The sequence below is a fragment of the Acidovorax sp. GW821-FHT10A04 genome, from assembly GCF_059415825.1.
In genome coordinates this window covers 372,265-426,163 of sequence record NZ_JBWKNZ010000003.1, presented here as the reverse complement: position 1 = coordinate 426,163, position 53,899 = coordinate 372,265, and the positions used below count along the sequence as shown (strand labels likewise).

Below are 53,899 nucleotides of genomic sequence, written 5' to 3'. Positions count from 1 at the left end.
GCCCGAGGCATGGAACACCTGCCCGCGCGTCACCCCCAGTTTGACCGGGCGGCCCAGCCGGCGCGCCGCCAGCGCCACCAGCACCGTGTGGCCCTGCAGCGAATTCTTCTGGCCGAAGCCGCCGCCGACCGAGGGCGAGACCACACGCACCTGCTCGGGCGCCACGGCCAACTGCCGCGCCAGGCCGTGGCGCAGCGCACCGCTGTTCTGCGTGGATTCGTAGACCGTGAGCGCATCGCCCTGCCAGTGCGCCACCGTGCCCAGCAGCTCGATGGGGTTGGCATGCTGGGCGGGGCCGCGGTACTGCGCCTCGATGCGCACGGGGGCTGCGGCATAAGCCGCATCCGCGTCGCCGCGCAGCTTGTCGGCAAAGGCCGGCTTGGGCAGCGGCAGGTCGGCCTGTGGGAGGGCTCGGTTGCCGGGTGCGGCGAAATCCACGGTGAACGGCGCTTCGTCGTATGTGGCGCGCACCTGCGCGGCGGCCTCGGTGGCCGCCTCCAGCGTATCGGCCACCACGATGGCGATGGGCTGGCCGCTGTAGGCTATGGCCGTGCCGGCCAGCGGCTGCAGGCTCTGCACGCCATAGCCCCCGCCCAGGATGAAGCCGGCCGAGGCCAGGCCCTGCACGTCCTCGTGCGTGAGGATGAGGCGCACGCCGGGCACGGCCTGGGCCGCGCTGCGGTCGATGGAGCGCACGGTGCCGCGGCCGATGCGCGCCACCGCGAGCATGGCGTAGGCCATGCCGGGCAGGTTCTGGTCCGTGCCGTAGCGCGTGGCGCCGCGCACCTTGTCATAGGCATCCACGCGCGCGGTGTCGGGGAATTCCCTGGGGGTCTGTGTTGTCGTCGTGGTCATGCCGTGCCTGCCCGTTCCCTGGCGATGAAGAGTGCGTCGGCCACCGTCTGGCGGCCGAGCTCGATGCGAAAGCCGCTGTGCTGCCCGGCCCGCGCATCCGCGAAGGCGATGGAGCCGGCGCGCAGCGCGCTCTCGCGCGTGAGCGGCTGGCCGAGCAGCGAATCTTCGGCCTGGCGCGCGCGCCAGGGCCGGGTGGCCACGCCGCCCAGCGCAATGCGTGCGGCGCGCACGACGCCGCCCTCGATCTGCAGCGCCACGGCGGCCGATGCCAGTGCGAAGGCATAGGACTCGCGGTCGCGGACCTTGTGGTACGTGGAGGCGCGACCCAGTGGCGAGGCCGGCACGCGGATGCGCGTGACCAGCTCGTCGGGGGCCAGCGTGGTCTCGATGTGCGGCGTGCTGCCCGGCTCGCGGTGCAGCGCCTCGATGGGAATGCTGCGCATGCCGCGCGGGCTGATGGTGTCCACCACGGCGTCGAAGGCCGTGAGCGCAATCGCCCAGTCGCCGGGGTAGACGGCATTGCAGGCGTCGCTGGCGCCCAGCAGGGCCTGGCCGCGGTCGGCGCCGTCGATGGCGGCGCAGCCGCTGCCGGGCTGGCGCTTGTTGCAGGGGTAGGCCTCGCCGCCGCGAAAGTACGCGCAGCGCGTGCGCTGCAGCAGGTTGCCGCCCACGCTGGCCATGTTGCGCAGCTGCTGCGAGGCGGCCTTCCACAGCGATTCGGCCAGCGCCGGGTAGAGCACCATGACGCGCGGATCGGCGGCCACCCGGGCCATGGGCGCGAGCGCGCCGAAGCGCAGCTCGGCGCCCGTGGTGTGGATGGCCGAGAGCTCGCGCACACCGGTGATGTCGATCACGGCGGGCGGCGCCATCACGTCCAGCTTCATCAGGTCGTACAGCGTGGTGCCGCCGGCCAGGAAGCGCGTGCCCTCGGGGGCTGCGGCCATGGCGCGCACGGCATCGGCCGCCGTGGCGGCGCGGGAGTAGGCGAAGGGGCGCATGCTCAGAACCTCCGCACCAGGGGGGCCGCCTGCTGGATGGCGCCCACGATGCCCACATAGGCGCCGCAGCGGCACAGGTTGCCGCTCATGTACTCGCGGATCTGCTCGGGCGTCTTGGCGTGCCCTTCGCGCACGCAGGCGATGGCCGCCATGATCTGGCCCGGCGTGCAGTAGCCGCACTGCAGCGCATCGTGGTCGATGAAGGCCTGCTGCATGGGGTGCAGTGCGCCGCCGGGGCCCTCGATGCCCTCGATGGTGGTCACCGCGCGCCGGTCGGCCTGCGCCGCCAGGGTGAGGCACGAGGCCACACGCTGGCCATCGAGGTGCACCGTGCAGGCGCCGCACTGGCCGTGGTCGCAGCCCTTCTTGGCGCCCGTGAGGGCCAGGTGCTCGCGCAGCGTGTCGAGCAGCGAGGTGCGCGCATCGACCACCAGGGTGACCGGCTGGCCGTTGACCTGCAGGCGGATAGGCAGCTCGTAGGCCGGGGCCGAGGCGGGCAGGGCCGGCGCGGCGGTGGCATCGGGGGCGATGCCGGCGGCCAGCGCGGCCGCCGCGCTGCCGACCACCATGTCGCGGCGGTTGAGTTCAATGCCGGCCAGGCATGGGGATGGGGTGCCTGCGGCGTCTGGGAAAGGGGGCTTCATCGTCGTCTCCTGCGGTGGAGCGGCCAGCCCAACAGCATGTATGGCCATTGGCTTTTCGCGGTGGGCCGGATCGTATGATCGGCCCGAGCCCATGGGAAGTAGGCACTTGAAAGTGCCTCACTTACCGCGCGGAAACCGCCATGACCCTGCCTGACACCAACTACGCCCACCGCCATCCACTGCACAAGCACCCGCCGGGCCCTACCGACCCGGAGCTCGACCGGCTGGTGCGCGAGATCATCGGCCGCGTGGCCGACAAATGGACCATGCTGGCGCTGGAGGTGCTGGCCGAGCACGGGCGCCTGCGCTTCACCCGCGTGGGCGAACTGGTGGGCGAGATCAGCCAGAAGATGCTGACCAAGACCCTGCGCCAGATGGAGGCCGATGGCCTGGTGGTGCGCACCGTGTTCGCCGTGGTGCCGCCGCGCGTGGAGTACGAACTGACCGAGCGCGGCCAGAGCCTGGGCGCGGCCTTCTGCGGCGTGTGGCTGTGGGCCGAGGAGCACCGCCAGGGCATCCTCGAATCGCGCCAGGCTTTCGAGGACGGCAGCAGCGCTGCAGCGGGTGGGAGCGAGCCTGCTTCCTGACGGCCGGGCTCAGTTCGGCCGTTGGCCCGTGCGGCTGTTGTCGCTGCCGGGCAGCGTGTTCCAGGTGATGGGTTGCCACAGTGCCAGCTGCGCCAGCGCGGGGCTGGTGTTGACCAGGTCGGCGATCGAGTAGCGGTCGAGCTCGCGCAGGAAGACCTCGGTGGCCTGCCGCAGGGCCACCTCCAGGCCGCAGCCGCCGGTCAGCACGCAGTGGTTGTCCTCACCCAGGCACTCGACCAGCGCGAAGTCTGCCTCCAGCCGGCGCACGACCTCGCCGAGCGAGAGCCGGCGCGGGTCGGCCGCCAGGCGCATGCCGCCATTGCGGCCGCGCACCGTGTCCACCCAGCCGGTCTTGCCCAGCGCCTGGGTCACCTTCATCAGGTGGGCCTGCGAGATGCCGAAGGCCTCGGTGATGTCGGCGATGGTCACCAGCGCATCGGTGCGGGAGGCCAGCACCAGCAGCACGCGCAGGGAGTAGTCGGTGAAAACGGTCAGGCGCATGGGACAGGGCGTGGAAGCATTGCGCCCGATTGTCTCAGTTGGCGTGTGGCTGGACTGCCGCGGTGCGGCCCAGCACATCGGCAAAGCCGTGGTTCACGTCGCGGTGGCCGGCTTCGTCGGCGCGCACGGCCAGCACCACGTCGCGCAGGCGGGCATCGGCGGGCAGCTTCCAGTAGGCGATGGCGATGTCGGGGGCGGGCACGTTCTCGACCCGGCCTTCATCGATTTCGGCCAGGTACAGCGTGTAGCTGACCACGGCCTGCTCCTCGAAATAGCCCACCAGGCGGTGCGCCGTGCGCGACGAGACCAGGTACAGCGCGAAGAAGCAGACGAAGAACACGGCCTGCGTGAGCAAAATCACCGCGCGCTCGAACCAGCTGGGCCGGGCGATCTCGATGAAGGTCATGAGGTGCATGCGCTCGTTCTCGGCCTCGTCGAGCAGGGTGCGGATCCAGCCCTCGTCGTCCACCATCCAGCGCAGGCAGCGCAGGTGCACGAGCATGCCGCCCACCATTCCGGGCACGGCGGCCACCGTCTCCAGCACGATGGCGCGGTTGCCATAGCGCTTGGCGAAGAAGGTGTCGGCAAAGAAGCGCAGCGCCAGGGTGATGGCCAGGGCCACGCGGTCGGACAGGCCGTGGGCAGGGTGGTGGGCATCGAGGCTGCGGGCGAAATCGGGGGTATGGGTATCGGTGGTCATGATGGCATTCCAGTGGTGGCGCTGGGATCGAAGGCCAGGTACCTGGATGGCTTGCTGTCTACCGCGCCGCGTAAACATGTATTTAATGTATATCTTTAAGTCAATGCTGTCAATGCAGCGGCGCCGCCCGGCCAGGGCGGCTCCCGCGTCAGCCTTTGGACTGCAGCCGCAGCCGTGCGAGCAGGGGCGCGCCGAACAGGTTCACGAACAGGCCCACCATGAGCAGGGCGCCCCCCGCGAAGTGCACCGGCTGCAAGGTCTCGCCGAAGGCGATCCAGCCCGTGGTCAGCCCCACCAGGGGCACCAGCAGCGTGAACGGCGCAACACGGTTCACGGGGTAGCGCGCGAGCAGGTAGGTCCACACCCCGTAGCCGAACAGCGTGGCGGCCCAGGCCAGGTAGGCCACCGAGGCGAACGAGGCCCAGCTGAAGCCCTGCAGGGCCTCCGATATGGCCTGGGGTCCCTCGATCAGACCCGACAGCGCCAGCAGCGGCAGCGGCGGCACCAGGCTGGCCCAGACCACGAAGGCCAACTGGTTCATCGGCCCGTAGCGGCCCACGGCGCGGCTCACGAGGTTGCCGCAGGCCCACATGGCGGCAGCCGCCACGGTGAGCAGAAAGCCCAGCAGCGGCATGGAGGCGCCATGCGCGCTGCCGATCAGCACCAGCCCGCCGGCGGCCAGCAGCAGCCCCGCGAGCTGGTTGCCCTGCCAGCGCTCGCGCAGCCACAGCACGGTGAGCACCAGCGTGAAGAAGGACTGCGACTGCAGCACCAGCGAAGCCAGGCCCGAAGGCATGCCCACATGGATGGCGCTGAACAGAAAGGCGAACTGCCCCACCGACATGGTCAACCCGAAGACCAGGTACAGCCGCAGCGGCACCTTGGGCGCCTTGAAGAACAGCAGCGCGGGAAAGGCCGCGAGCATGAAACGCAGCGCCCCCAGCAGCAGCGGCGGCACGCCGGCCAGCCCGACCTTGATGACGGCGAAGTTGACGCCCCAGACCAGGATGACGAGCAGCGCCAGCCCCAGGTCGCGCGGGCGCAGGGAAGCAGTTGGGGTCATGGGGCAACCCCTGGGGTTGCGGGAGGGGTGTTGGGGCAGGTCAGGCAGAGCATGCCGGAATCTTAGGCCCCCGGCCGCCAGCCCGCCATGCGCGCGCAAGACGACCGAGGATCAGAATCGGACATTCACTTCGCGTCGATCACGATGGCGCGGAAGTCGTTCACATTGGTCAGCGTGGGTCCGGTCACCACCGCGTCGCCGAGCGCGCCGAAGAAGCCATGGCCATCGTTGCGTGCCAGTGCATCGGCGGGCCGGATGCCCAGGGCCTGCGCGCGCTGCAGCGTGGTGGGGGTGAGCTGCGCGCCAGCGATCTCCTCCTGCCCATCCACGCCATCGGTGTCGCCCGCCAGCGCATGGATGCGCGGGTGGCCCTGCAGCGCCAGCGCCATCGACAGCAGGCATTCCACATTGCGCCCGCCGCGCCCGTCGCCGCGCACCGTGACCGTGGTCTCGCCGCCCGAGAGCAGCACGCAGGGCGTGGCAAAGGGCTGGCCGCGCTGCGCCACCTGCAGCGCAATGCCGGCCAGCACCCGGCCCACGTCGCGCGCTTCGCCCTCCAGCGCATCGCCCAGGATGTACGGGGTGTAGCCCGCCTGGCGGGCCACCTTGGCGGCGGCCTCCAGGGCCATCTGGGGTGTGGCCACCATGCGCACTTCGCTGCGGGCCAGGTGGGGGTGATCGGGCGGGGGGGACTCGCCCTGGCCCGACTCCAGCAGCGCGCGCGCCGCCGGTAGCAGCGGGATGCCATGGCGGCGCACGATGCCGAGCGCGTCGGCGCAGGTCGTGGGATCGCCCACCGTGGGGCCCGAGGCGATGTCCATGGGCGCATCGCCGGGCACGTCCGACAGCAGCAGCGTGAGCACGCGCGCCGGGTGGCAGGCCAGCGCGAGCCGCCCGCCCTTGATGGCCGAGAGGTGGCGCCGCAGGCAGTTCATTTCGGCGATGGTGGCGCCCGATTGCAGCAGCGCGCGGTTCACCTCCTGCTTCATGGCCAGGGTGATGCCGGGCAGCGGCAGGGGCAGCAGCGCCGAGCCGCCGCCCGAGATCAGGCACAGCACCAGGTCGTCCTCGCGCAGCCCGGCCACGCAGCCGAGCATGCGCTGCGCGGCCGCCATGCCGGCGGCATCGGGCACGGGGTGGGCGGCCTCCACGATCTCGATGCGCCGGCAGGGCACGGCGTAGCCATAGCGCGTGACCACCAGGCCCGAGAGCGGTCCGTCCCAGTGGTCTTCCACCGCGCGTGCCATCGCGGCCGAGGCCTTGCCCGCGCCGATCACCACCAGGCGGCCCGTGCCCAGGTCCTGCCAGGACGGCAGCTGCGGTGGCACGCACAGCGCGGGCTGCGCGCTGGCAACGGCTGCGTCGAACATGCGGCGCAGCAACTGCTGCTGGGGCGTGGCCGCCATCAGCGGGCCGGCGCCTGGCCGATCTCGAAATGCGCCAGGGTCTCCAGCGCGCGCACCAGGGCCGAGTGGTCCCAGGCCGCGCCGCCCTGCGCCACGCAGCTGTTGAACAGCTCCTGCGCCGTGGCGGTGTTGGGCAGGGCCACGCCCAAGGCGCGCGCGCTGGCCAGGGCCAGGTTCAGGTCCTTCTGGTGCAGCTCGATGCGAAAGCCCGGATCGAAGGTGCGGCTCAGCATGCGTTCGCCATGCACTTCGAGGATCTTGGACGAGGCGAAGCCGCCCATCAGTGCCTGGCGCACGCGCGCCGGGTCGGCGCCGGCCTTGGCGGCGAACACCAGGGCCTCGGCCACCGCCTCGATGTTCAGCGCCACGATGATCTGGTTGGCCACCTTGGCGGTCTGCCCGTCGCCATTGCCGCCCACCAGGGTGATGTTCTTGCCCATCAGCTCGAACAGGGGCTTGATGCGCGCGAAAGCAGCGTCCGGCCCGCCCACCATGATGGACAGCGTGGCGTTCTTCGCGCCGACCTCGCCGCCCGAAACGGGGGCATCGAGGTAGTCGCAGCCCAGGGCGTTGATGCGCTGTGCGAAGTCCTTGGTGGCGATGGGCGAGATGGAGCTCATGTCCACCACGGTCTTGCCCTTGGTCAGGCCGGCGGCCACGCCGCTCTCGCTGAACAGCACGTCTTCGACATGCGGGGTGTCGGGCACCATGGTGAAAATGATGTCGGCACGCTCGGCCACGCCGCGCGCGGTCACGCACTGGGTGGCCCGGCTTTCGGCGATGGCGGGAGGCACGCGGCCGCGGGTGTGCACGAAGAGCTGGTGGCCGGCCTGGATCAGGTGCTGCGCCATGGGCGCGCCCATGGTGCCCAGGCCGATGAAACCGATCTTGAGGGAGCTGGTGGTCATTGGAAGGTGTCCTTGAAAATCATGCGTGGGTCAGGGCCGTGCGCCAGCCCAGGCCGGCCTCGGTGGTGGTGGCGGGCTTGTACTCGCAGCCGATCCAGCCCGTGTAGCCGATTGCGTCGATGTGCTTGAAGAGCCAGGGGTAGTGGATCTCGCCGGTGCCCGGCTCGTTGCGGCCCGGGTTGTCGGCCAACTGGATGTGGCCTATGCGCGCCAGGTGCTTGCTCAGCGTGGCGGCCAGCTCGCCCTCCATGCGCTGGGCGTGGTAGATGTCGTACTGCACGAAGGCGTTGCCCGCATCCACCTCGTCCAGCAGGCGGAGCGCCTGGGCCGTGGTGTTCACGAAGAAGCCCGGGATGTCGTAGGTGTTGATGGGCTCGACCAGCAGTCGCAGCCCGGCCTGGCGCAGTGCCTGTGCGGCAAAGCGCAGGTTCTCCACCAGCGTGCGGTGCAGCAGCGCCGGGTCCGCACCTTCGGGTGCCTTGCCGGCCAGGCAGTTGAGCTGGTTCACACCCAGGGCCTGGGCATAGGCGATGGCCTGGGCCACGCCGTCGCGGAACTCGGCCTCGCGCCCTGGCAGGCAGGCGATTCCGCGCTCGCCCGCACCCCAGTCGCCTGCGGGCAGGTTGTGCAGCACCAGCTGCAGGCCATGGGCGTCGAGCTGGGCGCGGATTTCCTCGGCCGGCCAGGCGTAGGGGAACAGGAACTCGACGGCGGTGAAGCCGGCGCGTGCGGCGGCGCCAAAGCGGTCGATGAAGGGCAGCTCGGTGAAGAGCATGGTCAGGTTGGCGGCAAAGCGGGGCATGCGGGTGTCTCCTTGAATATTGTTCAGTCGAGCAATCCGGCGAGTTCCAGGCCGGCGCGGCCGCCAGGGTGGCGGCAATCGATGTCCTCGAACTCGTTGACCTTGTCGATCTCGGTGCCCATGGCGATGTTGGTGACCTTCTCCAGGATCACCTCCACCACCACCGGCACCCGGTGCTCACGCGCCAGGGCCAGGGCTTCGGTGAGGGCGCCGGCGATCTTCTCGGGGTCGGTCACGCGCAGCGAGCGGCAGCCCAGGCCCTGCACCACGGCCTGGTGGTCCACGCCGTAGCTGCGCAGGTCGCCTTCGCCCGGCGCCACGTTCTGGTTCTCGAAGGCCAGCTGCACGCAGTAGTCCATGTCGAAGCCGCGCTGCGCCTGGCGGATCAGGCCCAGGTAGCTGTTGTTCACCAGCACCTGCACATAGGGCAGGTTGAACTGCGCGCCCACGGCCAGCTCTTCCATCAGGAACTGGAAGTCGTAGTCCCCCGACAGCCCCACCACCGTGCGCGTGGGGTCGGCCGCCACCACGCCCAGTGCGGCCGGAATGGTCCAGCCCAGCGGGCCGGCCTGGCCGCAGTTGATCCACTGGCGCGGGCCGTAGACGTGCAGGAACTGCGCGCCCGCGATCTGGCTCAGGCCGATGGTGCTCACGTAGATGGTGTCGCGCGGCAGCACGGCATTCATCTCCTCGTACACGCGCATGGGCTTGATGGGGGTTTCGGTGAAGTGCGACTTGCGGTGCATCAGCGCCTTGCGCTCGGCGCAGCGGCCGGCCCAGTCGCTGCGGTCGGGCAGGCCGCGGGCATCCCGGCGCTCTCGCGCCACCTGCACCAGGAGCTGCAGCGCAGCGCGCGCATCGCTGACGATGCCGAAGTCGGGGTTGAACACCCGGCCGATCTGCGTGGGCTCGATGTCGATGTGCACGAACTTGCGCCCCTTGCAGTACACCTCGGGCGAGCCGGTGTGCCGGTTGGCCCAGCGGTTGCCGATGCCCATCACGAAGTCGCTGGCCAGCAAGGTGGCGTTGCCATAGCGGTGGCTGGTCTGCAGGCCGCACATGCCGGCCATCAGTGGGTGGTCGTCGGGCAGGGTGCCCCAGCCCATCAGCGTGGGGATCACGGGCACGCCGGTCAGCTCGGCAAACTCCACCAGCAGGTCCGAGGCATCGGCGTTGATGATGCCGCCACCGGCCACGATCAGCGGGCGCTCGGCAGCTTCCAGCATGTCCAGCGCCTTTTCCACCTGCCGGCGCGTGGCGGCGGGCTTGTAGACCGGCAGCGGTTCGTAGGTGTCGATGTCGAATTCGATCTCGGCCATCTGCACGTCGAAGGGCAGGTCGATCAGCACCGGACCGGGCCGGCCCGAGCGCATCAGGTGGAAGGCTTGCTGGAAGGCGCGCGGCACCAGGGCCGGCTCGCGCACCGTCACGCTCCACTTGGTGACCGGCTTGGAGATGGACTCGATGTCCACCGCCTGGAAGTCTTCCTTGTAGAGGCGGGCGCGTGGCGCCTGGCCGGTGATGCACAGGATGGGAATGCTGTCGGCGATGGCCGAGTACAGGCCGGTGATCATGTCGGTGCCGGCCGGCCCGCTGGTGCCCACGCACACGCCGATGTTGCCGGCTTTGGCGCGGGTGTAGCCCTCGGCCATGTGCGAGGCGGCCTCCACGTGGCGGGCCAGGATGTGGGTCAGCGACTGGCGCTCGCGCAGCGCGGCGTAGAGCGGGTTGATCGCTGCGCCGGGCACGCCGAACAACTGCGTGATGCCCTCCTTTTCCATCACCAGAACGGCGGCCATGGCGGCCTTCATTGTTGCCATTGCGGGGTCTCCTGTCAGGGGTTGAACAACTTGTGGACTGGATGCTCCGCCCAATGGCCACCGCCCGGAACCCGCATCCAGGGCATTAGCGTTATTCCCTTTTGGAATGCAATCGGCCGCCAGGCGCTGCCGATAATCGATTCCATGGATCGCCTTCTCGGAGTCAAACTGTTCGTGCGCGTGGTCGACCTGGGCTCGTTCAGCAAGGCCGCGGTCGAGATGGGCGTGGGCCAGCCCTCGGCCACCAAGCTCGTGGCCCAGCTCGAAAAGCAGCTGGGCTCGCGCCTGCTGCACCGCAGCACGCGCGGCGTGTCGCCCACCGAGATCGGCCGCCTGTACTACGACAAGTGCAAGCTCATCACCCACCATGTCGAAGAGGCCGAGACCGTGGCCGCGCTGCTGCAGTCGCAGGTGCAGGGCGGGCTGCGCATCAGCACCTCGGTGGCCTTCGGGCGGCGCGTGCTGGTGCCGCTGGTGATGCGCTTCATGCGCGAGAACCCGCGCCTGCAGATCGACCTGGTCTTCGAGGACCGCTATGTGAACCTGGTGGAGCAGGGCATCGACGTGGCCATCCGCATGGGGCGCCTGGCCGATTCGACGCTGGGCGCGCGCTACCTGGGGCTCAACCCCTGGGTGCTGGTGGCTTCGCCTGCCTACTTGGCGCAGCGCGGCACGCCGGCCACGCCGGAAGACCTGGCTCGGCACGATGCGCTGATCTATAGCACCGTACAGGGCGATGCGCGCTGGCATTTCAGCAATGGCACGGGCGTGGCGCATGCGGTGCCGGTGGCGGGCCCGCTGCGCTCCAACAACCTCTCGGCCCTGCTGGCGGCCGCGCGTGGCGGCCTGGGCATCGCGGCGCTACCGACCTACGTGGCGCATGGCTCGCTGGCAAGCGTTGCCGTCGTGCCGCTGCTGCCCGGCTGGACCCTGCCGCCGCAGGAGATCCATGCCGTCTACCCCTCGCCGCGCATGGTGCCGGCCAAGGTGGTGAGCTTCATCGAATGGCTGCAACTGCAGATGGGCGAGCGCTGGTGGGAGATACAAAGCGGCGATCAGGCACCTTGAAAAGAAGCTACCCTTGCAGTCCCTTCACCGATTTGCTGCGGGCATACCACCGCCGTTTCCTGACCATGCGTGAGACCATCCAGACCCTCGAACCTTCCATGATCCGCGAGGTCGCCAATGCCGGCCTGGGGCGCGACGATGTACTGGCCTTCTGGTTCGGCGAGAGCGACGAGGTCACGCCCGAGGTGGTGCGCAATGCCGCCATCGCATCCCTGCAGCGCGGCGAGACCTTCTACAGCCACAACCTGGGCCTGCCTGCGCTGCGCGAGGCGGTGGCGCGCTACACCAGCGCCCTGCACCCGGCGGTGGACGCGGGCCGCATCGCGATCACCTCGGGCGGCGTGAGCGCGCTGATGCTGGCCGTGCAGACCCTGGTGGATGCGGGCGACGAGGTGGTGGTGGTCACGCCGGTGTGGCCCAACCTGGTGGCGCAGCCGGTGATCCTGGGCGCGCGCGTGCGCACCCTGCCGCTGACTCCCGCCGACGGGCAGTGGACGCTGGACCTGGATGCCCTGTGCCGGGCCGTGACCGCCCAGACCCGGCTGCTCATCCTCAACGCCCCCAACAACCCCACGGGCTGGACGCTCACGCGCGCGGAGCAGCAGCGCATCCTGGACCACTGCCGCAGCACGGGCACCTGGATCCTGGCCGACGAGGTCTACGAGCGCCTGTACTACGAACCCACCGAGAACCGCTGCGCGCCGAGCTTCCTGGACATTGCCAGCGCCGACGACCGGCTGGTGGTGGCGCACAGTTTTTCCAAGAGCTTCCTCATGACCGGCTGGCGTCTGGGCTGGCTGGTGCTGCCGCCCGCGCTGGTGGACGGCATTGCCAAAGTCATCGAGTTCAACACCTCGTGCGCCAGCGTGTTCACCCAGCGCGCCGGCCTGGCCGCGCTGGAGCACAGTGCAGAGATCACGCCGCGCGTGGTGGCCCACCTGCAGACCTGCCGCGACACCCTGGTGCCGCTGCTGGCCCAGGTGCCGGGCGTGAAGGTGGCGGCGGCGCGCGGCGGCATGTACGCCTTCTTCCAGATCGAGGGGGTCACCGATTCACTCGCATTGGCCAAGCGCCTGGTGACCGAGGCCGGCCTGGGCCTGGCGCCGGGCAATGCCTTCGGCGCCGAGGCGCAGGGCTGGCTGCGCTGGTGCTTTGCCTCCCAGGACCCGGCGCGCCTGGTCGAGGGCGTGCGCCGCCTGCGCACCTGGTTGGAGGCCAACCCGGTGCGCTGATCCCGGCTACTGGGCGTCAGCCTGTTGGGACGGATGCGCCTGCTGGAAGGCCGGCAGCGCCTGGCAGCGCCCGTCGATGGCCACGAGCGTGGGGTAGGGCGACAGGTCCACCTCGAAGCGGCGTGCATTGAAGATCTGCGGCACCAGGCAGCAGTCCGCCAGGGTGGGCGTGTCGCCAAAGCAGAACGGCCCGGCGCCGCTGCCGGGGGTTGTGAGTTCGGTCTCCAGCGCCGCAAAGCCTTCGGCGATCCAGTGCTTGATCCAGTCGTTCTTGGCGGCATCGGCCACGCCCAGGGTACCGCTCAGGTACTTGAGCACGCGCAGGTTGTTGAGCGGGTGGATCTCGCAGGCGACCACCAGCGCAAGCTGGCGCACGCGCGCGCGGTCGGCCGCCGCAGCGGGCAGCAGGGGTGTGCCGGGGTACTGCTCTTCCAGGTATTCGAGGATGGCCAGCGACTGGCTCACGCGCATGCCGTCCTCGCCGAACACCGGAACCAGGCCCTGTGGGTTGATGGCCTTGTACTCGGGCTTCAGGTGCTCGCCCCCGTCGCGCACCAGGTGCACGGGGATCTGGGTGGCCGTGAGGCCCTTGAGGTTGAGCGCGATGCGCACCCGGTAGGCGGCCGAGCTGCGGAAGTAGGTGTAGAGAATGCGGTCCATGGCAGAGATGATAGTGCGCGGCTTTCAGCCCAGGGCCAGGTAAACCCGTCCAGCTTCGATGCGCACGGGGTAGGTGCGCACTGCATCGGTCACGGGCTGGCAGGTGGGCGCGCCGCTGCGCACGTCGAACTTGCCCTGGTGCAGCGGGCACTCGATCTCGTGGCCGTCCAGGAAGCCATCGCACAAGCGCGCATGGCCGTGGGTGCACAGGTTGTCGGTGGCGTAGACCGTGCCCTCCACGCCGTAGAGCGCGATGTCGCGCCCGTCGACGGCCAGGGCTATCACGTCGTCCTGCGGCACATCGTCGAACGCGGCCGCATCGGTCCATTGCAGGGTGGTGGTGTCGGTCATGCTGGAACTCTCTAGATGGGGTAGATGATCGAGTTGGGGATCATTTCGCTGTCGTAGACAACGAGCTTCTTCGCAAACTTCAGGCCTTCGGGCGTGCGCACCACCTCGTCGATGTAGCGCCCGGTGTTGAACACCGTGGACACCTGCGAGAGCTTGGTGCGCAGCACGGCGTAGTTGGCCTCGCAGTGGATGCGCTCGCCGTCGAGAGTCCGCACCACCGGCGCGCCGATGATGTGGCGCTGGTAGTAGGGGTCGTGGAACAGGGTTTCCTTGATGCCGTAGACCCGGTCCCGCAGCATGCCCTTGCTCTCGAAAGACAGCGTGGCCAGCGGAAAGCCACGCTCATGGTTCTCGCGCGGCTGCAGGCGGTAGCTGCAGTCGTCGGTGAAGAAGCCGGGCCACAGGTCCCAGTCGCCCGAGTCGACGGCGCTCGCGTAGTCGGCATAGAGCTGGGTCAGGGCGTAGTAGGTGGTGAAGTCCATCTCAGTCCTCCATCACTTCACGCCAATACTGGTACATGCCGCGGATCAGCGTCTCGGTCACCATGTGGTCGGTGTCGCCCACCTCGCGCCCGCCCAGTTCGGCCAGCGCACGGTGAAAAGGCTTTTGCTCGAAGCCCTGCTGCGAGAACTCGATCACCTCGCCATCGTCGGCCGAGACGAAACCCGCCGGGCCGAACAGGTTGGCCTGGCGCAGCCGGCGCTGGGTCATCTCCTCGGTGTCGTCCGCGAAGCCGAAGTGCGTCCAGACGAAGTCGAAGGCCCCATGGCCTGCGGGCTGGATGTGGCGCGTGGAGACGCTGTTGACCTGCTGCTGCAGGATCACGCTCGGGAACAAGGTCATCATCACCGCCGTGGGCCCGCCCCACCAGGGCTCGGGCACGATGTCGAGGAAGCGCGGGTCTTCGAGTTGCATGCTTTCCTTGAAGCTCGACACCTGCGTGACCTGGCCGGCCTTGCCGGCCTGGCCGCGCGTCGAGACCATGGCCGCGTGGCGGTGGCGCGCGTCCATCCTGAGCTCGCTCTTGTTGTCCGCGCGCCAGAGCCCGAAGGTCACGAACCAGGTGTGCAGCAGCCCGGGGTGGTAAGGGTCCTTGATGTTCTCCTGCATCAGCTTCCAGTTGCCGGGGATGCGCTGGCGGCTGTAGCCCAGCAGGGTGAGCTGGCGGCCGTTGAACAGGCGGTCGAAGTAGGCCAGGATCTCGGGGCCGAGGAAATCCTCGAACGGTTCCACGGAGTGGTCGAACGATGCGAACACCACACCGCCGCGCGTGGCCACCTTGAGCCGGTTGAGCCCGTGGTCGGCGGGGTTGAAGTCGGCCGGCATGCCGCCGTGGACCTTGCCGTCCTGCTTCACACCGCGGCGGAACGGTACGCCCTGCAGCTCGCCCTTCAAGGAGTAGTTCCACTGGTGGTAGGGGCAGACCAGCTCCTTGCGGTTGCCCGAGCGCTCGCGGCAGAACTGCATGCCGCGGTGGGCGCAGACGTTCTCGATCACGTTGATGCCGCCCTCGGCATCGCGCACCATGACGACAGAGCGTTCGCCGATCGCCGTGCGCTTGAAGTCGCCCGCGTTGGGGATCTCGGCCTCGAGGCCCACGTAGCACCAGTGCTTCTGGTAGAAGAAGCGTTCGAGCTCCTTGCGGTGCAGCTCCTCGTCGGTATAGACCTTGAAGGGCACGCGGCTGGTGCCCGGGCCCTCCCACCGTGCCTGCGCCGGGAAGATGGTGGCGGGTTCGTGGTTCATGCCTGTCTCCTTGCTTGTTTGTTTCTTATGGGGGTCGCGGGGCAGTGTCAGAGCCGCTCTTCGCGCCACAGGCCCAGGGCCTTCTGCACGGGGCGGTCCGAGTACGAGAAGAGCACGGTGTCGGCCCGCGCGCGCAGCGCCAGCGTGTGCCAGGATGGCACCACGAACACATCACGCTCCTCGAAGGGGTGGACCTGGCCCTCGATCTCGGCCTCGCCCCCGCCCTCCAGGCACACATACACCGTGCCATCGGTGCAGCGGCAGGGCCGGGTGACAAAGCCGGCCGGCAGCCTCTGGGCGAAGGTGCCCAGGGTGGGCATGGGCGATGCGCCCGTGGCCGGGTTCACGAAGCGCTGCTTGAAGCCCCGATGCGCATCGGGCGTGCCATGGGACAGGGCGAGCAGCGCCGCCCGCGTCTGCGCGTAGGGGTAGATGAACAGGCGGGTCGGATCGCCGGGCTGTGGCGCTGCCTCGTCCACGGGCAGCATGTTGGCGCCGTAGCGCGCCAGGGCGTCGCCCTCGGGCCGCTCCACGCCCTGCGACCGCGCAAGGGACTTTTCGGCAAAGCCCGCATCCAGGAAGCGCACCAGCGGAATATCGAGACCATCGAGCCAGACCACGGGCTCGCTGCCCAGGTTGCCATGGTCATGCCAGGTCCAGGCCGGGGTGATGATGAAGTCGCCGCGGTGCATGGTCACGCGCTCGCCGTTCACTGCCGTGTAGGCGCCTTCACCGTCGAGCACCAGGCGCAGGGCAGACTGGGTGTGGCGGTGCGCGGGCGCCACCTCGCCCGGCAGGATGAGCTGCAGCCCCGCATACAGCGACTGCGTGATGCACGACTGCCCGCGCAGGCCCGGGTTCTCCAGGATCAGCACGCGGCGCTCGGCCTCTTCGGCGCTGATCAGCCGGCCCGCCTCCATCACCTGGTCGCGCACCGCTGCGTAGGACCAGCGGTGCGGTACGGCGGGCGAGCGCGGCCGGGGCGGCACCAGCGCGCCCAGCACCTCCCACAGCGGGGTCATGCTGTCGCCACCGATGCGCTCGTAGTAGGCCTTGCGGGCGGCCAGGGTCTCTGCGGAATGGGTGCGGGGCGGTTCCATGGGGCTTCCTTGTGCGTTCAGGTGCCACTGGCGTAGAAGGCGTCGGCATACACGTGCTCGGGCAGCACGCCCAGGCGGCGCACCAGCAGCGCGGTGGCCTCCACCATCGGTGGTGCGCCGCACAGGTAGGCGCGAAAGCCGGCCAGTCTCGGCCAGTCCTTGGCGATGGCCTCGGTGACCAGGCCCGTGCGGCAACCCGGCACGCGTCCCGAGGCCAGCACGGTGTGCACCGTGAGGGCAGGGTGCTCGCGCTGCAGCGCGGCCAGCCAGTCCATGCCGTAGACATCGCGCTCCGAGCGCACGCCGAAGTACAGGTGCACCGGGTTGCGCATGCCGGCCGCGAGCGCACCGCGCACGATGGACAAAATGGGCGCCAGGCCCGTGCCGCCCGCCACGCAGAGCATGGGCCCGTCGTGCCGGCGCCGCAGGTAGGCGGAGCCCAGTGGGCCGCTCACGCGCACCGCGTCACCCACCTTCAGCTCCCGGGCGATGTAGCCCGTCACGCGCCCCTCGGGCACCAGCCGCACGTGGAACTCCAGCCCGCCATCACCGGCCAGGCCCGCCATCGAGTAGGGGCGCACATGCGCGGGCGTGAACTGCAGCTGCGCGTACTGGCCCGGCGAGAAATCGAGCGGCTTGGCTGGCAGCAGCCGCAGGCGCTTGATGTCGTGGGTGGCATCCTCGATGGCGAGCACGGTGGCCTTGAGCGTGCGCGCGGTGTGCACCACCACCTCGTCGGGCTCGGCGATCTCTACCGTGCAGGGCTCGGTCACGAAGGTCTGACAGGCCAGCACATAGCCGGCATCGCCATCGGTGGCAGCGCCCAGGGGGCGCTGGGCCTCGCGGCCCGATTCAAGCACCTCGCCTTGCACCACCTTGCAGCGGCAGGTGCCGCAGCGCCCTGCCATGCAGCTGTACGACACGGGCACGTCGTTCGCGCGCAGGGCCTCCAGCAGATTCACGCCGGCCGTGGCGTGCAGGGTGCGCCCCAGCGGGCGGACGTGGATTTCCATCGTGCGTTGTCTCTTCTTCGTTCTGGATCGCGGTGCTCCCTGCGGGAGTCATGGCCGCGATGATCCGGGCCCCTTGAAAATCAGTCAACGCAATGGGGTGAATGTTGAATATCATTGAAATCAATATTCATCGGGGCAGGCCATGGAGCTCAAGGACATCGATCTCAATTTGCTGGTGGTCTTCAACCAGCTGCTGGCCGAGCGCAAGGTCTCCAAGGTGGCCGAGAACCTGGGCCTGGGCCAGCCGGCGGTGAGCAATGCCCTGGCGCGCCTGCGCCGGCTGTTCGATGACGAGCTGTTCCTGCGCACCGCCAACGGCATGCAGCCCACGCCGCTCGCCGAGCAGCTGGCCGAGTCGGTGGGCTATGCGCTGGGCATGATCCATGGCGCGGTGAATGCGCGCAACGCCTTCGATCCCGCCAGCAGCCAGCGCAGCTTCACGGTGGGCATGACCGACATCGGGGAGATCTATTTCCTGCCGCAGCTCATGCAGCGCATCGGCGAGCTGGCGCCGAGCGTGGCCATCAGCACCGTGCGCAACACCGCGGTCAACCTCAAGGACGCGATGGAGGCCGGCCAGGTGGACCTGGCCATCGGCCTCCTGCCGCAGCTCAAGGCCGGCTTCTTCCAGCGCCGGCTGTTCGAGCAGGACTACGTGGTGCTGCTGCGCCAGGGCCACCGGCTCGCGCAGCGCCGGCAGTTGCGTGCGGTGGACTTCTTTGCGGCCGAGCATGTGGCCGTCGTCTCGGCCGGCACCGGCCACGGCCAGGTCGACGAGATCCTGGACAAGCATTCCCCCGAGCGGCGCGTGAAGCTCAAGGTGCCGCACTTCGTGGCCATCGGCCACATCCTGCAGTCCACCGACCTCATCGCCACCGTGCCCGAGCGCCTGGCCGGGCGCATGGTGGAGCCCTTCGGCCTGGTGGCGCGCCCGCACCCGGTCAAGCTGCCGCGCATCGCCATCAACCTGTTCTGGCACGCCAAGTACCACAAGGACCCTGCGAACCAGTGGCTGCGCACCCTGGTCTTCGACCTGCACTCGGACTATGCGGGCCGAGCGCAGGGGGCGGCGCTTCAGTAGCGGTCGTCCTCGTCGCTGCCATTGCCCCAGGTGCCGACATTGGCCGACTTGAGCAGCGGCGAGGCCTGGCCCGCCATGGCCAGCTCGTCCGCCGCGGCCATGAGCTCGGGGCCGAAGCGGGCCATGCTCTTGGCCGTGAGCCGAGCCGAGGGGCCGGCGATGACCAGCACGCCCGTGGTGGGCTCGCCCTTGCGGCGCACGGGGGCTGCCATGGAACTCATGCCGGGCGCATAACCATCCTGGATCAGGCTGTAGCCGCGTTTGGCATGCGCGCGCAAGGCCGTCTGCAGCGCCTTGAGCGTGGTGGGCGCGTTGGGCCCGAACTGGCGCGGGCTGCCCAGGCCCTGTTTGGACACGCGTGCGGCGGCCTCGTCTTCGGGCAGGGTCATGAGCCAGGCATGGCCTGCGGCGCTGCACGACAGGCGCAGGTCGATGCCCATGTCCGGGTCGTACAGCAGGCCCGACTTGGCGCCCTGGGCCTTGGCCACCAGGGTCAGCCGCTCGCCGTCGACGATGGCCAGGCGCACGAGTTCCTCGGTGGTGCGCGCGAGCCGGTCGATCACGGGCTGGGCGATGTCCACCACGCCCGAGCGGCTCAAAAAGCTCAGCCCCATCGAGGCCATCTTGGTGGTGAGCGCGTAGTCGCCCTTGTGCGGCATCTGGCGCACGTAGCCATAGCCGATGAGCTCGTGCAGCGTGCGGTGGCAACCGCTGCGCAGCATGTTGAGCTCGGTGGAGATGCGCGCCAGCGCCACGCCATCGGGGTGCGCGACCAGGTATTCCAGGATGGCCAGGGATTTTTCGAGCGCTCCGCTCATGGGGTCTCCTTCGGGTGGATGGCCACGATCATACGCAGTCTTTCAGAATTTGAATGAGTTGTAAATGTTGAATGACGTTCAGAAAATGCGAATACCATGCGCCGTCGCACCGCGAAGAACGCCCCGTTGAAGGCGCGCCGCAGCGATCACCTCCCAAGACAGAAAGGAAGAGACAAGCATGACCACATCGAACCTGCGCCGTGCGGCGCTGGCCGCCATCGGCGCCCTGGCCCTTGCCTGCACCGCACCCTCGGCGCTGGCCCAGGACATCAAGGAGCGCAACCTCAAGTTCGCCTTCAGCCTGGCCAAGGACCATCCGCTCGGGCAGGGCGCGCAGAAGTTCGCCGACCTGGTTGCGCAAAAGAGTGGCGGCAAGATCAAGGTCACGCTGTTCGCCAACGCCGTGCTCGGCAGCGACACACAGAACCTGTCGGCCGTGCGCGGCGGCACGCTGGACTTCGCCTCCATGGCCACGGGCCTGCTCGCGGGCATCGACAAGCAGTTCATGGTGTTCGACTTCCCCTTCCTGTTCGACAGCCCGCAGGAGGCCTATGGCCTGGCCGATGGCCCGGTGGGCACCCGGCTGCAGGCGGGCCTGGCGGCGCACGGCATCGTCGGCATGGGCATCTGGGACCTGGGCTTTCGCAACATGACCAACAGCAAGCGCCCCATCGCACGGCACGAAGACCTGCAGGGCCTCAAGCTGCGCGTGATCGCCTCGCCGATCTACCTGGACATGTTCAACACCCTGGGCGCCAACCCCGTGCCCATGACCTTCGGCGAGGTCTACGGCGCGCTGGAGTCCAAGGCCATCGACGGCCAGGACAACCCGGTGGGCGTGATCGAGTCGGCCAAGTTCGCCGAGGTGCAAAAGTACCTCTCGCTCACGCGCCACGTCTATACCGGCATGCCCGTGCTCATGAGCAAGAAGACCTGGGACGGCATGTCCGAGGCCGAGCGCAAGCTCATCACCGACGCCGCCAACGAGGCGAAACAGGAGGAGCGGCGCATCGCCCAGGCCAAGGAGACCGAATCCATCGCCAACCTGCGCAAGACCATGCAGGTCAACGACGTGGCGCCGGCCGAGCTGGCGCGCCTGCGCCAGAAGGTGCAGCCCGTGGTCGACAAGTTCGCCAAGGAAGTTGGCGAGCCGCTGATGACCCAGGTCAACGCCGAGCTCGCGCGCATGCGCGGCGCCGGCAACAAGTGAGGGCCGGCCATGGCACTGTTGGGGCAGGCCGCCCTGGCCATGTGGTGGGACATCGCGCCTGCCCACCGCGCCGAGTTCGAGGACTGGCACACGCATGAACACTTCCCTGAGCGCATGGGCATCCCTGGCTTCCACCGGGGCTCGCGCTGGTCCGCGGTGGATGGCGGCGAGGGTTTTTTTGTGCTGTACGAGCTGGCGGCGTACGAGACCTTGTTCTGTGATGCCTACCTGGAGCGCCTGAACGCGCCCTCGCCCTGGTCCACGCAGATGATGCCGCACCACCGCCACATGGTGCGCAGCCAGTGCCGCGTGCTGGAAAGCCGCGGCGGCGCGCTGTCACGGCATGCGTTCACGCTGCGGCTGTCGCCGGCCGAAGGTGCTGCGGATCGCCTGCGCGGCCATCTGGGTGGGCTCGCGGGGTTGCTGGTGTCGCGCCCCGGCACCACTGCGGGCCACCTGCTGCGGAACCAGACCCCGCAGATCGCTGCCACCACCGAGCAGCAGATCCGCGGCGGCCCCGATCCGGCAGCCGACTGGGTCTTCATCGCCTGCGGGTATGACCGGGCGGCGCTGCAAGCGCTGGCAGGCACTGAACTGTCGGAGGCTGCGCTGGCGGCTGCCGGCGCGCAGGCCGGCGCGCTGCGCGGCCTCTACGCGCTGTCGCACTCCAACACGGCGCAGGACCTCGGTTAGCGGCCCTGCAGCGCGCGGCGGTCAAACGATGCGCAGCTTCAAGTTGGGAAAGCGGTCGATGTGGATCTCGATCTCGTCGCCCTTGACCACCGGGCCCACGTTCTCGGGCGTGCCCGAGTAGATGATGTCGCCGGGCTTGAGCTCGAAGGCGCGTGACAGGCGGCTGATCTGCTCGGCCACCGACCAGATCATGTGCTGCAGCGTGGCGCTTTGCTTGGTGGTGCCGTTGACCTTGAGCCAGATGTCGCCATCCTTGATGTGGCCGACCTGGCTCACCGGGTAGAGCGGGCCCACAGGTGCGGACTGGTCGAAGGCCTTGCCGATTTCCCAAGGCTTCTTCTGGTCACCCATCTCGCGCTGCAGGTCGCGGCGTGTCATGTCCAGGCCCAGCGAATAGCCGAACACGTGGTCCAGTGCCTTCTCGACCGGGATGTCGCGCCCGCCTTTCGAGAGGGCCACGACCAGCTCCACCTCGTAGTGGTAGTTCTTGGTCAGCGTGGGGTAGGCATGGTCGGCCACCACGCCGGGCTGCACGAACTGGATCGCGTCGGCCGGCTTCTGGAAGAAGAAGGGTGGTTCGCGTGTCGGGTCCGAGCCCATCTCGCGCGCATGGGCCGCGTAGTTGCGGCCGATGCAGTACACGCGGCGCACGGGGAACACCTGGTCGCTGCCCACGATGGGAATGGTGGTCTGCGGCAGGTCGAAGGGGGTGGCGGCCGCTTTGCTGGCGCCTGCGGGCAGGGCGCAGCCGGCGACCGCGCCGGTGGCGAGGAGGGCGGAGTGGGTCAAGATGTTGCGTCGGGGTTGGTCCATGGGCTTTGTCTCCTGGTGGCTGTTGTCGTGTGCACAGCGATTGTTGGTGCCTGCGACCGCCGCAACTTGCACGCAGCTACGCCGAAACTGGACACAGCCACACACCACTGTGAGGCAGCTACCATTGGCGCATGCCCGCGCCGCCCCGACCGAACGCCCATGCCCGCCTGTACGGCATGCAGGAGCGCGCCGAGCACCTGGACTTCGACATCCGCTTCCAGGGCGCGCGCGACGTGCTCAGCCGCCCTCACCGGCACGAGTATTTCCAGATCCAGGTGAGCCTGGAAGGCGGCGACCGGCAGGTGGTGGGCACGGCCACACGGCCCTTCGGCGCGGGCACGCTGAGCTTCGTGCTGCCCTACCGCATGCACGTGGTGCCGCACCCCGTGGGCGCGCGCTACGCCATCATCAATTTCGACCAGCGCTTTCTCTGGCCCGAGCTCGACGTACCCGCGCTGGACCTGGAGGACGTGGGTATGGCCCAGCACCCGGAGCTCGCGCCCTTCCTGTTCCAGGAGCAGCTGGATTTCGTGTTCGGCCCCGAGGACTTCGCGCAGATCCGCCAATGGCTTGATGCCCTGGTGGCGCACAACCAGCCGCGCACCTTGGGCTCGGCGGCCAGCATCCGCGGCACCCTGCTGCAGCTGCTGGGCCTGGCCTGCACGCGCTTTGCCGCCGACCTGCACGCCCAGGCCGCGCGCCACCACCGGCAGGGTGGCGTGCACCACGATGCGCTGCAGCGCGCGCTGCGCCACCTGCGCGAGCATTCGCACGAGGACCTTTCGCTCACCGACACGGCCACGGCCGTGGCGCTGTCGCCCAATTACCTCGCGCACCTGCTCAAGAAGCAGACCGGGCGCACCTTCACCGAGCTGCTCACCGAGCGGCGCCTGGAGCATGCGCGCGAGCTGCTGGCCGGCTCCGACACGCTGATCCGCGAGATCGCGCACCAGAGCGGATTCCATGACGAGGCCTATTTCAGCCGCCGCTTCCGGCAGGACGTGGGCTTGACCCCGCGCCAGTTCCGTCAGCAGGCCCGCAGCCGGGGGTGAGCCTCAGGCGGGCAGGGTGTGGCCCGTGCGTTCGCCCAGGGTCTGCAGCTCGGCGCGCAAACCCGCAGGCAGTGGAATGCCATCACGGCTGCGCTGCTGCTCACACATGGCCTGGCGCTGGCCCGGGTAGCGCGCGCCCGGGCCGCCGGCCGACAGGTAGGTCTGCAGCCAGGCGGACACGCTGGCATCGAAGGTCTCGCGCCCGGTGGTCAGCGCCGGGTTGACCACCAGGGCGAAGGCGCTGGCATTCGCCGCGGACCCTGCCGTGCCGGTGGCCGCATCCGGCGCCGACGCGATACCGCCCATGCTCGCTGCCAGGCACTCCACCAGCATGGCCAGGCCCAGGCCCTTGTGGCCGGCAATCGGCTGCATGGCGCCTTGCAGCGCCCGCACCGGGTCGCCGGTGGGCTGGCCGTCGGGCCCCAGGGCCCATTCGCAAGGGATGGCCGCCTGGCCCTCGCGCACGGCCTGGGCCACATGGCCGCGCGCCACCACGCTGTTGGCCATGTCGAACACCAGGGGCGCACGGCCAGAAACCGGAAGGGCAAACGCCAGGGGGTTGTTGCCGATCACCGGGCCGCTGGCGCCTGGCAGGGCCATCACCGGTGGCGTGCGCTGGCACAGGAAGGCGAAGAAGCCTTGCTCTGCCGCAGCCGCCACATACACGGCCAGGGCCCCCAGGTGCCCCGTGGCGCGCACATGGCAGGCCACCAGCGGCTGCTGGCGCGCCCGCGCCATGGCTTGCTCGAAGGCATGCCAGGCCACCACCTGGCCCAGGCCGCCCTGGCCATCGCAGCGCAGCCAGCCGGTGCCCGCCTCTTCGGTGCGGGGGCTGGCGTGTGCGTTCACCTCGCCGCTGGCCAGTCGGTCCACATAGCCGGGCAGGCGCGCGATGCCATGGGTGTCGATGCCGCGCAGGCTGGTGCGCACCAGCAGCCGCGCGGTGAGTGCCGCGTCGGCGCTGCCCACGCCCTGGGTGGCCAGCACTGCGCTGGCCCAGTCCTGCAAGGCAGTTGCATCCGCCGCACTCATTCCACGGTCACACCGGCTTTCTTCACCAGCCGCGCATAGCGCTCCTGCTCGGTCTTGAAGAACTGCAGCGAGGCTTCGGGCGACATGGGGTTGATGATGTTCTCCTGCTTGGCCATGGCATCCCGGGTCTCGGGCATGGCGAAAGCGGCCACCACGGCGGCATGCAGGCGCTTGACCTCGGCGGGCGGCAGCTTGGCCGGGCCGACCACGGCGAACCAGCCGGCCACGTCCACGTCCGGGAAACCCTGCTCGGCAATGGTCGGCAGGTCGGGCAGCGAGGCCACGCGCTGCTTGCCCATGATGCCGATGGCGCGCAGCGCGCCGCTCTTGAGCTGGCCCTGCACGGCGGGCAGCGCCACCGCGCCGATCTCGACCTGGCCGCTCATCAAATCCGTGACCATGGGGCCCACACCCTTGTAGGGGATGTGGCGCACATCCACGCCCGCGGCCTCCATGAACATGGCGCCCGCCAGGTGGATGATGGTGCCGTTGCCCGAAGAGGCGTAGTTGTAGCCATCGGGCTTGGCCTTGAGCAGGGCCTGCAGCTCCTTGGCGTTCTTCGCCGGGATTTTGGGGTTGACCACCAGCACGAAGGGCGTGGCACCGACCACCGAGATCGGCGTGATGTCGCCCACGGCATCGAACGGCATCTTCTTGAACACGCTGGGGTTGACCACGTGGTTGTTGGACACCACGCCCAGCGTCAGCCCGTCGGCTGGCGCGCGCACGATCACCGAGGCGCCGGTGATGCCGCCGGCGCCGGGCAGGTTCTCGATGGCCACAGGCTGGCCGTTCAGCGCCTTGATCAGCTGCGGCGCGGCCGCGCGCATGATGGTGTCCACCCCCGAGCCGGCGCCCACGGGCAGCACCATGCGGATGGGCTTGTCATTGGCGCGCACCGATACGGCAGCGCCGCACAGGGCCAGGCCGGCCAGCCAGAGGGCGGCGCGGCGGTGCGGTTGGAAGGACGGGGTAGAGGTCGTGGCTTTCATGGTGCTTGTCTCCTGTGGTTCTTGTCGATTGCGAAGGGGTCAGGCCGGAACCCGGCTGGGCAGGCCGGCGAGGATTTCCTCGGTGTGCTCGCCCACCCGCGGCAGCGGGCGGCGAACGCCGGGGCGGCGCCCGTCCATGCGCAGGGGCAGCAGCACCACGTCGGTGGTGCCGCCGTCCTCGGTCTGCATGGGTACCAGGCCGCCGCTGGCCTTGAGGTGCGGGTCGTCCATCAGCTGGTCCGGGCGCACGATGGGCGCGTAGGGAATGCCGGCGGCTTCCAGCCGGGGGGCCAGGTCCTGCACGCGGTGGTGCTGCAGGATGGCGCCGAGCTTTTGCAGCAGGGCCGGGCGCACGCCCACGCGCAGGGTGTTGGTGGCCAGGGCCGGGTCGGCTGCGAGCTCGGGCGCCTCGATCACGCGGCACAGCGTGAGGAACTGCTTGTCGCTGACCGCGCCGATGAACAGTTGCTCGCCGTCGGCCAGCGTGAACACGTCGTACACGCTCCAGGCCGACACGCGCGAGGGCATGGGCGGTGGCGCCTCGCCCGTCATGGCGAACTGCTGCATGTGCTGGGACGACAGGAACACGCAGTTCTCGAACAGCGCGCTCTGGATCTCCTGGCCGCGGCCGGTGAACTCGCGCTCGCGCAGCGCGGCCAGCACGCCGATGGCGCCGAACATGCCGCCCATGATGTCGTTGACCGAGGTGCCCGCGCGCAGCGGCCGGCCCACGGGCCCCGTCATGTACGACAAGCCGCCCATCATCTGCACCACCTCGTCCAGCGCCAGCCGGTTCTCGTAGGGGCCGGGCATGAAGCCCTTGTGCGTCACGTAGATCAGGCGCGGAAAGCGCTGCGACAGCGTCTCGTAGTCGAGCCCGAAGCCGGCCATCAGCCCGGGGCGGAAGTTCTCCAGCACCACGTCGCACTCTCCGGCCAGTTCGGCCGCGGTGGCGCGGCCGTCCTCGGTGGCGATGTCGATCACCACGCTCTTCTTGTTGCGGTTGAAGGAGCGGAAGAATCCGATCCCCAGGCCCGGCAGCTCGCGCGTCTTGTCGCCGCCGGGCGGCTCGACCTTGATGACCTCGGCCCCCAGGTCGGCCAGCACCATGCCGCAGGTGGGGCCCATGACCATGTGGGTGAATTCGAGGACGCGGACGCCCGTGAGGGGCAGGCGGGGTTCGGGGGTGGGGCTCATGGCAGGTTCCTTGGGCTGTGCAATTCAGGCAGCAATCGCTGCCTGGGGAAAGGTCTTGGGCAGGCCCGCGCGCCACAGGGTGCCGTGCAGCGTCTCGCCGGCCAGCCACCCGGCCACCTGGCTGCGCAGGTCCAGCAACCGGGCGATGTCGATGCCGGTGGCAACGCCCATGCTGCCGAGCAGGTAGGCCAGGTCCTCGGTCGCCACATTGCCGCTGGCGCCGGGCGCATGCGGGCAGCCGCCGATGCCGGCCAGGCAGGCATCGAAGCGGGCCACGCCCACGTCCAGCGCCGCGGCCACATTGGCCAGGCCGAGGCCGCGCGTGTCGTGGAAGTGCCCGCACCAGAAGCGCTCGCCCGCGATGCGCACGGCGTCCTCGAACAGGTCGCGCACCATGGCCGGGTCGGCGTAGCCCACGGTGTCGGCCAGGCTCACACGGTCGGCACCGGCGTCGAGCAGGGCCTGCATCAGGCGCAGCACCTCGGCCTTGTCCACCGTGCCCTGCAGCGTGCAGCCAAAGGCCGTGCCCACGCCGCCTTCGATCAGCGTGCGCGAGCCCGCGGCATCGCGCGCGGCGCGGATGCGCGCCACCTCGGCCACCACCTCGTCGGGCGTCTTGTGCAGGTTGGCCAGGCTGTGCGCGTGGCTGGCCGACAGGGGCACGATCATCAGGTCGGCACCGCCTGCAATCGCACCCTCGGCGCCGCGCAGGTTGGGCACCAGCACCGAGGCGAACAGCCCCGGCAAGGTCTTGGCGTAAGCCAGCAGCTCGGCCGTGTCGGCCAGCTGCGGCAGCAGGCGCGCGGGCACGAAGGACCCCACCTCGATCTCGCGCTGGCCGGCTGCGTGGGCAGCGCGTATCCATGCGCGCTTGTGCTCGGTGGGCAGGATGGTGGCAATGCTCTGCAGGCCGTCGCGCAGGCCGACTTCGCGGATGACGGCAGTGCGCGGCAGGCGCTCGCTCGTGGGGGGCATGGGGTGTCTCCAGGTCGGGCGCACTGCAATGTGGGCCCTCGGATGGGACTGTAGGCATTCCCGATCCATCGATAAAGCGGTATTCTGGAAGCAATAGCGTTCCCGTTGGGAACGGCAGGAGCACCCCTCCCCATGCGCGACCTGGACCTGACCACCCTGCGGCTGTTCGTCGCCGTCTGCGAGGCGCGCAACATCGCCCGCGCCGCGCAGCAGCACCACATCGTGCCCTCGGCCATCAGCAAGCGCCTGGCGTTGCTGGAGCAGACCGTGGGCAACACCCTGATCGAGCGGCGCCGACGCGGCGTGGTGCCCACGGGGGCCGGCGAGATCCTGCTGGAGCATGCCCGGGCCATGCTGGCAGCGGCCGACCGCGTGGGGCGCGACATGGCGGCCTATGGCAATGGCATCACGGGCCAGGTGCGCATACTGGCCTCGGTGTCGTCGATCGCGGAGTTCCTGCCCGACGACATCGCCGCCTTCCTGCAGGTGCCCGCGCACCGCGACATCCGCATCGACATCGAGGAGGCGGTCAGTAGCGAGCTGGTGCGCAGCCTGCGCGAGGGCGTGGTGCCCGTGGGGGTGTGCTGGGATGCGGCCGACCTGGCCGGGCTGCAGACGCGCAGCTACCGGCGCGACCACCTGGCCATCGTCACCCCGCTGTCGCACCCGCTGGCCCGGCGCCGGCGCTGCGCGTTCGAGGACACGCTGGGCTTCGACCAGGTGGGCCTGCCGGCATCGACGGCCGTGCACACCATGCTGGCGCGGGCCGCGGCCATCATCGGGCGGCCCATCAACTACCGGGCGGTGGTCAGCACCTTCGATGCCTCGATGCGCTGCGTGCGCGCCGGCCTGGGCATCGCCGTGGTGCCGCGCGAGGTGGCCGAACCGGTGGCCGCCAGCCTGGGCATCCGCGTGCTGCCGCTCACGGACGACTGGGCCCAGCGGCGCTTCGCCATCTGCTTCAACGATGAAAAGCGGCTCTCACCGGCCGCGCGCATGCTGGTGGAGCACCTGCACCAGGTGGCCCTGGACGAGGCTCAGGCCGCGGGATAAATGCTGCGCACCCGGCCGAAGAGGCGCACCAGGCCCAGCAGGGCATCGATGTTCGGCGAAGGCTCGCCCACGCGGCGGCCGATCTCCTGCACCGCCGCCACGATGGCGTCGATCTCCAGCGCGCGGCCGGCCTCCGCGTCCTGCAGCATCGAGGTCTTGAACGCGCCGAGCTTGCGCGTCACGGCGTGGCGCTCCTCGGGGCTCTGTGCGATCGGGCAGCCGATGTGTGCGCCGATGCGCCCGGCCTCCTGCATGGCGGCGGTGCAGAAGCCGCGCACCAGCTCGTCGTCGAGCAGGCGGTCCACGGTGGCCCCGGTGATGGCCGAGACCGGGTTCATGGTCATGTTGCCCCACAGCTTGTACCAGATGTCGTAGCGCACATCGGCCGAGTGCGTGGCCTCGAAGCCGGCGTGGTTCAGCAGGTCCGCCAGGCGCTGCACGCGCTCCCTGCGGCCGCCACCGGGCTCGCCGATGACCAGGCCCCGGCCCATGCGGTGCTGCACCAGCCCGGGCTCGGGCGTGGAGGTGGCGGCATGCACGACGCAGCCCACCACGTGGTGCAGAGGGATGGCGCTGGCGATGCGCCCGCCCGGGTCCACGCTGGCCAGCGGCTCGCCGCCCCAGCCCGGCAGGCCCTGGCAGAACCACCAGGGAACGCCGTTCATGGCGGGCAGCACCAGCGTCTCGGGCCCCAGCAGCGGGGCGATGCCCTGCGCCACGCCCGCCAGTGCCGGGCCCTTGACGGCGATGACCACCAGGTCCTGCACGCCCAGGTCCGCCGGCCGGTCCGTGGCGTGCGCTGGCGCCTGCACCAGCCCGTCCGCGGTCTGCAGGCGCCAGCCGTGGTGGTTGAGCGCGGCCAGCGTGGCGCCGCGCGCCACGGCACTCACCTGGGCACCGCCGGCCGCCGCCAGCCTGGTGCCGATGAATCCGCCGATGGCGCCCGCGCCGATGATGCAGACCTTCATGGATGTTGCCTCTGTAGTGGATGAGGCGCGCGAGTCTGCCCGGCTTTGTGGCGCCACACAATCAATCCTTTCTGATCGATTGATTAGCGCAGCTCAACAGTGGCCTACCCCTTGGCCATCTGCGCCAGCATCAGGTCCAGGTTCTGCACGGCCGCACCCGAGGCGCCCTTGCCCAGGTTGTCGAACACCGCGGCCAGCAGCATCTGGCCGTGCTGCTGGTTGGCGAACACGGACAGGCGCAGCTGGTTGCTGCCGTTCAGCGCCTCCGGGTCCAGGTGCTCGGTGGACTCGGCCTCGGCCAGCCCCGTCACCTCCACATGGCGCTGGCCTGCATAGTGCTGCGCCAGGGCCTGGTGGATCTTCTCGGCGCTGGTGCCTGCGGGCAGGCTGCGCAGTTGCAGGGGAATGGTCAGCACGATGCCCTGGCGGAAGGCGCCATAGGCCGGCAGGAAGAAGGGGCGCGCCGACAGGCCGGCGTAGCGCTCGATCTCGGGCGTGTGCTTGTGCGCCAGGCGCAGGCCATAGACCTGGAAGGCGGGCGCCTTTGCTCCTGGGGCCTCGTGCTCCTGCACGCGGGCCCGCCCGCCGCCGGAATAGCCCGACACGGCATGGATCGCCAGGGGGTGGTCCGCGGGCACCAGGCCGGCCTGCACCAGCGGGCGCAGCAGCGCGATGGCGCCCGTGGGGTAACAGCCGGGGTTGGTCACGCGCTTTGCACTGGCGATGCGCTCGGCCTGGCCGGCGTCCATCTCGGGAAAGCCGTAGACCCAGCCGGCATCGGTGCGGTGTGCCGAACTCGCGTCGATCACGCGCACGGCTGGGTTGGTAACCGAGGCGGCAGCCTCGCGCGCCGGGCCGTCGGGCAGGCACAGCACGGCGATGTCGCTGGCGTTGATGGCCTCGGCGCGGCGCGCGGGGTCCTTGCGGTCCTGCTCGGGCAGGGTCAACAGGCGCAGGTCGGTGCGGCCGTGCAGGCGTTCGTGGATCTGCAGGCCGGTGGTGCCCTGGTCGCCATCGATGAAGACGAGGGGTGCGTTGCTGTTCATGCGGGATGCTCCTGGTGCGTGCCAAATGGGGGATGCGCAATCTTCAGGCGCTGCATAGAATTTGAAAAGTTGAATTTCACAAACATATGGATCAGGATTTCTGAACGACATGCGTGAACTGAACCTGGACCGATTGCGCACCCTGGTCACCATCGCCGACCTCGGATCGTTTGCCGAGGCCGCGCGCGTGCTGCACCTGGCGGCCCCCACAGTGAGCCTGCACATGGCCGACCTGGAGGCGCAGGTGGGCGCGCCGCTGCTGCTGCGCAAGCGCGGCGAGGTGCGCGCCACCGGCGTGGGCGAGGCCCTGGTCGAGCGCGCCCGGCGCCTGCTGGCCGATGCCGATGAAACCCTGGCCCTGGTGCAGCGCCAGGTGCAGGGCCTGGCGGGCCGGGTGCGGCTCGGGGCCTCTACCGGCGCCATCGCCCACCTGCTGCCGCAGGCGCTGGAGGTGCTGGGCCGGGAGCACCCGGACATCGACGTGCAGGTGGCGGTGCTGACCTCGCAGGACACCATGGTCCGCCTGGCCGGTGGCACGCTCGATGTGGGCCTGGTGGCGCTGCCCCAGCCCACCGTGCAGGGGGTGCAGGTGGAGCCCTGGCGGCGCGACCCGGTCATGGCCTTCGTGCCCGCCAAGTGGCAGGCGCCGACGCGCGCCACGCCGCACTGGCTGGCGGGCCAGCCGCTGATCCTCAACGACGAAGGCACCAGCCTCTCGCGGCTCACCAGCGAGTGGTTCGCGCTGGCCGGTGAGCAGCCCAGGGCGCGCATCCAGCTCAACTACAACGACGCGATCAAGAGCCTGGTGGCCGCAGGCTATGGCGCCACGCTGCTGCCGCACGAAGCAGCGGGCAGCACGCCGCCCGACCCGCGCATCACCATGCTGGCACTGCGCCCCGCGCTGTGGCGCCCCCTGGGGCTGGCCCACCGTGCCGGCATGTTGGAGAAGGCCACGCAGCATGTGCTGGACGTGCTGAGGCAGCAGCGCCAGGTGTGATCGCCAGGGATGGAGACAGGCAAGAAAAAAGCCCGGGCAATGCACCTGCATCGCCTGGGCTTTTGATCAGAAACCTGGAACAACTGCTCCGGGAACACCCGTTGCAGGCCTCTTCTTTTTTCTCTGCGCCCCATGCGGCCGGGGGCTGCACGAGCGCAGGGATGGGGCCGATCAGGCCGTTGCGTCCTTGAGCTTCTTGAGCGCGCGGGTCTTGATCTTCACGCTGGCGGGCTTGGCGGGGAACCAGCGCTCGGCACCGGTGAACGGGTCCTTGCCGAAGCGCTTCTTCTTGGCCGCCACTTGCTGCAGGCCGATCTTCAGCACGCCAGGCAGCGTGAATTCGCCGGAGCCCTTCTTGTGCACGGAGCCCAGGATGGCGGCTTCGAGCGCTGCCAGCACGGCCTTGGCGGCCTTGGGGTCCACGCCCGACTGCTCGGCCAGGTGGGCCACCAGGGTCGTCTTGTTGAAGGCGGCCTTGATGGGCTTGAGCGCTGCAGGCGTCGCCGCTGCGGCGGGTGCAGCCTTTTTCGCTGCAGGTGCTGCGGCCTTCTTGGCAGCAGGCGCTGCCTTCTTGGCGACAGGTGCCGCGGCCTTCTTGGCCACGGGTGCTGCAGCCTTCTTCGCTGCGGGTGCTGCCTTGGGTGCAGCGGTGGTTTTCTTTGCAGTTGCCATGATGTTGATTCTTTGTTTTCGAGAGTTGCAATGGGCCCCCTCGCATATGCAAGGAGGTGCGCGATTTTAGAAGCACTGCGCGCACGAATGCTATAGGACAAGACCGCAGAACCTCAGCGGCCTTTGCGCAGCGTGATTTTTACAACGCTTGCGCGGCCGCTTTTGCGCCATCACGCCACCAGAAACTCCGAGGGTGGGCGCCCCAGCCGTCTGCGGAACATGGTGGAAAAGGCCCCCGGGCTCTCGTAGCCCAGGTCCAGTGCCACCGTGGTCACGGCGTCGCCGCGCGACAGGCGCGACAGCGCGGCGAGCAGGCAGGCCTGCTGGCGCCACGCGCCGAACGACATGCCGGTCTGCAGGCGAAAGAAGCGGGTGAAGTTGCGCTCGCTCTTGTGCAGCTGCCGCGCCCAGTGGGCAGGCGAGGCATGCACATCGGGCTGGTGCAGGAAGCCCGCGCACAGCGCTGCCAGCGCCGGGTCCTGCGGCATGGGCGCAAACAAGGGCAGGACCGGCGCGCGCTCCAGTTCGTGCAGGACCAGTTGCACCAGGGCGCCGTCGCGCCCGCGCTGCTCGTACTCGGCCGGCAGATCGGCCGAGTCCAGCAGCAACTGGCGCAGCAGTGGCGAGACCTGCAGCACCTCGCACTGGCGGGCCTGCCGTGGCACGGCGCGCGGCTCGATGTACAGGCTGCGCGTGCTCACCCCCACCATGCGCACGCGGTGCGGCTTGCCCGCTGGTATCCACACGCCGCTGCTGGGCGGCACGACCCAGGCGCCATCTCCGGTGCCGACTTCCATGGTGCCCGTGGCGCCGTAGAGAAAATGCGCGCGCCGGTGGCTGTGCGTGTCGAGCAGGGTGCCGGCGGGGTAGTCGGTGGCAATGGCCAGCACTGGCCGGTCCACCGCGTCGACGGTGTGCAGGGGGATGTTGCGCATGGGCCTGGGTGGATGGCTGAAACGCAAACATTATTGACCTGGCGGCGAAAGCCGGCCAAGCCATTCCTGCCTAAGCTGGCACCGTGTTCGCAGCAATGGGAGGATGTGCGCATGGAGTTCTACCTGGTCCTGGCCGTGTTCGGTACCCTGGCCGGTGTCACCACCGTGCTCTTCGGCTTCGGTGGCGGCTTTGTCGTCGTGCCCGTGCTCTACCGCACGCTGGTGCACCTGCACGGGGCGGACAGCGCGGTCGGCCAGTCGGCCATGCAGGTCGCGGTGGCCACCTCCACCTGCGTGATGATCGTTGGTGCAGGGCTGGCCACGCGGCGCCACCACCGCGCCGGCAATGTGGACTGGGCGCAGGTGCGGCCGTTGCTGGTCTTCATCGCCGTGGGCGCGGTGGCGGGGGCGGCTGCCGCCAGCGTGCTGCGCAGCGACTGGGTGCGCTGGGCCTTCGTCGTCTACCTGGCGCTCACCATCCTCGACGGGCTGCTGCGCCCGGGTTTCATCCGGCCGCGCGTGGCCCAGGCCCAGCAGGCGGCCAGGCCGCGGCCCTCGGGTCCGCTCACGGCCTTGCTCGGGCTGGTCATTGGGGCGGTTGCCGCTTTCCTGGGCGTGGGCGGCAGCGTGATGACCGTGCCGCTCATGCGCCGGCGCTGTGCGCCCATGGTGCAGGCCACGGCCGCGGCCAACCCGCTGTCGCTGCCGGTGGCGCTGGCCGGCACCGCCACCTACGTGCTGCTGGCCTGGGACCAGCCCGTGCCGCTGGGCGCCTGGCATGCCGGCTTCGTTGACCTCAGGGCCTTTGCCGTGCTGGTCGTGGGCTCCTGGCTCGGCATCCGCCTGGGTGGGCGCTTCGTAGGTCGCCTGCCCGACGGGCTGCACGCCAAGGTCTACCTGGCGCTGCTCGCGGTGGTGCTGCTGGCCATGCTCATGCGCTGACGACCACGTCCGCGCGCGGCGGTGTCGCGTGCAGGGCGTGCACGTCGTCCTCACGCTGGGCCAGCACCGCGCCCTGGTTGATGTAGCCCTTGTCGGTGATCTCGCCGGCATCCGCGTCGGGCGGCTTGCGCAGCACCAGCGCCCGCGTGGGGCACTGCGAGGAGCCCGCGCCCGCATCGCGCCGGGCCTGCATCACGGCGCGCAGGGCCTGTTCCAGCCGTTCGCTCTCGCCCGCGCCGGCGGCCGATGGGAAGACCAGCATGCCCACCTCATCGCGGTCGTGCCCGGTGAGCACGATGTCCTGCACCAGCGGCGCCAGCTGCGAGACCAGCTCCACGCGCAGCGTGCCCACCGAGACCCAGCTGCCCGTGGACAGCTTGAAGTCCTCGGCCACGCGGCCGTTGAAGACCACCCCGCGCTCGGGCCGCTCTGCATCGGCCAGATAGCCTGCGTCGCCGATGCGGTAGAAGCCGTCTTCGTCGAACGCTGCCGCCGTCTCGCGCGGTGCATGGCGGTAGCCCGGGAACACCGACACGCCCTTGACACGCATCTCCAGCTTGCCGCCATTGGGCACCAGCTTGAGCGTGAGCCCGGGCAGCGGCGCGCCGATGCAGCCCGCGCCCTGCATGCGCCAATGGGCCGTGGTGATGGCGGGGGCGGTCTCGGTCGCGCCCCAGGAGGTGGTGAGCCACAGCGGCTGCGTGGGCCGGGCGCGCGCGGCCACGGCTTCGAGCCTCTGCCAGGTGGAGGGCGCGAGCGCCGCCGCCGCATAGAAGGCCAGGCGCAGGCGCGAGAACACCTCGGCGGCCAGGACCGGGTCGGCCTCCAGCGCGGGCAGCAGCATGTCGAAGCCGCGTGGCACGTTGAACAGCAGGGTGGGCCGCACCTCGCGCAGGTTGCGCACGGTCTTCTCGATCAGGCCGGGTGCGGGCCGGCCCTCGTCGATGTAGAGCGCGCCGCCATGGCACAGCACCATGTTCAGGTTGTGGTTGCCGCCGAAGGTGTGGCTCCAGGGCAGCCAGTCCACCAGCACCGGCTTCTCGTGGTCGAGAAAGCGCCAGGTCTGCGCAATCATCTGCTGGTTGGCGCAGAGCATGCGGTGGGTGTTGATCACCACCTTGGGCCGGCCGGTGGAGCCCGAGGTCAGCAGGTACTTGGCATGGTCGTCGGGCGTGATCGCCTCGAAGGACTGCATCACCGCCGGCGTTTCCCGGCCCGCGAGCAGTTGCGCAAAGCCGAGTGCGCCCGGGACCTCCTGCGCATTGCGGCTGAACACCTGCACCGCGCTGCCGCCGTAACCCGCGAGGGCCGGCGCATAGGCGCGGGCGTCCGACGCATAGACCAGGCAGGGGTCCAGCGCTGCCAGCATGCTGTGCAGGCGTCCGGGGTCGCGCGAGCGCGCATAGGCGCTCGACAGCGAGCACGGCGTGCGGCCGATGTGCATGGCGGCCAGCATCAGCACGGCATGGTCCACCGCGTTGTCCGACAGGATGGCGATGGGCCGGCCCGCGGGCAGGTCCATGTCGAGCAGCGACTGGGCCACCGCCCCCACGGCCTGGCGCAGTTGCGCGTAGCTCAGGTGGCGCCAGTCTGCGCCGCTGTCGTCGCGCTCGGCCAGCGCCAGGGCGTCGGGCGTCTGGCGCGCCCAGCGCTCCAGCCACTCACCCACGCAGCGCGCGTAGGGGCCCAGCGGCTCGGGCGAGTGCAGGGTGAAGGCGCCATCGGCCAAAGGGGTGAGCACCGTGCGGGAGGGTGCCAGTTCGGCGGGGTCGTCGACGAAGTCGGGGTGCATCGTGTGGTCTCTTGTCGTTGTGGGGCTGGACTCAATCCAGGTGTGCCGACGACTGCTTGGCGCGGATCAGGTCCAGCAGCAGGGCATCGCGCGTGCGCGCCAGGTCCTCGGTGCTGCGCTCGCCCAGTTCCTCGGCCACACCTTGCACCACCTGCTGCTTCAAGGCCTCGGTCATCGCGGGCGTGCCCAGGTCCTGCCACCAGCTCTCGATGGGGCCGCCCAGGTGGGCCAGCACGTGGGCCACGCCGCCCGCGCCGCCCGAGAGGTGCAGGTTCATGAACGGGCCCATCAGCGCCCAGCGCAGGCCGGGGCCCTGGGCAATGGCGGTGTCGATGTCGGTCACCGTGGCCACGCCCTCGTTCACCAGGTGAAAGGCCTCGCGCCACAGCGCGGCCTGCAGCCGGTTGGCGATGTGGCCCTTGATCTCGCGGCGCACGTGGATGGGGCGCTTGCCGATGGCGGTGTAGAAGGCCATGGCGCGCGCGATGGCCTCGGGCATGGTCTTTTCCCCGCCGCCCACCTCCACCAGCGGAATCATGTGCGGTGGGTTGAATGGGTGGCCCAGCACCACGCGCCCGGGCCGTGCGCACAGCGCCTGCATGGCTGTGACCGACAGGCCCGAGGAGCTCGACGCCAGGATGGCATGCGCCGGCGCAGAGGCATCGATCTGGTGAAACAGGTCGGCCTTGAAGTCGGCGCGTTCCGGTCCGCTCTCCTGCACGAAGTCGGCCGTGGCCACCGCATCCTCCAGCCGGGCGTGGAAGGCCAGGCGTGACAGGCTGGCGCCCGGCGCCAGCCCCTGGCGTTCCAGCGTGGGCCAGTGCGCGGCCACGGCCTCGTGCAGCCGCGCCTCGGCGCCGGGCGAGGGGTCGGTCGCGTCCACGTCCAGCCCGCGCGCCAGGAAATAGGCGGCCCAGCTGGCGCCGATGACGCCGGTGGCCACCACGGCGACGCGCTCCACGGTCGAATCCATGCGGGGGGCTCCTTTCAGGACTCGGCCGTGAAGCCGATTTTCTTGACCAGAGGGCCCCAGCGGTCGAACTCGGCATGCTGCGAGGCCGCCATTTCCGCCGCTGTGGAGCCTTGGGCGATCAGGCCCACCACGGCCAGGCTGTCGATGACGGCCTTTTCCTTGATCGCTGCGTTGATCGCGGCATTGGCCGCGGCCACCACGGCGGCCGGCGTCTTGGCCGGCGCGTAGAAGCCGAACCATTCCTCGGTGGTCAGCTCGGGAAAGCCCTGTTCGGCAAAGGTCGCGACCTCGGGCGAGAACGGCGATCGCGCTTTGCCCGAGGTGGCCAGCAGCCGCAGCTTGCCGGCCTTGTGGTTGGGGATGAAGTCGCCGCTCGGCGTCACCATCGCCGCGATCTGGCCGCCCACCACGTCGGTCACTCCAGGCACCGAGCCGCGGTAGGGCACGTGCTTGAGGTCCACTCCGTTGTTGATGCCCAGCAGTGCGCCGATGAAGTGCGGCGTGGAGCCCGCCGCGGGCGAGCCGTAGTTGGCCTGGCCCGGGTTGGCCTTGGCCCAGGCCAGGAAGTCCTTCACCGTCTTCACCGAGGCCGGCACCAGCGGTCCCACGGCCAGGCCATGGTGCATGATGGCCGCGATGGACACGGGCACAAAGTCCTTGACCGGGTCGTAGCTGAGCTTGCTGTAGATGTGCGGATAGATCGAGGTGCACGAGAACGGCGAGAGCGTGAGCACGCTGCCGTCGGTCGCCGCGCCCCGCAGCGATTCGAGCGCGATGCGCCCGCCCGCGCCGGGCTTGTTCTCCACCACGCCGGCATTGCGCGTGTAGGCCGAGCCCGCGAGCTTCTCGCCCACGCGGCGGGCCACGCTGTCGCCCGAGCTGCCGGCCGGAAAGCCGTAGAGGATCTTCACCTGCTCGATGCCCTGGGCGAAGGCCGTCAGGGGCGAGAGAGAGCCCAGCGCAGCAGCAGCGCCCAGGTGGCCCAGGAAGTGGCGGCGGGTGGTGTGTGTCGTCATCGTCATGTCTCCTCGTTGTGGTCTTGGGATGGTCGGTTCAATGCCCCGGGTCGGTCAACCCAGGGCAAACTCGGGGCGCGGGCCGTCCACGCGCGGCAGGCCCATCAGCGCGCGGGCTTCGGCCGGCGTGGCGGGTTCCATGTCCAGCTCGCGGATGATGCGCACGATGCGCTCGGTGAGCTGCACGTTGGTGGCCAGCTCGCCCTGGCGAAAGTACAGGTTGTCCTCCAGCCCCACGCGCGCATGGCCGCCCAGCAGCAGGGCGGCGACGTTGGCTTCGAGCTGCGAGGGGCCGATGCCACTCACGCAGAACAAACTGTTCCTGGGCAGCGTGTCCACCATCATCTGCAGAAAGCGCGGCGAGTAGGGCATGGCGTTCTGGAAGGCGCGGTGCACGTTCATCACCAGGTTGATGAAGTGCGGGCCGTCGCCGTCGTGGCCCTCCTCGATCAGCGTTGTGGTGTCCTGCAGGATGTGGGTGGGGCTGAACACCTCCCACTCGGGCTTGATGCCGCGCGCCTTCATGCCGGCGGCCAGTTCGCGCCCGCGGCTGAGCGGCGTGTCCATCAGGATCTCGCGGCCGTCGAAGGAGAGGTTCAGCGTGGTCGCGTCCAGCGTGCACATCTCGGCCCCCGCGTCCATGCCCTTGATGCGTTCTTCCCAGGCGATCTCCCAGCGGCCGCCGGGCAGGGGCTTGACCATGTCGCCGTGCACGCCGCCGCCGGTGGAGTTGTTGAGCACGATGTCGCAGCCCTTGGCGCGGATGCGGCTGTTGATGTCGCGGTACACGTTGGCGTCGCAGGTGGCGCCGTCGTCGGGCCGGCGGGCATGGATCGCCACCACGCTGGCGCCGGCATTCCAGCAGCGCTCCACGTCGTCGGCGATCTCGGCCGGCTGGGTGGGCAGGTGGAGGTTCTGCGACTTGTGGGCCATGCCCCCCGTGGGGGCGATGGTGACTATGACTTTGCGCTTGCTCATCGGGGTCCTGGTGGAGAATTGCGGGGTGCTCCGCATTGTTTTTCTGGGCACCTTTCCACTCAGTCATCGCGATGACATTTGAGGGCAGGGTATACGCGGGGCCAGTGCTTTTTCCGGGAGAAACCCACTTTGTCACCCCCTGCGACACGGCCTTCCACCACCAGCCTGCTGGCTTCGTCGGCCTGGTTCCCGCTGCTCGATGCACCCGCGCAGCAGCGCGTGCTCGACGATGTGCGCGAGGTGGAGGTGACCGCAGGCGGTGCGCTGTGCCGCCGCGGCGACGTGCCCCTGCACTGGTACGGCGCCATCGAGGGGCTGCTCAAGTGGTCCGTCACCTCGTCCGATGGCCGCGCCGTGACCCTGGGCGGCCTGTCGGCCGGCAGCTGGTTCGGCGAGGGCACGCTGCTGCGCGCCCTGCCGCGCACGGCCGACATCATCGCCCTGCGGCCCAGCCGCGTGGCGGTGCTACCGGTGGAGACTTTCTCGTGGCTGCATGCCACGCAGCGCAGTTTCGACCACTTCCTGCTGCGCCAGATCAACGAGCGCATGCACTGGTTCCTGGGCACCTTCACGGCCCACCACCTGCTCGACACCGACAGCCAGGTGGCGCGCGCGCTGGCTGGGCTGTTCCACCCGTTTCTCTACCCTGGCATGGACCGGCACCTGCAGATCTCGCAGGAGGAGATCGCCAACCTCACGGGCGTCTCGCGCCAGCGCTGCAATGCGGCGTTGAAGCGGCTGCAGGAGTCGGGCATTTTGCAGATCGAGTACGGCGGCATCACCGTGCTCGACCTGCCGGGGCTCAGGCGCTACGTGGAGTGAGCAGAAAGTCCGTGGCCGCCGCGATCACCGCGTCGGGCCGGTCGCGGTGCGGCGAATGGCCGCAGGTGGGCAGCTCCAGCAGCGTTGTGCCAGGCACCCGGCGCGCGATCCCGCGGATCTGCTCCAGCGTGCCGTACTCGTCGTCCACGCCCTGGATGGCGAGCACCGGCGCGCGGATGGCGGCGATCTCGGCCTCGATGTTCCATTGCCGAAAGGGCGGGTGCAGCCAGATGCGGTTCCAGCCCCAGAAGGCCGAGTCGGCGTCATCGTGGTAGCGGCCGAGCCTGGTGGGCAGGTCGGTGCGCTGGTAGGCATCGCGTGCGATCTCGATGTTGGCGATGGTCACGTCTTCCACAAAGATGTGCGGCGCCATCAGCACCAGGCCGCGCACTGCATCGGGGAAGCGCGCCGCGTACAGCAGCGCGATGGAGCCGCCGTCGCTGTGGCCCAGCAGCCAGGGGGGATCGGTGATGCCCAGCGCCTCGAAGAAAGCGGGCAGCACCTCGTGCGCCTGGCGGTGCATGAAGTCCACGTCCCAGGTTTCGTCAGGTTCGCGCGGGGTCGAGCGGCCATAGGCCGGGCGCGAGAACACCAGGCCGCGCACACCGGCGGCGGCGCACAGGCGCTCGGGGAAATCCTTCCACATCGCCACCGAGCCCAGGCCCTCGTGCAGGAACACGAGCAGCGGGGCAGCGCTGCGCTCGGGCTCGATCCACTGGTGCTCGATGTGCACCGTGCGGCCGCGCCAGGCGATGCTGGCGAACCCCGTTGCGGGAGAAGACGCCTGCGCCTTCACGCGCGGGCCTCCTTCTCGCGCAGGCGAAAGCGCTGGATCTTGCCGGTGGCGGTCTTGGGCAGCTCCTCGATGAACTCGATGAAGCGCGGGTACTTGTAGGCCGCCAGGCGCTCCTTCACGAAAGCCTGCAGCGCCTGCGCGTCCACCTGGTGGCCCGGCTTGAGCACCACGTAGGCCTTGGTCTTGGTCAGGCCCTCGCCGTCCTGCACGCCGATCACGGCCGACTCGAGCACGGCGGGGTGCTGCATCAGCGTGGCCTCCACCTCGAAGGGCGAGACGTAGATGCCGCTGACCTTGAGCATGTCGTCGCTGCGGCCGGCGTAGGTGTAGTAGCCCTCGGCGTCGCGCGTGTACTTGTCGCCGCTCTTGGTCCAGCCGCCCTGGAAGGTCTCGCGCGACTTCTCACGGTTGGCCCAGTACATCAGCGCCGCGCTCGGTCCGCGGATGTACAGGTCGCCCACCTCGCCATCGGGCACGGGGCGGCCGTCCTCGCCGCGCAGCTCCACCTCGTAGCCCTCCACCGGCTTGCCGGTGGTGCCGTAGCGCACGTCGCCCGGGCGGTTGGAGATGAAGATGTGCAGCATCTCGGTGGAGCCGATGCCGTCGATGATCTCGCAGCCGAAATGCGCCTTGAAGCGCTGGGCGATCTCGCCCGGCAGCGCCTCGCCGGCCGACGAGCACATGCGCAGCGCCACGGCCTCGCGTGCCGGCAGCGCGGGCGAGGCCAGCATGCCGGCAAAGCCCGTGGGCGCGCCGAAGAACACCGTGGGGCGGTGCTGCGTCCAGCGGCGGAAGGTGGCGTCGGGCGTGGGCCGCTCGGCCATCAGCACCACGGTGGCGCCCACCGAGAGCGGGAAGGTCAGCGCATTGCCCAGGCCGTAGGCGAAGTACATCTTGGCGGCCGAGAAGCAGACGTCGTCCTCGGTCAGGCCGAGCACGGGCTTGCCGTAGAGCTCGGCCGTCCACCACAGGTTGGCATGGGTGTGCACCGTGCCCTTGGGCTTGCCGGTGGAGCCCGAGGAATAGAGCCAGAAGCCGGGGTCGTCTGCCGCGGTGCTGACCGGCGCGGCGAGCGGCGTGGCCTGCGCCAGCGCGGCATCGAAGTCCTGCGCGCCTTCGGGCAGCGGCCCGGTGGGCTGCGAGACGAGCAGGGTGCGCACCTCGTGCGGCGCGCGGCCCATGGCGTCCTGCAGCACCGCCAGCAGCGCGCCCGAGACGATGGCCGCCTGGGCGCGGCTGTGGTCGAGCATGTAGGCGTAGTCATCGGCCGTGAGCAGGGTGTTCACCGCCACCGGCACCACGCCCGCGTACAGGCAGCCCAGGAAGGCCACGGGCCAGTCGCTGCTGTCGTGCATGAGCAGCAGCACGCGCTCTTCACGGCGCACGCCGGCGCTGGCGAGGGCCGATGCCAGGCGACGCGCGCGGTCTTCGAGCGCGCCGTAAGCCAGGCTGCCGCGGTCGTCGATGTAGGCCGTGCGCTGCGCGCGGTCCCGGTTCAGGTCGAACAGGTGCTGGGCGAAATTGAATCGTGGGGGCAGGCTCATGGTGTTGTCTCCTTGGGGCCTCTCGGGTCGATGCGCGTTGTGTGTCGCGTCTTGTGGGGATGTCAGAGTCCCAGTGCCGCCAGCACGCCAGGGCTGGCCTGCACGGCCGTGCGCTGGTGGTAGAAATCGAGCGCGCGCAGGCCGCCCAGCTCCGCGCCGCCGCCCGCGCGGCCCGGGCCGCCGTGCTGCGACATGGGCATCACGTTGCCGTGGCCGCTGTGCGCCTGTGCCACGTCGGGCGTGACCACGTGCACGCGGCCATGGCTGGCGGCCACGGCCAGCGCAGTCTGCGCCAGGGCGGTCTCGTCACTGCCATAGAGCGAGGTGACCAGCGAACCCTGGCCCCGGTGCGCCAGCGCGATGGCATGCGCGCTGTCGCGGTAGGGCAGCAGGGTGGCCACAGGGCCGAAGACCTCCACGTCGTGCACCGCCTGCGCCGCGTCGGCATCGCGCGCGCCCAGCAGCACCGGGCCGATGCAGGCGGCCACGGCCGGGTCGGCATCCACCAGCGGCCGGTCGCGCCCATCGTGCAGCACGGCTGTCTGCGCCTGCAGCGCAGCCAGGCCTTCGCGCACGGCAGTCAGCTGGGCCCTGCTGACCAGCGAGCCCATGCGCACGCTGTCGTTGCGCGGGTTGCCCACGCTGATGCCGGCCAGCTTGGCACCAATGGCCTCGGCCGCGGCGTCGTACACCTCGGCCGGCACCAGGATGCGGCGGATCGCCGTGCACTTCTGGCCCGACTTCACCGTCATCTCGCGCACCACCTCGCGCACCAGCAGGTGGAAGGCCTCGCTGCCCGGGACCTCGCCCGGCAGCAGCACGGCGCTGTTGAGGCTGTCGGCCTCGATGTTGGCACGCACCGAGCGCTGGGCCACCGCAGGGTGCGAGCGGATCACGCCGGCCGTCTCGGCCGAGCCCGTGAACGACACCACGTCGAAGGGCTGCAGCTGGTCCATGAGCCCGGCCGAACTGCCGGCGATGACCGACAGCGCGCCCGCAGGCAGCACGCCCGCGTCCACCACGTCCTTGACCATGCGCTGGGTGAGCCAGGCCGTGGCCGTGGCCGGCTTGACGATGACCGGCACGCCCGAGAGCAGGGCCGGTGCAGCCTTTTCCCACAGCCCCCAGGACGGGAAGTTGAAGGCATTGATGAACAGCGCCACACCCTGCGTGGGTACCGAGAGGTGCTGCGACTGGAAGGCCGGGTCCTTGCCCAGTCGGGCCGCATCGCCGTCGCGCAGCGCGCGGGCATCGCCCAGGGCGTCGCCCCATTTGGCGTACTGGCCCAGGGTGAAGATGGCGCCGTCGATGTCCACGCCCGAGTCGTTCTTCACCGTGCCGGCATTGGCCGTGGCGATCTCGTAATAGGCATCGCGGTGGGCCAGCAGCACCTTGACGATGGCGGCCAGCAGCGCCGCGCGCTCGCGGTAGGTCAGCGCGCGCAGCGCCGCACCCCCTTGCTGGCGCGCAAAGCTGAATGCCTCGGCCAGGTCGAGCCCGGTGGCGTCCACGCGCACCAGTTCGTTGCCCAGCACGGGGTCGAACAGCGGCGTGCCGTTGCCAGTGCCTGCCTGCCAGCGGCCGGCAGCGTAGTTGGAGAGAAGTTCGGTCATGGATATATACGGAAGAAGATGGGCGAACGGATTTCAGGTGCGCGTGAACTGGATCTGGCCTTCGGGCAAGAGATAGAGCACCAGCGCGCGGCCCTGGGCTACGGTGGGGCGGTGGGCCGTGCCCGGGCCGTAGACGCACCAGCCCGCAGGCCGGCCATCGAAGGTGGCGGCACTGTCGGCCATGGGCATGATCAGGTCGATCTCGCCGTTCGGGTGTGTGTGGTGCGGGCCGGCCAGGTCCTGCATGTCGACCACGTCCACCGAAAAGCGGTGCAGCGCATCCTCTGCCTTGAACACCCGGCCGTACCGGATGCCGCCGCCCTCGCGCTCGCACAGCCAGCCTTCGGCCACGCCGGTGAGGCAGGCGTCGCGCAGCTGCGCATAGGTGGGGCTGCCGGCACCGTGGGCTGCGTTGAGCCACTGGTCCAGCGCTGCATCGAGCGGCCTGCCTTCGAGCTGCGCGGTGAGGTCGGCCAACAGGGCGTGGAAGGCATCCTTGCTGGAGGGGGCGGTGGCGGGCGTCATCATGGGGCGGGCTTTCAGGGGAAAGGCGGGCTGGGCAGGGCGTCTGTGCGCCGTTTGCAACGGAAAATGATTGCCTTGCATGATCCTGCGACGTGCAGTATCTTGCGTGCAATGGGACGATAAACCTGTGAATGATCTTCGTCAAGCACTATAGTGCATATTTATTGGGGCTGCCGACCGCAGACAATCGGGTGGTGTGAACAAGGACGCGCATGAATGAGCAAGACGACGCAGTGCTGGCCACTGCGCCCATCGACGGCAACGGCGCTGCGGCGCCTGGCGGCGAGGCCCGCAACCCGCTGCTGACGGCGCTGGGCGAGCGCGTGCGCAACCTGCGCGCGCAGCGCGGGCTCACGCGCAAGGCCGTGGCGATTGCGGCCGATGTGTCCGAGCGCCATCTGGCCAACCTGGAGTACGGCACGGGCAATGCCTCCATCCTGGTGCTGCAGCAGGTGGCGGGTGCACTGCACTGCTCGCTGGCCGAGCTGGTGGGCGATGTCACGACCAGCTCGCCCGAGTGGCTGCTGATCCGCGAGCTGCTCGAAAACCGCAGCGAGGCCGACCTGCGCCGCGTGCGCCTGGCGCTGGGCGAACTGCTGGGTACGGCCTCGGTCGACCCGGCCCGGCACAGCCGCATTGCCCTGGTGGGGCTGCGCGGCGCGGGCAAGTCCACGCTGGGCCAAATGCTGGCGGACGACCTGGAGCTGCCCTTCGTGGAGCTGAGCCGCGAGATCGAGAAACTGGCAGGCTGCAGCGTGCGTGAGATCCACGATCTCTACGGCACCAACGCCTACCGCCGCTACGAGCGCCGTGCGCTCGAGGAAACCATCCAGATCTACAGCGAGGTGGTCATCGCCACCCCGGGCGGCATCGTCTCCGACCCGGCCACCTTCAACGAGCTGCTGGCGCACTGCACCACAGTGTGGTTGCAGGCCGCGCCCGAAGAGCACATGGGCCGCGTTGCCGCACAGGGCGACACCCGCCCCATGGCCGCCAGCAAGGAGGCCATGGACGACCTGCGCCGCATCCTGAGCGGGCGCGCGGCCTTCTATTCCAAGGCCGACCTCTCGGTGGATACCAGCGGCAAGAGCCTGGCCCAGGCGTTCCAAGGACTGCGCTCGGTGGCCAGACAGTCCATGAGCGCCTCCTGAGCGGCGCTCCCTCCACCGGCGGGCCGTAGCGCCACACCTTTCGCAACGAAAAAGAGTACTCCAGGCATTGACGCGTCCGTAAACATGCAGCATGATGCATGTCATTGAAATCAAAAGCTGCATTATTTTTCTTGTTCCGAGGTTTGCAGCTGCTACCGGCCCCACAGGAGACATGCCATGACCGCCACCACCACCAGCGCCCCGGCGCGCGTCGACTACCGCACCGAACCCGGCCAGTACCGCCACTGGTCGCTCAGCGTCGAGGGCGCCGTTGCGCGTCTGTCGCTCAACATCGCCGAGGACGGTGGCATCCGCCCCGGCTACAAGCTCAAGCTCAACAGCTACGACCTGGGCGTGGACATCGAGCTCAACGACGCGCTCAACCGCGTGCGCTTCGAGCACCCCGGGGTGCGCAGCGTGGTCGTCACCAGCGGCAAGGACCGCATCTTCTGCTCGGGTGCCAACATCTTCATGCTGGGTGTCTCCAGCCACGCCTGGAAGGTGAACTTCTGCAAGTTCACCAACGAGACGCGCAACGGCATCGAGGATTCGTCGAAGCACTCGGGCCTCAAGTTCCTGGCCGCCGTCAACGGCGCCTGCGCTGGCGGCGGCTACGAGCTGGCCCTGGCCTGCGACGAGATCCTGCTGGTGGACGACCGCTCGTCCGCCGTCTCGCTGCCCGAGGTGCCGCTGCTGGGCGTGCTGCCCGGCACCGGCGGCCTGACCCGCGTGACCGACAAGCGCCACGTGCGCCACGACCTGGCCGACATCTTCTGCACCAGCGTCGAAGGCGTGCGCGGCCAGCGCGCGGTGGAATGGCGCCTGGTGGATGCGGTGGCCAAGCCCGCCCAGTTCGCTGCCGCCGTGCAGGACCGCGCCGTGCAGCTCGCCGCGGGCAGCGACCGCCCGGCCGGTGCCACGGGCGTGTCCCTGACCCGCCTGGAGCGCGAGGACGGCGCCGACAGCCTGGGCTACTCGCATGTGCAGGTGCAGATCGACCGCGCCAAGCGCACGGCCACCCTCACCGTGAAAGCCCCCACCGGTGCGCAGCCTGCCGACATCGCCGCCATCGAGGCGGCAGGCACGGCCTGGTGGCCGTTGGCCCTGGCGCGCGAACTGGATGACGCCATCCTCAACCTGCGCACCAACGAACTCGACATCGGCACCTGGCTGCTCAAGACCGAAGGCGATGCCAAGGCCGTGCTCGCCTCCGACGCGGTGATGCTGGCGCACAAGGACCATTGGCTGGTGCGCGAGACCATTGGCGCGCTGCGCCGCGCGTTGGCGCGCCTGGACGTGTCCTCGCGCACCTTGTTCGCCGTGGTGCAGGAGGGCTCGTGCTTCGCCGGCACCCTGGCCGAGCTGGCATTCGCCGCCGACCGCACCTACATGCTGGCCCTGCCCGACGATGCAGAGCGTGCACCCAAGCTCACGCTCAACGAATTCAACTTCGGCTTCTTCCCCATGGTCAACGACCAGAGCCGCCTGCAGCGCCGTTTCTATGAAGAGGCCGCACCGCTGGACGCCGCGCGCGCCGCGGCCGGCAAGCCGCTCGACGCCGACGAGGCCCTGGCCCTGGGCCTGGTGACCGCCGCGCCCGACGACATCGACTGGGACGACGAGTTGCGCATGGCCATCGAGGAACGCGCCGCCATGTCGCCCGACGCCCTGACCGGCCTGGAAGCCAACCTGCGCTTTGCCAGCAAGGAGAACATGGCCACGCGCATCTTCGGCCGGCTCACCGCCTGGCAGAACTGGATCTTCAACCGACCCAACGCCGTGGGCGACAAGGGCGCGCTCAAGGTCTACGGCACCGGCGAGAAGGCCGGCTTCGACTTGAACCGCGTCTGACCCCGCCGCCCCAACCATCCAAGGAGCAACGATGAGCACGATCAACTACAGCGAGAAGATCCCTAACAACGTCAACCTCGGCGAAGACCGCACCCTGCAGCGCGCGCTCGAAGGCTGGCAGCCCAACTTCATCAACTGGTGGGACGACGTGGGCCCCGAGGGATCGACCAACCACGAGGTCTACCTGCGCACCGCCGTGAGCGTGGACCCGCAGGGCTGGGCCCAGTTCGGCCACGTGAAGATGCGCGACTACCGCTGGGGCATCTTCCTGAACCCGGGCGATGCCAACCGCGAGATCCACTTCGGCGACCACAAGGGCGAGAAGGCCTGGCAGGACGTGCCCGGCGAGCACCGCGCCAACCTGCGCCGCATCATCGTGACCCAGGGCGACACCGAGCCCGCCTCGGTCGAGCAGCAGCGCCACCTGGGCCTCACGGCGCCCAGCATGTACGACCTGCGCAACCTGTTCCAGATCAACGTGGAAGAGGGCCGCCACCTCTGGGCCATGGTCTACCTGCTGCACAAGCACTTCGGCCGCGACGGCCGCGAAGAGGCCGAGGCCCTGCTGCAGCGCACCTCGGGCGACGAGAACAACCCGCGCATCCTGGGGGCCTTCAACGAGGCCACGCCCGACTGGCTGGCGTTCTTCATGTTCACCTACTTCACGGACCGCGATGGCAAGTTCCAGCTCTCGGCCCTGGCCGAAAGCGCCTTCGACCCGCTGGCGCGCACCACCAAGTTCATGCTGACCGAAGAGGCGCACCACATGTTCGTGGGCGAGAGCGGCGTCTCGCGCGTGCTGGCCCGCACCGCCCAGGTGATGAACGAGCTCAAGACCGACGATCCGCAGAAGGTGCGCGCCGCCGGCGCCATCGACCTGGGCACGGTGCAGCGCTACCTGAACTTCCACTACAGCGTCACCATCGACCTGTTCGGTGCCGACCAGTCCAGCAACGCCGCCATCTTCTACAGCTCGGGCCTCAAGGGCCGCTACGAGGAAGGCAAGCGCACCGACGACCACGTGCTCAAGGGCCAGACCTACAAGGTGCTGGAGGTGCGTGACGGCCAGCTCCTCGAGAAGGAAGTGCCCATGCTCAACGCCCTGAACGAGGTGCTGCGCGACGACTTCATCAAGGACTCGGTGGCCGGCGTGGGCCGCTGGAACAAGGTGCTGGAAAAGGCCGGCATCCCCACCCGCCTGGTGGTGCCGCACAAGGCCTTCAACCGCCAGATCGGCGCGCTCGCGGGCATCAAGATGTCGCCCGAAGGTCGCGTGGTCAACGAGATGGAATGGGCCGCCAAGAAGGACGAATGGCTGCCCAGCCCCGAGGACTTCGCCTTCGTCGCATCGCTCATGGGCCGTGTGGTCGAGCCTGGCCAGTTCGCCGGCTGGATCGCGCCGCCGGTGATGGGCATCAACCGCCAGCCGGTCGATTTCGAGTACGTGCGTTTCGGCTGATGGACAAAGAAACGCCCTCGGGGTATGAACGAGGGCAGGGATGAGGGCAGGCCCCACGAAGACCAGACGCCCCATCCCAACCCCCTGGTGGGGGGTGACACAGGAGAACCATATGGACATGGCCGTTGAAGCCGGGGTCATCAAGCAGCATTTGATCGACCCGGAAATCTGCATCCGCTGCAACACCTGCGAGGCGACCTGCCCGGTCAACGCGATCACGCACGATGACAACAACTACGTCGTGCGCGCCGACATCTGCAATGGCTGCATGGCCTGCATCTCGCCGTGCCCCACGGGCTCCATCGACAACTGGCGCACCATGCCGCTGGTGCGCGCCTATTCCATCGAGGAGCAGCTGACCTGGGAGTCGCTGCCCGCCGAACTCTCGCCCGAGGAACTGACGGCCGCCGGCGTCGATGCCGACACGGCAGAGGCCCCTGCCGCTGCACCCGCCGCCGTGGCCACGGCCGAGCCCGGCGTGCAGCCCCAGCCGCCCATGCACCGTGGCGCCACCGTGCCGCCCTGGTCGGCCGCGCACGCCTACACCAACCTCTATCCGCCCAAAGCACCGACCACGGCCACCGTGGTCGGCAACTTCAACTGCACCGAGGCCGGCTTCGAGAGCGAGACCCACCACGTGGTGCTCGACTTCGGCAGCCTGCCGTTTCCGGTGCTGGAAGGGCAGTCCATCGGCATCATTCCCCCGGGCACCGATGCCCTGGGCAAGCGCCACCATGCGCGCCAGTATTCGATCGCCAGCGCGCGCAACGGTGAGCGGCCGGGCTACAACAACTTGGCGCTCACCGTCAAGCGCGTCACCTCCGACCATGACGGCACTCCCGTGCGCGGCGTGGCCTCCAACTACGTCTGCGACCTCCAGGTGGGCGACAAGGTGGAGGTGGTGGGGCCGTTCGGCCACTCCTTCCTGATGCCCAACCACCCCAAGTCGCATGTGGTGATGATCTGCACCGGCACGGGCAGCGCGCCCATGCGCGCCATGACCGAGTGGCGCCGGCGCCTGCGCAAGAGCGGCAAGTTCGAGGGCGGCAAGCTGATGCTGTTCTTCGGCGCGCGCACGCAGCAGGAGCTGCCCTACTTCGGCCCGCTGCAAAGCCTGCCCAAGGACTTCATCGACATCAACCTGGCGTTCTCGCGCACCCCGGGCCAGCCCCGGCGCTATGTGCAGGACCTGATGCGCGAGCGCGCACCCGACCTGGCCGGGCTGCTGCGCGACGGCAACAGCCACTTCTATGTCTGCGGCCTGAAGAGCATGGAAGAGGGCGTGGTGCTCGCCCTGCGCGACGTGGCGGCCGATGCGGGCCTGGATTGGGAGGCCCTGGCGGCCACCCTGGCGCGCGAAGGGCGCCTGCATCTGGAGACGTACTAGCCACCCGTCAAGCTGGCCAGGCCTTCCTGCTTGACCAGCTCCTCGTACCACTGCTGGTAGCCTGCGCTGCTCGGGTGCAGGCCGTCGGCCGCATGCAGCTCGTCGGCACGTTGCACGAACGGGTCCTGTGCGCGCGGCTTGAGCAGGCGCACATAGCGCACGCCGCTGTCGAGGGCCACGGTCTGCGCGGTGGCATGCAGCCGCTTGGAGCGGCTTTCCATGAACCATGACACTGGCGGCACGAACAGGGGCGCATGGCCGACGTTGCCGCAGGGCATTAGCACCACCTGCCTGCCGCGCGCCTTGGCCGTGCGGATGGCCTGCTCCATGTGGCCGTGCAGCTGCTGTTCCGACGTCAACCGGATCACGTCATTGCCACCGGCGAGCACCAGCACCAGGTCATAGCCCGTGCCGGCACGCTCGAGCTGGCCCTGCACGTCCTCGAACTTGGCGCCATTGGAGGCCAGGTTGTCGATCTGCCAGCGCGGGTGGGCCATGCCGATGCGCCCGGCCAGGCTGTCCTCGGGGCGGGCTGCGCCGGTGCCCACGGCCGTGCTGTCGCCGACCACGAGGATGCGCCGCTCGGGCTGGGCCGGTTGGGCGGTGTAGGGGCGCGAGGCCTTGGCCAGGTCCGAGGCCGTCATCAGGCGCCAGGGCGCGCAGCCCGTGAGCAGCAGGGCGCCTGCCGCGATGGCGGCCAAGGTCCACCAGCGGGGCCGCAGGGCGTGAAGGGGGGGCTGGTGGGCAGGGGTGGGCATGGGGCGATGGTGCAGGGCGACACAGGTCGATACTGCAGAGTACGCGCCGAAACCGGCGCTGGATGTCGGCTGCCTCAACGCCTGCGCGTAGGACGCGGGGCCACGCCGGTCCGCTCCTGCGCGCGGGGCCTATTTCTTGAACACCACGGCCTCCAGCCCCATGCGCTGGATGGCCTGCGCGGCCGTGTCGGCCTCGGCCTTGGAGTCGAAGGGGCCCACGCGCACGCGGATGCGGGTGCCCTTGGCGCTTTCCAGCGGCTGGCGGAAGGCCGGCAGGCCTTCGTTGAGCAGGCGCGACTGCGTCTTGCGCGCATTGGCCTCTTCGGCGAACAGGCCGACGTTGATGTAGAAGCCCGGTGCGCTGCCCACCATGGCGAGTTCGGGGTCGCTGGCCGCCGATGCGGGCGGCCGCGCCGGTGCAGGGGTGGATGCCTTGCTGGCGGCCTTGCCCGCGGCAACAGGCGCCGCGGGTTTGGACGCCGGGGTGGCCGGGCTGCCGGCCTTGGCCTTGGTGCCCGCAGCCGATGTGGCAGCTGCGGGCGCTGAAGCGGCCGACGGTGCCGGCTTGCTGGTGGGGGCGGCCGGTGCCGTCGCCTTGGGGGCTGGGGCGGAAGCTGTAGCCGTGGCCGGTGGCACGGGCGGCGCAGCGGCGGCGGGGCTGCTGGCCGGCTGGCGGCGTGATGCCGCGGCGGGCGCGGTCACGGGGGCGGGTGCGGACGCCACGGCGGTGCTGCCCGCGGGCGCGGAGGAGGCGGCCTGCGCGCTGGCGGGGGCCGCGGCGCTGGGCGGTGCCACTGCTTCCGATGGGGCGGGCGGCGCAGAGGCAGCGCTGCGCAGCACCGACACGGCGGCCAGCCCGGAGGTGGGGTTGGATGCCGGGGCGGCAGGGGCAGAAGAGGCCAAGGTGGCCGGGGCGGCAGCCCTGGCAGGCTCCGCCGCGCCACCCGGCGGGAACAGCATGTAGGCCAGCAGGGCCGTGGCCACCACGACCACATGCCCGATGACCACGCTGCTCAGCCGCTGGCGTGAACTGGCCTGGCGCTCCAGCAGCGCTGCAGCCTCGGGCACGGTGCGCGAGGCCGACAGGGCGCGCGCAATGCGCTTGCGGATCTCGGTGTGCAGCACGGCGTTGGCGAACAGCCCGGGCAGCGCGCAACTGAACAACGCGATGGCCGCCAGGATGCCCCACTCCACCGGTTGGGGCCAGTTCAGGAACTGCCGGCCCAGGCCGAACACCAGCAGCGCCAGGCCCTCGGCCGCGGCCACGTAGACCAGGGCCGCACCCCAGAGCTGGCGAAACACCAGCCAGCTCAGCGTGAACAGCGCCGCCGGCCAGTTCCAGGTGGTGGTGGTGCGCCCCGCATCGTCGAAGCGCGCAAAGATGGGAAGGTAGTGCTCGGTATTCACCGGGCCCAGGGCCACGCGGTACAGCGCCGTCATGGCGTTGTCCGACGGAGAGTCCAGCGACATGGGTGCGATGGCGTTGGCAGGGTCCAGTGTCAAGGGCATGCCCGATTCTGGCATGGGCCATGGCCCCTGTAAAAGAGGGAAGTGGCCGCCAGATTGGCGGTTCAAAGGTCGATCAGGCGCCACCCCTGACCATGGACATGACCTTGGCTGCATCCAGGGTCGCCGCCTTTTCGCGGATCTGCGGCAGGTACTGGGCCTGCAGGTCCTTGGCCGGGCCGAGCATGCTCTGGAAGCTCTCGCGCAGCACGGCCGTGCTCATCACCCGGCCGCCTGCGTAGTAGCGCCTGGCTACCTGGCCCAGGGCGTAGGTGGTGGCGAACGAAAAGGCCATGCCCGTGGCTGCCTGGCCGATGCCGCCGATGGTGCGGCCCGCCACCTTGCCCAGCAGGCCGCCGAGCAGCTTGCGACCGAACTGCTCGATGTACTGCGAGGCCATGCCCACGCCGGCCGCCGCGATGAAATCCTTGATGTGGCCCTGGTCCAGCTCCACGCCATGGGCCTTGCCGACGGCGTAGACCATCTTGACCTGCATGGGGATGATGGCCATCGACGCCCAGGACTGTGGCAGCAGCTCCAGCGCGCCGCACAGCAGCGCGTAGTTCAGGATGCTCTTGTCCAGTTCGGCGTCGGGGACCTGCGCTGCAGCGCCGCGCACGGGCAGGGCCGCCGCGGCCGCCGTGCCCACGCCCACGGGCGCCAGGCCGCGCGCGATGGGGGCAGCACGCTCGGCCACTTCCACGAGGGCATCGGCCTGCTGCTCGAAGGCCGCGGTGTCGCCGTCACCGAGCTGCAGCCAGCCCTTGAGCTGCGCCAGGAAGGCGCGCTCGGCCTCTGTCTGGCGCCCGTCCACGTCGCAGACGCAGACCGCCATTTCGTAGGCCAGCTGGCGCAGGCCCGGCTCGGTCAGCGCCGCCGTGGCGGACTGGGCGCTGGTGCGCTGCAGCAGCACGTCCTGGACCAGGCGCGGCAGGTCGATGGCCGGCGCGTCCTGCGCCAGCGACTGGGCGATGCGCCGGATCTCCTCGCGCTCGCTGTCGCCCTTGTGGCCATCGGCGAAGGCGGCGAACAGGGCGATGGTGAGGATGGATTGCTGCTGGTCGATTTGCATGGTGGCGTGGCTCCTGAGGAAGCCATGGGTGGCAGGACAGGGGTGCAGTGTGGCAAACCCGGGCTTTTCCATCACTGCGGTGGGGGCTTGCAGGGGCTCCAATGGCCGTACCGCTGCAAGGACGCGCCAATCGTCCTAGGATATTGGCCAACCTATCTGACCTTCTGGTGACCGCATGACCACAGCCCTCAAGATCGATTTCGTCTCCGACGTCTCCTGCCCCTGGTGCATCATCGGCCTCAAGTCGCTGGAGCAGGCGGCCGAGCGCCTCAAGGGCGACGTTGCGCTCGACCTGCACTTCCAGCCTTTCGAGCTCAACCCCCAGATGGCCCCCGAAGGCCAGGACATCGCCGAGCACCTGCACGAGAAGTACGGCGCCACGCCCGAGCAGAGCCAGAAGAACCGCGACGCCATCGCCGCGCGCGGTGCGGCCCTGGGTTTCACCTTCAACATGGCGCAGCGCAGCCGCATCTACAACACTTTCGACGCCCACCGCCTGCTGCACTGGGCCGAGGAAGAGGGGGACAAGCAGCCTGCCCTGAAGCACGCGCTGTTCAAGGCCTACTTCACCGACGGCCAGAGCCCCGGTGACCACGAGGTGCTGGCCCGCGTGGCCGCCGGGGTGGGGCTCGACGAGGCCGAGGCCCGCGCCGTCCTGGCATCGGACCAGTACGCGGAGGAGGTGCGCGAGCGCGAGCAGTTCTACCTGCAGCAGGGCATCCACTC

Annotated in this window: 53 protein-coding genes (2 of these 53 running past the window's edge); 16 read left to right on the top strand and 37 right to left on the bottom strand. The window is 69.6% G+C overall.

Annotated elements, in window-relative coordinates:
* The 3 genes in view from AC07PF_RS09620 to AC07PF_RS09610 are tightly spaced (at most 2 nt apart) and all read right to left on the bottom strand, a layout consistent with a single transcriptional unit that may run on beyond the window.
* On the bottom strand, window positions 1-855 hold the 5' portion of the coding sequence (locus AC07PF_RS09620) for a xanthine dehydrogenase family protein molybdopterin-binding subunit (RefSeq protein WP_494611685.1). Its footprint begins 1,362 nt before the window's first position; only the first 855 of its 2,217 coding nucleotides appear in the window; it begins with the start codon at window positions 853-855; its stop codon lies off the left edge, out of view.
* Window positions 852-1,853 (bottom strand): FAD binding domain-containing protein, encoded by a 1,002-nt coding sequence (locus AC07PF_RS09615; protein ID WP_494611684.1) that lies wholly within the window; start codon window positions 1,851-1,853, stop codon window positions 852-854. Before AC07PF_RS09615 ends, AC07PF_RS09620 begins: the two co-directional genes overlap by 4 nt.
* 2 nt (window positions 1,854-1,855) lie before the next feature.
* Window positions 1,856-2,497, bottom strand: a complete 642-nt coding sequence (locus tag AC07PF_RS09610) for a (2Fe-2S)-binding protein (RefSeq protein ID WP_007855050.1) — start codon at window positions 2,495-2,497, stop codon at window positions 1,856-1,858.
* 140 nt (window positions 2,498-2,637) lie between these two features.
* On the opposite strand from AC07PF_RS09610, the gene AC07PF_RS09605 reads away from it, so the two are divergent.
* Entirely contained in the window at window positions 2,638-3,084 is a 447-nt protein-coding gene (locus AC07PF_RS09605) for a winged helix-turn-helix transcriptional regulator (RefSeq protein WP_007855052.1), read from the top strand.
* 9 nt (window positions 3,085-3,093) lie between these two features.
* On the opposite strand, the gene AC07PF_RS09600 is transcribed toward AC07PF_RS09605, so the two are convergent.
* The 7 genes from AC07PF_RS09600 to gcl form a co-directional block, all read right to left on the bottom strand.
* Window positions 3,094-3,585, bottom strand: a complete 492-nt coding sequence (locus tag AC07PF_RS09600) for an RrF2 family transcriptional regulator (protein ID WP_007855054.1) — start codon at window positions 3,583-3,585, stop codon at window positions 3,094-3,096.
* Between the two features lie 34 nt (window positions 3,586-3,619).
* The gene (locus tag AC07PF_RS09595; protein ID WP_007855056.1) at window positions 3,620-4,285 is read right to left on the bottom strand and encodes an alternative oxidase; all 666 of its coding nucleotides are present in this window, start codon (window positions 4,283-4,285) and stop codon (window positions 3,620-3,622) included.
* Window positions 4,286-4,433: 148 nt separating this feature from the next.
* Complete coding sequence (locus AC07PF_RS09590; protein ID WP_007855057.1) at window positions 4,434-5,348, bottom strand: O-acetylserine/cysteine exporter; 915 nt, start codon at window positions 5,346-5,348, stop codon at window positions 4,434-4,436.
* A 125-nt stretch (window positions 5,349-5,473) separates the two neighbouring features.
* Window positions 5,474-6,754: a glycerate kinase type-2 family protein gene (locus tag AC07PF_RS09585; protein ID WP_494611683.1), complete on the bottom strand. Its 1,281-nt coding sequence runs from the start codon at window positions 6,752-6,754 to the stop codon at window positions 5,474-5,476.
* Window positions 6,754-7,662, bottom strand: coding sequence for a 2-hydroxy-3-oxopropionate reductase (glxR, locus tag AC07PF_RS09580; RefSeq protein WP_494611682.1), 909 nt, complete (start codon window positions 7,660-7,662; stop codon window positions 6,754-6,756). Before glxR ends, AC07PF_RS09585 begins: the two co-directional genes overlap by 1 nt.
* A gap of 19 nt (window positions 7,663-7,681) precedes the next feature.
* On the bottom strand, window positions 7,682-8,464 hold the full coding sequence (gene hyi, locus AC07PF_RS09575; RefSeq protein ID WP_494611681.1) for a hydroxypyruvate isomerase: 783 nt from the start codon (window positions 8,462-8,464) through the stop codon (window positions 7,682-7,684).
* A 23-nt stretch (window positions 8,465-8,487) separates the two neighbouring features.
* Window positions 8,488-10,284: a glyoxylate carboligase gene (gcl, locus tag AC07PF_RS09570; protein WP_494611680.1), complete on the bottom strand. Its 1,797-nt coding sequence runs from the start codon at window positions 10,282-10,284 to the stop codon at window positions 8,488-8,490.
* A 144-nt stretch (window positions 10,285-10,428) separates the two neighbouring features.
* Here gcl and AC07PF_RS09565 point away from each other — a divergent pair, with 144 nt between their 5' ends.
* Both AC07PF_RS09565 and AC07PF_RS09560 read left to right on the top strand, forming a co-directional pair.
* Window positions 10,429-11,352, top strand: a complete 924-nt coding sequence (locus AC07PF_RS09565) for a LysR family transcriptional regulator (protein WP_494611679.1) — start codon at window positions 10,429-10,431, stop codon at window positions 11,350-11,352.
* A 65-nt stretch (window positions 11,353-11,417) separates the two neighbouring features.
* A complete protein-coding gene (locus AC07PF_RS09560; protein WP_494611678.1) occupies window positions 11,418-12,584 on the top strand; it encodes a pyridoxal phosphate-dependent aminotransferase in 1,167 nt (388 codons plus the stop codon).
* Window positions 12,585-12,590: 6 nt separating this feature from the next.
* On the opposite strand, the gene maiA is transcribed toward AC07PF_RS09560, so the two are convergent.
* The 6 genes from maiA to AC07PF_RS09530 are packed head-to-tail and all read right to left on the bottom strand — an operon-like array spanning window position 12,591 to window position 17,454.
* Window positions 12,591-13,244, bottom strand: coding sequence for a maleylacetoacetate isomerase (gene maiA / locus AC07PF_RS09555; RefSeq protein WP_494611677.1), 654 nt, complete (start codon window positions 13,242-13,244; stop codon window positions 12,591-12,593).
* Window positions 13,245-13,268: 24 nt separating this feature from the next.
* On the bottom strand, window positions 13,269-13,595 hold the full coding sequence (locus tag AC07PF_RS09550; protein WP_494611676.1) for a non-heme iron oxygenase ferredoxin subunit: 327 nt from the start codon (window positions 13,593-13,595) through the stop codon (window positions 13,269-13,271).
* A gap of 11 nt (window positions 13,596-13,606) precedes the next feature.
* Window positions 13,607-14,077 carry an aromatic-ring-hydroxylating dioxygenase subunit beta gene (locus AC07PF_RS09545; protein ID WP_007855066.1) on the bottom strand — a complete coding sequence of 157 codons (471 nt, stop codon included), beginning with the start codon at window positions 14,075-14,077 and terminating at the stop codon, window positions 13,607-13,609.
* Window position 14,078: 1 nt separating this feature from the next.
* On the bottom strand, window positions 14,079-15,341 hold the full coding sequence (locus tag AC07PF_RS09540) for an aromatic ring-hydroxylating dioxygenase subunit alpha (RefSeq protein ID WP_145695852.1): 1,263 nt from the start codon (window positions 15,339-15,341) through the stop codon (window positions 14,079-14,081).
* A 47-nt stretch (window positions 15,342-15,388) separates the two neighbouring features.
* A complete protein-coding gene (gene gtdA, locus AC07PF_RS09535) occupies window positions 15,389-16,441 on the bottom strand; it encodes a gentisate 1,2-dioxygenase (protein WP_494611674.1) in 1,053 nt (350 codons plus the stop codon).
* Window positions 16,442-16,458: 17 nt separating this feature from the next.
* Window positions 16,459-17,454: a 2Fe-2S iron-sulfur cluster-binding protein gene (locus AC07PF_RS09530; RefSeq protein ID WP_494611673.1), complete on the bottom strand. Its 996-nt coding sequence runs from the start codon at window positions 17,452-17,454 to the stop codon at window positions 16,459-16,461.
* Window positions 17,455-17,596: 142 nt separating this feature from the next.
* Here AC07PF_RS09530 and AC07PF_RS09525 point away from each other — a divergent pair, with 142 nt between their 5' ends.
* Complete coding sequence (locus AC07PF_RS09525) at window positions 17,597-18,535, top strand: LysR family transcriptional regulator (RefSeq protein ID WP_494611672.1); 939 nt, start codon at window positions 17,597-17,599, stop codon at window positions 18,533-18,535.
* On the opposite strand, the gene AC07PF_RS09520 is transcribed toward AC07PF_RS09525, so the two are convergent.
* Complete coding sequence (locus AC07PF_RS09520) at window positions 18,529-19,353, bottom strand: IclR family transcriptional regulator (RefSeq protein ID WP_007855079.1); 825 nt, start codon at window positions 19,351-19,353, stop codon at window positions 18,529-18,531. The genes AC07PF_RS09525 and AC07PF_RS09520 overlap by 7 nt on opposite strands.
* 178 nt (window positions 19,354-19,531) lie before the next feature.
* Between AC07PF_RS09520 and AC07PF_RS09515 the strand changes: the two genes are divergently transcribed.
* Window positions 19,532-20,563: a TRAP transporter substrate-binding protein gene (locus tag AC07PF_RS09515; protein ID WP_494611671.1), complete on the top strand. Its 1,032-nt coding sequence runs from the start codon at window positions 19,532-19,534 to the stop codon at window positions 20,561-20,563.
* A gap of 9 nt (window positions 20,564-20,572) precedes the next feature.
* Window positions 20,573-21,256: a hypothetical protein gene (locus tag AC07PF_RS09510; protein ID WP_494611670.1), complete on the top strand. Its 684-nt coding sequence runs from the start codon at window positions 20,573-20,575 to the stop codon at window positions 21,254-21,256.
* 21 nt (window positions 21,257-21,277) lie between these two features.
* Here the strand turns inward: AC07PF_RS09510 and AC07PF_RS09505 are convergent, their stop codons facing one another.
* Window positions 21,278-22,069: a fumarylacetoacetate hydrolase family protein gene (locus tag AC07PF_RS09505; protein WP_007855085.1), complete on the bottom strand. Its 792-nt coding sequence runs from the start codon at window positions 22,067-22,069 to the stop codon at window positions 21,278-21,280.
* Window positions 22,070-22,200: 131 nt separating this feature from the next.
* On the opposite strand from AC07PF_RS09505, the gene AC07PF_RS09500 reads away from it, so the two are divergent.
* Window positions 22,201-23,121, top strand: a complete 921-nt coding sequence (locus AC07PF_RS09500) for a helix-turn-helix transcriptional regulator (RefSeq protein WP_494611669.1) — start codon at window positions 22,201-22,203, stop codon at window positions 23,119-23,121.
* Window positions 23,122-23,124: 3 nt separating this feature from the next.
* Here the strand turns inward: AC07PF_RS09500 and AC07PF_RS09495 are convergent, their stop codons facing one another.
* From AC07PF_RS09495 to AC07PF_RS09480, 4 genes are read right to left on the bottom strand one after another with little or no spacing between them, the layout of a single operon-like run.
* Window positions 23,125-24,129 carry an Ldh family oxidoreductase gene (locus AC07PF_RS09495; RefSeq protein ID WP_494611668.1) on the bottom strand — a complete coding sequence of 335 codons (1,005 nt, stop codon included), beginning with the start codon at window positions 24,127-24,129 and terminating at the stop codon, window positions 23,125-23,127.
* A 20-nt stretch (window positions 24,130-24,149) separates the two neighbouring features.
* Window positions 24,150-25,145 carry a tripartite tricarboxylate transporter substrate binding protein gene (locus AC07PF_RS09490; protein ID WP_494611667.1) on the bottom strand — a complete coding sequence of 332 codons (996 nt, stop codon included), beginning with the start codon at window positions 25,143-25,145 and terminating at the stop codon, window positions 24,150-24,152.
* A 39-nt stretch (window positions 25,146-25,184) separates the two neighbouring features.
* On the bottom strand, window positions 25,185-26,342 hold the full coding sequence (locus AC07PF_RS09485; RefSeq protein ID WP_007855092.1) for a CaiB/BaiF CoA transferase family protein: 1,158 nt from the start codon (window positions 26,340-26,342) through the stop codon (window positions 25,185-25,187).
* A gap of 24 nt (window positions 26,343-26,366) precedes the next feature.
* Entirely contained in the window at window positions 26,367-27,317 is a 951-nt protein-coding gene (locus AC07PF_RS09480) for a hydroxymethylglutaryl-CoA lyase (RefSeq protein WP_007855094.1), read from the bottom strand.
* Between the two features lie 132 nt (window positions 27,318-27,449).
* Here AC07PF_RS09480 and AC07PF_RS09475 point away from each other — a divergent pair, with 132 nt between their 5' ends.
* Window positions 27,450-28,370, top strand: a complete 921-nt coding sequence (locus tag AC07PF_RS09475) for a LysR family transcriptional regulator (RefSeq protein WP_007855096.1) — start codon at window positions 27,450-27,452, stop codon at window positions 28,368-28,370.
* Here AC07PF_RS09475 and AC07PF_RS09470 read toward each other — a convergent pair.
* Both AC07PF_RS09470 and argC read right to left on the bottom strand, forming a co-directional pair.
* Window positions 28,355-29,338 carry a 2-dehydropantoate 2-reductase gene (locus AC07PF_RS09470; protein WP_007855098.1) on the bottom strand — a complete coding sequence of 328 codons (984 nt, stop codon included), beginning with the start codon at window positions 29,336-29,338 and terminating at the stop codon, window positions 28,355-28,357. The genes AC07PF_RS09475 and AC07PF_RS09470 overlap by 16 nt on opposite strands.
* A gap of 104 nt (window positions 29,339-29,442) precedes the next feature.
* On the bottom strand, window positions 29,443-30,384 hold the full coding sequence (gene argC, locus AC07PF_RS09465) for an N-acetyl-gamma-glutamyl-phosphate reductase (protein WP_007855103.1): 942 nt from the start codon (window positions 30,382-30,384) through the stop codon (window positions 29,443-29,445).
* Between the two features lie 109 nt (window positions 30,385-30,493).
* On the opposite strand from argC, the gene AC07PF_RS09460 reads away from it, so the two are divergent.
* Window positions 30,494-31,381, top strand: coding sequence for a LysR family transcriptional regulator (locus tag AC07PF_RS09460; RefSeq protein WP_108016298.1), 888 nt, complete (start codon window positions 30,494-30,496; stop codon window positions 31,379-31,381).
* 171 nt (window positions 31,382-31,552) lie between these two features.
* On the opposite strand, the gene AC07PF_RS09455 is transcribed toward AC07PF_RS09460, so the two are convergent.
* A complete protein-coding gene (locus AC07PF_RS09455; protein WP_035206192.1) occupies window positions 31,553-32,053 on the bottom strand; it encodes an HU family DNA-binding protein in 501 nt (166 codons plus the stop codon).
* Window positions 32,054-32,223: 170 nt separating this feature from the next.
* On the bottom strand, window positions 32,224-32,988 hold the full coding sequence (locus AC07PF_RS09450) for an AraC family transcriptional regulator (protein ID WP_494611666.1): 765 nt from the start codon (window positions 32,986-32,988) through the stop codon (window positions 32,224-32,226).
* 111 nt (window positions 32,989-33,099) lie between these two features.
* Between AC07PF_RS09450 and AC07PF_RS09445 the strand changes: the two genes are divergently transcribed.
* Window positions 33,100-33,930 carry a sulfite exporter TauE/SafE family protein gene (locus tag AC07PF_RS09445; RefSeq protein WP_494611665.1) on the top strand — a complete coding sequence of 277 codons (831 nt, stop codon included), beginning with the start codon at window positions 33,100-33,102 and terminating at the stop codon, window positions 33,928-33,930.
* Here the strand turns inward: AC07PF_RS09445 and AC07PF_RS09440 are convergent.
* The 4 genes from AC07PF_RS09440 to AC07PF_RS09425 are packed head-to-tail and all read right to left on the bottom strand — an operon-like array spanning window position 33,920 to window position 38,689.
* A complete protein-coding gene (locus tag AC07PF_RS09440) occupies window positions 33,920-35,722 on the bottom strand; it encodes a feruloyl-CoA synthase (protein WP_494611664.1) in 1,803 nt (600 codons plus the stop codon). The two genes, AC07PF_RS09445 and AC07PF_RS09440, sit on opposite strands and share 11 nt — an antisense overlap.
* 31 nt (window positions 35,723-35,753) lie before the next feature.
* Window positions 35,754-36,695, bottom strand: coding sequence for a 3-hydroxyacyl-CoA dehydrogenase NAD-binding domain-containing protein (locus tag AC07PF_RS09435; protein ID WP_494611663.1), 942 nt, complete (start codon window positions 36,693-36,695; stop codon window positions 35,754-35,756).
* A 14-nt stretch (window positions 36,696-36,709) separates the two neighbouring features.
* Window positions 36,710-37,711, bottom strand: coding sequence for a Bug family tripartite tricarboxylate transporter substrate binding protein (locus tag AC07PF_RS09430; protein ID WP_494611662.1), 1,002 nt, complete (start codon window positions 37,709-37,711; stop codon window positions 36,710-36,712).
* A 54-nt stretch (window positions 37,712-37,765) separates the two neighbouring features.
* The gene (locus tag AC07PF_RS09425) at window positions 37,766-38,689 is read right to left on the bottom strand and encodes a beta-keto acid cleavage family enzyme (protein ID WP_145695833.1); all 924 of its coding nucleotides are present in this window, start codon (window positions 38,687-38,689) and stop codon (window positions 37,766-37,768) included.
* Between the two features lie 129 nt (window positions 38,690-38,818).
* Between AC07PF_RS09425 and AC07PF_RS09420 the strand changes: the two genes are divergently transcribed.
* On the top strand, window positions 38,819-39,511 hold the full coding sequence (locus AC07PF_RS09420) for a Crp/Fnr family transcriptional regulator (protein WP_494611661.1): 693 nt from the start codon (window positions 38,819-38,821) through the stop codon (window positions 39,509-39,511).
* On the opposite strand, the gene AC07PF_RS09415 is transcribed toward AC07PF_RS09420, so the two are convergent.
* From AC07PF_RS09415 to AC07PF_RS09400, 4 genes are all read right to left on the bottom strand, one after another.
* Window positions 39,492-40,307, bottom strand: coding sequence for an alpha/beta fold hydrolase (locus tag AC07PF_RS09415; RefSeq protein WP_494611660.1), 816 nt, complete (start codon window positions 40,305-40,307; stop codon window positions 39,492-39,494). The genes AC07PF_RS09420 and AC07PF_RS09415 overlap by 20 nt on opposite strands.
* Window positions 40,304-41,851 (bottom strand): benzoate-CoA ligase family protein, encoded by a 1,548-nt coding sequence (locus AC07PF_RS09410; RefSeq protein ID WP_494611659.1) that lies wholly within the window; start codon window positions 41,849-41,851, stop codon window positions 40,304-40,306. The genes AC07PF_RS09415 and AC07PF_RS09410 overlap by 4 nt, the downstream gene beginning before the upstream one ends.
* Window positions 41,852-41,913: 62 nt before the next feature.
* The gene (locus AC07PF_RS09405; protein ID WP_494611658.1) at window positions 41,914-43,464 is read right to left on the bottom strand and encodes a 3,4-dehydroadipyl-CoA semialdehyde dehydrogenase; all 1,551 of its coding nucleotides are present in this window, start codon (window positions 43,462-43,464) and stop codon (window positions 41,914-41,916) included.
* 33 nt (window positions 43,465-43,497) lie between these two features.
* Window positions 43,498-43,992 carry a 4-hydroxylaminobenzoate lyase gene (locus AC07PF_RS09400; RefSeq protein WP_494611657.1) on the bottom strand — a complete coding sequence of 165 codons (495 nt, stop codon included), beginning with the start codon at window positions 43,990-43,992 and terminating at the stop codon, window positions 43,498-43,500.
* A 209-nt stretch (window positions 43,993-44,201) separates the two neighbouring features.
* Between AC07PF_RS09400 and AC07PF_RS09395 the strand changes: the two genes are divergently transcribed.
* The 4 genes from AC07PF_RS09395 to boxA all read left to right on the top strand — a co-directional run bounded on the left by AC07PF_RS09395 (window position 44,202) and on the right by boxA (window position 49,837).
* Complete coding sequence (locus AC07PF_RS09395) at window positions 44,202-45,140, top strand: helix-turn-helix transcriptional regulator (protein ID WP_057201674.1); 939 nt, start codon at window positions 44,202-44,204, stop codon at window positions 45,138-45,140.
* Between the two features lie 177 nt (window positions 45,141-45,317).
* Entirely contained in the window at window positions 45,318-46,991 is a 1,674-nt protein-coding gene (gene boxC, locus AC07PF_RS09390; protein WP_494611656.1) for a 2,3-epoxybenzoyl-CoA dihydrolase, read from the top strand.
* 31 nt (window positions 46,992-47,022) lie between these two features.
* On the top strand, window positions 47,023-48,450 hold the full coding sequence (gene boxB, locus AC07PF_RS09385; protein ID WP_494605538.1) for a benzoyl-CoA 2,3-epoxidase subunit BoxB: 1,428 nt from the start codon (window positions 47,023-47,025) through the stop codon (window positions 48,448-48,450).
* 112 nt (window positions 48,451-48,562) lie between these two features.
* Entirely contained in the window at window positions 48,563-49,837 is a 1,275-nt protein-coding gene (gene boxA / locus AC07PF_RS09380; protein WP_494611655.1) for a benzoyl-CoA 2,3-epoxidase subunit BoxA, read from the top strand.
* Here the strand turns inward: boxA and AC07PF_RS09375 are convergent.
* The 3 genes from AC07PF_RS09375 to AC07PF_RS09365 all read right to left on the bottom strand — a co-directional run bounded on the left by AC07PF_RS09375 (window position 49,834) and on the right by AC07PF_RS09365 (window position 53,173).
* Window positions 49,834-50,595 (bottom strand): SGNH/GDSL hydrolase family protein, encoded by a 762-nt coding sequence (locus tag AC07PF_RS09375; protein ID WP_494605541.1) that lies wholly within the window; start codon window positions 50,593-50,595, stop codon window positions 49,834-49,836. The genes boxA and AC07PF_RS09375 overlap by 4 nt on opposite strands.
* Window positions 50,596-50,724: 129 nt before the next feature.
* Window positions 50,725-52,104, bottom strand: coding sequence for an SPOR domain-containing protein (locus AC07PF_RS09370; protein WP_494611654.1), 1,380 nt, complete (start codon window positions 52,102-52,104; stop codon window positions 50,725-50,727).
* 73 nt (window positions 52,105-52,177) lie between these two features.
* Window positions 52,178-53,173: a YcjF family protein gene (locus AC07PF_RS09365; RefSeq protein ID WP_494611653.1), complete on the bottom strand. Its 996-nt coding sequence runs from the start codon at window positions 53,171-53,173 to the stop codon at window positions 52,178-52,180.
* 175 nt (window positions 53,174-53,348) lie between these two features.
* On the opposite strand from AC07PF_RS09365, the gene AC07PF_RS09360 reads away from it, so the two are divergent.
* On the top strand, window positions 53,349-53,899 hold the 5' portion of the coding sequence (locus AC07PF_RS09360) for a DsbA family oxidoreductase (protein ID WP_494611652.1). 103 nt of this gene lie beyond the right edge of the window; 551 of the gene's 654 nt are visible here — the first part of the coding sequence; it begins with the start codon at window positions 53,349-53,351; its stop codon lies off the right edge, out of view.

What these genes read in the sequence shown, in the direction of transcription:
- AC07PF_RS09615 (WP_494611684.1), bottom strand. Translation starts at nt 1,853, where the DNA reads ATGCGCCCCTTCGCCTACTCCCGCGCCGCCACGGCGGCCGATGCCGTG.
- AC07PF_RS09610 (WP_007855050.1), bottom strand. Translation starts at nt 2,497, where the DNA reads ATGAAGCCCCCTTTCCCAGACGCCGCAGGCACCCCATCCCCATGCCTG.
- AC07PF_RS09605 (WP_007855052.1), top strand. Translation starts at nt 2,638, where the DNA reads ATGACCCTGCCTGACACCAACTACGCCCACCGCCATCCACTGCACAAG.
- AC07PF_RS09600 (WP_007855054.1), bottom strand. Translation starts at nt 3,585, where the DNA reads ATGCGCCTGACCGTTTTCACCGACTACTCCCTGCGCGTGCTGCTGGTG.
- AC07PF_RS09595 (WP_007855056.1), bottom strand. Translation starts at nt 4,285, where the DNA reads ATGACCACCGATACCCATACCCCCGATTTCGCCCGCAGCCTCGATGCC.
- AC07PF_RS09590 (WP_007855057.1), bottom strand. Translation starts at nt 5,348, where the DNA reads ATGACCCCAACTGCTTCCCTGCGCCCGCGCGACCTGGGGCTGGCGCTG.
- AC07PF_RS09585 (WP_494611683.1), bottom strand. Translation starts at nt 6,754, where the DNA reads ATGGCGGCCACGCCCCAGCAGCAGTTGCTGCGCCGCATGTTCGACGCA.
- glxR (WP_494611682.1), bottom strand. Translation starts at nt 7,662, where the DNA reads ATGACCACCAGCTCCCTCAAGATCGGTTTCATCGGCCTGGGCACCATG.
- hyi (WP_494611681.1), bottom strand. Translation starts at nt 8,464, where the DNA reads ATGCCCCGCTTTGCCGCCAACCTGACCATGCTCTTCACCGAGCTGCCC.
- gcl (WP_494611680.1), bottom strand. Translation starts at nt 10,284, where the DNA reads ATGGCAACAATGAAGGCCGCCATGGCCGCCGTTCTGGTGATGGAAAAG.
- AC07PF_RS09565 (WP_494611679.1), top strand. Translation starts at nt 10,429, where the DNA reads ATGGATCGCCTTCTCGGAGTCAAACTGTTCGTGCGCGTGGTCGACCTG.
- AC07PF_RS09560 (WP_494611678.1), top strand. Translation starts at nt 11,418, where the DNA reads ATGCGTGAGACCATCCAGACCCTCGAACCTTCCATGATCCGCGAGGTC.
- maiA (WP_494611677.1), bottom strand. Translation starts at nt 13,244, where the DNA reads ATGGACCGCATTCTCTACACCTACTTCCGCAGCTCGGCCGCCTACCGG.
- AC07PF_RS09550 (WP_494611676.1), bottom strand. Translation starts at nt 13,595, where the DNA reads ATGACCGACACCACCACCCTGCAATGGACCGATGCGGCCGCGTTCGAC.
- AC07PF_RS09545 (WP_007855066.1), bottom strand. Translation starts at nt 14,077, where the DNA reads ATGGACTTCACCACCTACTACGCCCTGACCCAGCTCTATGCCGACTAC.
- AC07PF_RS09540 (WP_145695852.1), bottom strand. Translation starts at nt 15,341, where the DNA reads ATGAACCACGAACCCGCCACCATCTTCCCGGCGCAGGCACGGTGGGAG.
- gtdA (WP_494611674.1), bottom strand. Translation starts at nt 16,441, where the DNA reads ATGGAACCGCCCCGCACCCATTCCGCAGAGACCCTGGCCGCCCGCAAG.
- AC07PF_RS09530 (WP_494611673.1), bottom strand. Translation starts at nt 17,454, where the DNA reads ATGGAAATCCACGTCCGCCCGCTGGGGCGCACCCTGCACGCCACGGCC.
- AC07PF_RS09525 (WP_494611672.1), top strand. Translation starts at nt 17,597, where the DNA reads ATGGAGCTCAAGGACATCGATCTCAATTTGCTGGTGGTCTTCAACCAG.
- AC07PF_RS09520 (WP_007855079.1), bottom strand. Translation starts at nt 19,353, where the DNA reads ATGAGCGGAGCGCTCGAAAAATCCCTGGCCATCCTGGAATACCTGGTC.
- AC07PF_RS09515 (WP_494611671.1), top strand. Translation starts at nt 19,532, where the DNA reads ATGACCACATCGAACCTGCGCCGTGCGGCGCTGGCCGCCATCGGCGCC.
- AC07PF_RS09510 (WP_494611670.1), top strand. Translation starts at nt 20,573, where the DNA reads ATGGCACTGTTGGGGCAGGCCGCCCTGGCCATGTGGTGGGACATCGCG.
- AC07PF_RS09505 (WP_007855085.1), bottom strand. Translation starts at nt 22,069, where the DNA reads ATGGACCAACCCCGACGCAACATCTTGACCCACTCCGCCCTCCTCGCC.
- AC07PF_RS09500 (WP_494611669.1), top strand. Translation starts at nt 22,201, where the DNA reads ATGCCCGCGCCGCCCCGACCGAACGCCCATGCCCGCCTGTACGGCATG.
- AC07PF_RS09490 (WP_494611667.1), bottom strand. Translation starts at nt 25,145, where the DNA reads ATGAAAGCCACGACCTCTACCCCGTCCTTCCAACCGCACCGCCGCGCC.
- AC07PF_RS09485 (WP_007855092.1), bottom strand. Translation starts at nt 26,342, where the DNA reads ATGAGCCCCACCCCCGAACCCCGCCTGCCCCTCACGGGCGTCCGCGTC.
- AC07PF_RS09480 (WP_007855094.1), bottom strand. Translation starts at nt 27,317, where the DNA reads ATGCCCCCCACGAGCGAGCGCCTGCCGCGCACTGCCGTCATCCGCGAA.
- AC07PF_RS09475 (WP_007855096.1), top strand. Translation starts at nt 27,450, where the DNA reads ATGCGCGACCTGGACCTGACCACCCTGCGGCTGTTCGTCGCCGTCTGC.
- AC07PF_RS09470 (WP_007855098.1), bottom strand. Translation starts at nt 29,338, where the DNA reads ATGAAGGTCTGCATCATCGGCGCGGGCGCCATCGGCGGATTCATCGGC.
- argC (WP_007855103.1), bottom strand. Translation starts at nt 30,384, where the DNA reads ATGAACAGCAACGCACCCCTCGTCTTCATCGATGGCGACCAGGGCACC.
- AC07PF_RS09460 (WP_108016298.1), top strand. Translation starts at nt 30,494, where the DNA reads ATGCGTGAACTGAACCTGGACCGATTGCGCACCCTGGTCACCATCGCC.
- AC07PF_RS09455 (WP_035206192.1), bottom strand. Translation starts at nt 32,053, where the DNA reads ATGGCAACTGCAAAGAAAACCACCGCTGCACCCAAGGCAGCACCCGCA.
- AC07PF_RS09450 (WP_494611666.1), bottom strand. Translation starts at nt 32,988, where the DNA reads ATGCGCAACATCCCCCTGCACACCGTCGACGCGGTGGACCGGCCAGTG.
- AC07PF_RS09445 (WP_494611665.1), top strand. Translation starts at nt 33,100, where the DNA reads ATGGAGTTCTACCTGGTCCTGGCCGTGTTCGGTACCCTGGCCGGTGTC.
- AC07PF_RS09440 (WP_494611664.1), bottom strand. Translation starts at nt 35,722, where the DNA reads ATGCACCCCGACTTCGTCGACGACCCCGCCGAACTGGCACCCTCCCGC.
- AC07PF_RS09435 (WP_494611663.1), bottom strand. Translation starts at nt 36,695, where the DNA reads ATGGATTCGACCGTGGAGCGCGTCGCCGTGGTGGCCACCGGCGTCATC.
- AC07PF_RS09430 (WP_494611662.1), bottom strand. Translation starts at nt 37,711, where the DNA reads ATGACGACACACACCACCCGCCGCCACTTCCTGGGCCACCTGGGCGCT.
- AC07PF_RS09425 (WP_145695833.1), bottom strand. Translation starts at nt 38,689, where the DNA reads ATGAGCAAGCGCAAAGTCATAGTCACCATCGCCCCCACGGGGGGCATG.
- AC07PF_RS09410 (WP_494611659.1), bottom strand. Translation starts at nt 41,851, where the DNA reads ATGAGCCTGCCCCCACGATTCAATTTCGCCCAGCACCTGTTCGACCTG.
- AC07PF_RS09405 (WP_494611658.1), bottom strand. Translation starts at nt 43,464, where the DNA reads ATGACCGAACTTCTCTCCAACTACGCTGCCGGCCGCTGGCAGGCAGGC.
- AC07PF_RS09400 (WP_494611657.1), bottom strand. Translation starts at nt 43,992, where the DNA reads ATGATGACGCCCGCCACCGCCCCCTCCAGCAAGGATGCCTTCCACGCC.
- AC07PF_RS09395 (WP_057201674.1), top strand. Translation starts at nt 44,202, where the DNA reads ATGAATGAGCAAGACGACGCAGTGCTGGCCACTGCGCCCATCGACGGC.
- boxC (WP_494611656.1), top strand. Translation starts at nt 45,318, where the DNA reads ATGACCGCCACCACCACCAGCGCCCCGGCGCGCGTCGACTACCGCACC.
- boxB (WP_494605538.1), top strand. Translation starts at nt 47,023, where the DNA reads ATGAGCACGATCAACTACAGCGAGAAGATCCCTAACAACGTCAACCTC.
- boxA (WP_494611655.1), top strand. Translation starts at nt 48,563, where the DNA reads ATGGACATGGCCGTTGAAGCCGGGGTCATCAAGCAGCATTTGATCGAC.
- AC07PF_RS09375 (WP_494605541.1), bottom strand. Translation starts at nt 50,595, where the DNA reads ATGCCCACCCCTGCCCACCAGCCCCCCCTTCACGCCCTGCGGCCCCGC.
- AC07PF_RS09370 (WP_494611654.1), bottom strand. Translation starts at nt 52,104, where the DNA reads ATGCCCTTGACACTGGACCCTGCCAACGCCATCGCACCCATGTCGCTG.
- AC07PF_RS09365 (WP_494611653.1), bottom strand. Translation starts at nt 53,173, where the DNA reads ATGCAAATCGACCAGCAGCAATCCATCCTCACCATCGCCCTGTTCGCC.